Raw genomic sequence first — 40,842 nt, 5'->3', positions numbered from 1 at the left:
GCATGTGTTAAGCACGCCGCCAGCGTTCGTCCTGAGCCAGGATCAAACTCTCCGTATAAAGAATTTGAATTTGGCTCATATTATTTAATATAAGCTTTAAACTAATAATTACTTTTAAGTTTTAACACTCAAAGTATATTAACGTTGGCTTGCTGTTTAATTTTCAAGGTTCAACGCGCTTTCTTTTTTAAACAAAAAGGTTAGCGCCTTGCTCGGGGGTTGACCCCTTCGCACACAATCTCTTTTATAGAACAAATTGATATTTTGGCACTTGCCCATTGAGGGCGGCGCCTTATTTAATTTGTTCTCATTTCGAGATAATGTTTTTATATTTCCTGCCGCCTTTTTTCTCAGCGACATTTAATATCTTATCAACTCCGCCTCACTTTGTCAAGAACTTTTTAGAAAAACTTTGGAAAACTTAAAAGCCTTGAAGAGCTCAGAAATAAACTTGCTTTCTGTGCGACGTTTATTATCATATCAAGGCTTTTTTACTTTGTCAAGAGGTTTTAAAACTTTTTTTAATTATTCCTCCGCCAAGAACCAGATCACCAAGATAAAAAACAACTGACTGACCCGGTGTAACAGCTCTTTGTGCCTCTTCGAATTCAACCTTTAATTCATTTTTAGCTAATTTTTCAATATAAGCTTTAACCGGATAACTGTTATATCTAATCTGGGCTTCAACTTCCATGCGACCATCAATATTATCAAAAGGAATAAAATTAATGTCTTCTGCAATTAAGCCATCACTAAATACAGCTTTATCCTCTCCAACTATCACAGCATTGTTTTCATAATCCAGCTTTGTAACATAAATTGGGTAGCCCATAGAAATTCCCAAACCTCTTCGTTGACCTATTGTATAGTGAGATAAACCATTGTGAGTTCCAACCTGGTTATCCTCACTGTCTAAAATAGGACCTTCCTTAGAAATGTCAGGATAATTTGTGTCTAAAAACCTTACATAATCATCATCAGGCACAAAACAAATTTCCTGACTTTCAGCTTTATTATGAATTTCAAAACCAAGTTCTTTAGCTTTTGCTCTAATTTCGTCTTTTGTATATTCACTTAAAGGAAATAATGTCTGACTCAATTGTTTCTGATTTAAGACATATAACATATAGCTCTGATCTTTATTCTCATCTAGACCTTTTTTTAAGATATAACGTCCATCTTCTTTTTCGATTTTAGCATAATGTCCACTAGCAATATAATCACAACCGATTTCAATTGCTTTTTTATGCAGAGCTTCAAATTTAATTTCTTTATTACACATCACACAGGGATTTGGAGTTCTTCCCCGACTGTATTCATCAACAAAATAGTCGATTACTTTATCCTGAAACTCATCCTGCAGGTTAAAAACAAAATGAGGTATATTAAGTTTTTGCGCAACTCTTTTTGCATCCCTTACTGCAGAGTAAGAACAACAGTGATCTTCTCTGTCGGTTGCTTCTTCATAATCAGGGAAAATATGCATTGTTCCTCCTATAACTTCATAACCCTCTTCTTTTAAGAGAGCAGCAGCTACCGAACTATCTACACCACCACTCATTGCAATCATTACTTTTTTCATAACTTACACCCTTATAAATTTATTTATTCTTAATCAAATTAACTCGATCTACTTTAATGAATTTAATCTATTAATAATTTCTTTTAATTTATCAATTACAAAATCTATTTCTTCTCTGGTGTTACCCTTCCCCAGAGAAAATCTAATAGCTCCTTTTAGATACTCATCTTCTAAGTTTATTGCTTTTAAGACATGAGAAACACTTAACGAACCAGAAGCACAGGCTGAACCAGTTGCAGCTGCAATATTACTCAAACTTAAGTTAAATAATATTGACTCCGCATCCAGTTCTCTAAAAGACACATTTATATTGGCTGGTAATCTACTATCTGATTCAGGTCCATTAATTTTCAAATTATTAAAACTGTCTTGAAGTTGAATAATAAAATAATCACGCAAAGAAATTAATTTCTTTCTTTTTTTTTCCAAGTTTTTAACTGCAATTTCTGCTGCTTTTCCCATACCAACTGCAGCTGCTAAATTAGCTGTCCCAGCTCTTCTTTTTCTTTCCTGACTGCCTCCAGATATCTGAGGGATTAACTCTACACCCCTACGTACAAAAAGAGCCCCAATACCCTTCGGCCCGTTAAATTTATGTGCTGACAGAGAAAGTAAATCCACTCCTAAATCATCAATCTCTATTTTCAATTGCCCTGCCGCCTGAACAGCATCTGTGTGAAATAAAATGTCATTTTGACTGGCAACAGCAGCCAGTTCTTTAATCGGTTGAATTGTCCCAATCTCATTATTAGCAAGCATAATTGAAATCAAAATGGTATCTTCTCGTATTTCATTTTTCAATTCCTCAATATCAACCAGCCCATTTTGATCCACATTAAGATAACTAATATCAAAGCCCAGATGTTTTTCTAAATATTCACAGCTTTTCAAAACGGCGTGATGTTCAATTTTTGAAGTAATAATATGTTTACCTTTTTTAGAGAGGGCCATCGCCACCCCTTTAATTGCCAGGTTATCAGCTTCAGTTCCACCCGCAGTAAAAACAATCTCCTCTGCTTTCTGGGCACCAACAAGCTCTGCTACTAATTCTCTAGCGTCTTCCAGAGCTGCAGCAGCTTTCTGCCCACTAAGATGAGAACTAGCTGGGTTTGCAAAAGACTGATTATAAAAAGGCTCCATGGCTTTAATTACTTCTTTTAACATAGGAGTTGTTGCCGCATGATCGAAATAAATATCGTTCATTTTATCCAGCCTCTATTTTTTCTTTTTTAGCCAGCTGCTCTCTTTCTTTTTCTGCTACTGCTTTATCTCTTAAATCAGCCAGGGTCATATTTTCAATTACTTCATTAATTACATCAGCTAATTCTTCCCATAAGCCGTGAATTACACATTTATCAATATAATTACAAAAATCATCTTCTATTACACAATCAACAGGTGCAATTGGACCTTCTAAAGTCGTTAAGATATCAGCAACACTTATGTCTTCAGGTTCATGGTTAAGCATATATCCGCCATGAGCTCCTCTAACACTTTTTACTAATTTAGCCTTTCTTAATGTTGCAAATAATTGTTCCAAATACTGTTCTGAAATATTTTGTCTTTCAGAAATTTCACGAATGGGAATTGCTTTACCTTCCTCATTTTCTGCCAGATCGACCATTGCTCTAAGACCATATCTTCCTTTAGTTGATACTCTCATATTTTCACCTCGTATAAACTTGACTTCAATTATCAACTTTCAATTAATTTTAACATATGATTAAAATACTGTCAATACTGCTTTCCCAAATAGATCAAGATTATTTAAAAACACTTTTTATTATTTCAAAATCACAATCAGCAGCGGTCTTTTCCCTCAATATTTTTTTAAGATGATTCTTAATATCTGTTGAAATGACTGCTTTAACAGCTGCTCCAGTATTTGTATACTCAGTGTTTTTAATATCTGCTTTAAATGATTCTAATTGTCCAAGTACAGTACCAAGTTTTTCAAAAGAACTTTTAACCTCAATTAAGTAATACTCATTTAAAGTCTCTATACCTGCTTCTTTAATTGCCAGTCTAGCTGTATCACCATAAGCTCTAATTAAACCACCAATCCCTAGTTTAGTTCCCCCAAAATAACGAGTAACAATTATTACTGTGTTAATCAAGTTTTCTCCCTTGATAGCCTCCAATACTGGAGGACCAGAAGAACCAGAAGGCTCACCATCATCATCAAAAAATTCAATCGGATCCTGGTCTAATTCAGTATTTTCGACTCTAAAAGCTGAAACATTATGACTGGCATCTGGATATTTGTTTTTAATTTCTTTAATTCTGTTTTCAGCCTCTTTTCTATTTTCAACCGAGAATATGCTCCCATAAAATTTACTATCTTTAACCTGATTTCTGACCTCCATATTTTTAGAAGGTCCTTTTTTTAGTCTGGCCACTATTTATCATCCTCTGACTCAGTATTGTTTTTTAAATAATCTAAAAATTGGGCTGTCTTTTTTTCTCGACCCATTTTACCGGGTTCATAAAAAGAAAGATTCTGCATATCATCAGGTAGATAGTTTTGGTCAACATAATTTTTAGAATAATTGTGAGGATATTTATAATTAAGTCCATGTCCCAACTCAGAAGCACCTGCATAATGACTATCTTTAAGATGAGGAGGGACATCCCCCGCTCTATTATTTTCTACAAATTCTACAGCGCTATTAATTGCCTTAACAACTGAATTACTTTTGGGAGCAGTTGCTATATAAATTACTGCTTCAGCCAGTGGTATTTTTGCCTCTGGAAATCCAATCTGCTCCACTGCTCTAGCTGCGGATTCAGCTATTATTAGAGCAGTTGGATCTGCCATACCAACATCTTCTGCTGCATGTATTACTACCCTTCTAGCTATAAATTTGGGGTCCTCACCACTAACAATCATCCTTGCCAGCCAGTAAATTGCTGCATCAGGGTCCGAACCGCGCATACTTTTAATAAATGCTGAAATAATATCATAATGATTATCACCTGAGCGGTCATAATTAAGAATTTTTTTCTGCATTGATTCTTCTATTATTTCTTGATCAAGTTTAATTACACCATCTTTATCTGCTGGAGTTGTTAAAACTGCAAGTTCCAGTGTATTTAAAGCCACCCTGGCATCACCATCTGCAAGTTCGGCAATAAAATTAAGGTCCTTATCTGAAATATTAACTTTAAGTTTTCCCAGTCCTCTCTCCTGATCATTAAGGGCCTGATTTAAAATAGAAAAAACCTGTTTACTATTTAATTTTTCCAGCCTAAAAATTCTTGAACGCGATAGGAGAGGTGAATTAACTTCAAAATAAGGATTTTCAGTAGTTGCTCCAATCATAATAACAGTCCCATTTTCTACTGAAGGCAGCAATGCATCCTGTTGTGATTTATTAAATCGGTGAATTTCGTCAATAAAAAGAATGGTTTTTTTATTATATAAATTTCGATTAGATTTTGCCTTTTTAATAACTTCGCGAATATCTTTTACTCCAGAAGTTACTGCATTCAATTTTACAAAATCTGCTTCAGTCTGATTCGCTATTACCTGAGCCAGACTTGTTTTCCCTGTCCCTGGAGGACCATAAAAAATTAGAGACTGCAGTCGATCAGCTTTAATAGCTCTACTTAAAAGTTTATTTTCACCGACAATTTCCTGTTGACCATAGAATTCTTCCAGGTTACGAGGTCGCATTCTGTAAGCCAGTGGTCGATCATTATTCTTTTCTCTATTATTCTGATTCTCAAAAAGATTCACACTCTCACCTCTATTTTGTGGGTACAATTTCTTTTTCTGTAATTATTAAATCAACAGGAACATCATGGTCTTCAACTGGAATAGAATCAACAAGAAAGCGATTATAACAGAAACCTACTTTTATAGCATTATTTGCATGTTTGCTTAAAAAACTGTCGTAATAACCTCCACCATACCCAATCCTGTAACCTTCTGCTGTAAAACAGGCTCCTGGAACTATTATCAGATCTAGGTCCTTTGGTATCTCCTGCCCTCTTATTCTTGCTACAGGTTCCTGAACACCATAAACACCCTCTTTTAGATCTAAATCAAGATTGTTTACCTGAGCTATTCCTAAATCAATCTTATCTTTTCGGGTATAAGGAAGATATACTAAATAACCACGATCCAACAGTTCTTCCATTAAATCAAAAGTTTCAATTTCTTTGCGCATCGAAGCATAAGCCATAATTTTCTTTGCATTTTCTAATTGCGGCAGCTGCAAAAATCTGTTTTTTATTTTTTTACTCCAGCTGATTATTTTAGTTTGCGAAATTTGAGATCTCTCATTTAAATATTTTTTTCTTAATTTTTCTTTTTCCAGCATCAAATTCACCTCAATTAATTATTAAATTCTAATTCTATAATAGCAGAAAATCGATATTTCCGCAAAAATATGAAGATCCAACAGTACTGAAAAATAATTAGATAAATAATTGCAGATATAAAAAAAGCTAACCCTTAAAGGTTAGCTAAAAGTCCATCCGCCGTGCCGGTTGATTTGGAATTTTGATCCCTGTCTGCCAAGTGGGTGCCCTCCTACCTGGTTTATAGGTCCATTAAAGGCTTCTACGCCGCAGGTAGAGCTCAGGCTCCCTATGTCTAAGTGTTGGTCAAAATGTTTAATCATTATCGAACACGGCAGATGGTATTTACTTTTCTATTAATAATATTAACATATCTTCTTTAAATCTGCAAGCAAAAAATCCCTATAATGCCACTAAGAACGGATAGAAATTCCAAGTTCCTGCAGTTGTTTTTTGTCAACTTCAGAAGGCGCATTTGTTAAAGGTGAAGTTGCTTTCTGAGTTTTAGGAAAAGCAATCACATCTCTAATCGAATCAGTTCGACCAATTATCATCATTAAACGGTCAAGACCAAAAGCAATTCCTCCGTGAGGAGGTGTACCATAATCAAAAGCCTCCAACATATATCCAAATTTTTCCTGTTGTTCTTTTTCACTTATAGATAGAGCAGAAAATACTTTTTCCTGAAGTTGATGGTTATTAATTCTAATACTTCCTCCACCAAGTTCTTCCCCATTTAATACAAGATCATAAGCTTTTGACTTTACAGAAGCAGGATCAGTATCCAGTTTTTCTATATCCTCTTCCAGTGGAGCAGTAAAAGGATGATGGATTGCAGTCAGTCTGTTTTCTGCCTCATCATATTCAAATAATGGAAAATCAACAATCCAGGCAAACTTATATACTTCATCAGGAATCAAATTATTTTCTTTGGCAATTTTAAGCCGCAGATTGCCCAAAGCTGCAGCTACAACTGAAGGCTTATCCGCTACAATTAATAATAAGTCACCTTTTTCTGCTTCCATTGTTTTTTTAATACCCTCTATTTCAGTTTCAGAAAGGAATTTAGCAATTGGAGACTTCATTTGATCTTCTCTTAAAGCCATCCAGGCTAAACCCTTAGCTTTAAACATCTTTACATAATCTTCAAAGGCATCAATTGTACTTCTTGGAGAATCAGCTCCCCCTTTAAAATTAATCCCCTTTACCTGACCGCCATTACTTACAGTTCCACTGAAGATATTAAACTCACTATCTTTAACCACATCAGATAGATCCTTAAGCTCCATTCCAAAACGCAGATCAGGCTTATCTGTACCAAAGCGGTCCATTGCTTCTTGATAGGACATTCGTTTTATTTTTTCTGGAACTTCAATATTACCTACAGCAAATAACTCTTTCATTAGACCCTCAGTAATTTCCATAACCTCTTCCTGGTTAACAAAAGACATTTCCATATCAATCTGAGTAAACTCAGGCTGTCGGTTGGCCCTTAAATCTTCATCTCTAAAACAGCGTGCTATTTGAAAATATCTTTCCATTCCAGAAACCATCAATAACTGTTTAAAAATTTGTGGTGACTGAGGTAAAGCAAAAAATTGACCGGGATTTACTCTACTCGGAACCAGATAATCCCTGGCTCCCTCAGGAGAACTCTTGGTTAAAATTGGAGTTTCAATTTCCCAGAATCCGTTTTGATCAAGATAATCTCTGGTAGTCTTAGTAATATCATGTCTTAAACCCATCAACTTAGTCATTTTGGGTCTTCTTAAATCTAAATATCTATATTTTAATCTTACATCTTCTCCCGTATCAATATTATCTTCAATCTGAATTGGAGGTGTTTTGGCTACATCTAAAACCCTTAATTCTTCAGCCTTTATTTCAATTTCACCAGTTGGCAGATCAGAATTAACATTCCCCTCTGGTCTGGGCTCAACTTCACCTGTAATTGCGACAACATATTCAGACCTGAGTGTATCAGCTTTTTCAAACAATTCCTCACCTGAATCAGGATTAAAAACTACCTGTACAATTCCGGAGCGATCTCTAATATCTGTAAATATTACACCACCATGATCTCTTCTTTTTTGTACCCAACCCATAATTGTAACTTTATTCGCATTATCTTTTTTACTAACTTCTCCACAAAGGTGGGTTCTTTTTAAATCTTTTATTGTTTCCCCCATCTTAAATTTCCTCCTTATCTACTAGCTGCTTCATTTCCTTTAATAAATTGCTTAATTGAATTTCTTTTTCATCTCCGCTTTTCATATTTCTAATTGTAGCAGAGTTTTTATTTAATTCGTCTTCTCCAATGATTATTGTATACTCAGCATTCATCCGATCAGCTGATTTCATCTGTGAACCAACACTTCTACCTAGATAATCAATTTCAGTTCTGAAACCATTATTTCGCAGCTGATCCAGAAGTTTAAAAGATTCTTTTTTAGCCTGTTCCCCAATTACAGTTATGTAAAGATCTACGCCTGATTCAACAGGTAATTCAATCTCCTTAGCTTCTAGAGAAAGAAGTAATCTTTCTATTCCAAGTGCAAAACCAATTCCCGGCAGATCTCTATTTCCAATTTCTTCAGCCAGTCCGTTGTAACGGCCTCCACCAAAAACTGTATCCTGAGCTCCCAGAGCATTGTCTTTTATTTCAAAAGCTGTATTAGTATAATAATCCAGGCCTCTCACAAGTAGTGGATTAATAATATATTCTAAGTCAAGAATATCAAGATATTCCTGAACATCATCAAAATGATCAGAACAGCTATCACAGAGATTATCCGTGATTTTAGGGGCATGTTCAATTACATTCTGACAGCCTTCATTTTTGCAGTCCAGTACTCGCAGTGGATTTCTCTCAATTCTATTTTTGCAGTTATCACATAACTGCTCTTTGTTCTCATTTAAATAAGTTTTTAATTTTTCTACATAAGTTGGGCGACATTCTCCACAACCAACACTATTTAAGTGTAGTTCCAGATTACTAAGACCAAAATCCTGCAGTAATCGCATTCCCAGAGATATAATTTCAGCATCAAGAGCAGGATCATTGGAAGCAATTGCTTCGACTCCTAACTGATGAAACTGTCTAAATCTCCCGGATTGAGGTCTTTCATACCTAAACATGGGACCAATATAATAATATTTAGTTGGTTGAGCCTGACCATAAATTTTATTTTCCAAAAAAGATCTGATTACTGAAGCAGTTCCTTCAGGTCTAAGAGTTATGCTTCTGCCACCCTTATCTTCAAAAGTATACATTTCTTTTTCAACAATATCAGTTACCTCACCAATTCCCCGCTGAAAAAGCTCTGTATATTCAAAAATAGGAGTTCTAATTTCCTGATAGTTATAATTTGAAAAAATCTCATGTGTTTTCTTTTCAATATACTGCCACTTTAAAGTATCCGGTGGTAGTATATCATTAGTTCCTCTTGGAGCATTAAACTTCATTTTTTTCACCTACTGTTTATTCATTTATTTTTAGAAAATCTATCAGCTCAACCCATAATGAGATTGAAACTGATAGATTTAATGATTTACTTAAGTTGTTTAAAAAGGTCTTTAATTGGCATTTTCAGTTTCAACTGGAGTTTCAACCTTAATGTCTTTTTTTAATTGATCTGCTTCTTTCTGGATATCTTCACTAGATTGCTGATCTGTCTCTGCAGCTGATTGAGACTGCATACTTTCACTAATACGCTGCACTTCTTCCATCGCGGACTGCGCCTTTTCTTCAGCCCCCAGGCGACTGTACATCATAAACAACTGATAATAAGTCATAAAATCATCTTCTGCACCTGCAGCAATCTTATCTAACTGAGCTATAGCTTCTTCCTTATTTTCCTGATCAGCCAGGAATTGAGCATAATTGAATCTCAAATCATTATTTTCGGGAAAAGCCTCTACAGCATTATTATAAACTTCTTTTGCTTTTTCTAAATTTTTCTGTCCTTCATATGCCTGAGCTAAATAACTGTAAAAAATCGGATCAGTATCTTCCTTCTCAACAAAGGCTGAGAATTCTTCCACTGCCAGATTATAATTTTCGTTTTCTAGAGCATGATAGGCGCTCAGCACAGGATCATTAATTGTTATATCAGCATTTGCTTTTAATTCTGCCAACCAACTATTTAAAGCTTCATTTCTTTTCTGGGTTCTTATTTCCTGTTTCAGTTTATCTTTAACTTCTGAAAGTGCTGGTCTTTCGTCTTTAGCAGCTTTTGTTTCAGAATCTGATTCCTTACCTGAAGCCGCTTCAGAATTAGAAGTATCTTCAGAATTTTTAGGTTGAGGATACCTCTGCTGATAAAGTTCTTCTATTTCTTTTTCACTTACTTCTATTTCTCCAATCCCCTGATCAATTGTCTGAGTTATTGTTTTGCTATCCTGAATACTTGTCTTAATATCTTCTCTTAAATCACCAATTGTATAACCCTGTTTTGAAAGAGCATCTGCTAATTCTTGATCTGTCATATCATTTTGTTCTAAAATCTTATTATAATTTTCGTCAATTTCTGCTTCTGAAACATCAACCTTAACATCAAGCACTTCCGCCTGAGCCATGAGCAGCTTTCTTTCAATTAAAGCATCCAGAACATTATATCTAAATGGTATAATCTGGGTACTGCTTAGATTGGATTGTGGTGCCTGCTGCTGTAACAGTGAAAAATATTCCTGCTGAGAAATTTCCATACCATTAACTTCAGCAATTACAGAGGAAGCAGTTTGATTAGGAGCCTGCCTGCCTCCACTCTGATTATTTAAATAGGCACCATAGCCCATAAATCCACCAGAGATCACAAAAGCAATTACAACTATATAAACAATAATTCTACTATTATCGCGTAAAGTATCAAACAAAACCTTACACTCCCCTCTCTTAAATATTTATTTTTAAAAATAAAAATTATGCCTAAAAATTGTTTTAATTCTTTTTAATTTTAACCTATTAAATTTTAGATGTCAAACCTCAGCTAATTGCTGGCCAGACACTATTTTTAAAACTACCCAAATTACCGCTGGGTCCATGACCGGGATAAAATATACAGCTGGCTGGTAGCTGAAACAGCTTTTTTTCTACTGAATTTTTTAATTCTTTAAAATCACTGTCCTCTAAGTCGGTTCTACCAATACCATTTGCAAAAATACAGTCCCCAGAAAATAGTATATTTTCTTCCGGAATATAAATAGAAATCCCATCTTCGCTGTGTCCAGGAGTGCTAATAATCTTTAAAGTCAGTGACTCAAATTTAAGTGACTCACCATCATCAATTGATCTATCTATTGCGGGCGCTGTAACTTTATGGCTTAAAAAGAGAGCGGAAAGGTTTAATTTTGGATCAGTAAATTTTAAATTAGCTTTTGGATGAGCCAATACCTCCGCACCAGTTTTTTCTTTTAGAAACTCATTGGCAGCTATATGATCAAAGTGACCATGAGTATTAATTATATATTTCAGCTCTAGATTATTATTCTTAAGATAATCAAATAATCTTTCACCTTCAGCCCCGGGATCAATTATAACTGCCTGCCCAGCCTGAGAAACAATATAAGATTTTACCATAAGTTCACCAACAGTAAATTCTTTTAAATCCATATTAGCCTCCATTTATATATCAAAATTTCTTTTTACTGTCCACCAGAATTGTGACGGGACCGTCATTAATTAAACTAACATCCATCATTGCCTGAAACTCTCCCGTTTCAATTTTCAAACTCGACTCTTTTGCTTTCTTAACAAAATAATCATATAGTTTTTCAGCTTCAGCTGGAGCTGCAGCTTCAAAAAAACTGGGCCTTCGCCCCTGTCGGCAGTCACCAAAAAGTGTGAACTGAGAAACCAGCATTATATCTTTATTCAAATCAACAGCAGATAAATTAAGCTTTTGATCTTCATCTTCAAAAATTCTTAAATTAATTATTTTTTCCAGAAGATAATCAGCATCCTGATGTTCATCTTCCTTTCCAATCCCTAAAAACACCAGTAAACCGGAGCTGATTTCTCCGGTTATTTCTGAATCCACTTCTACTTTAGCACTTTTGACTCGCTGAACAACTGCTCTCATCTAATCCACTCCTATTAAGCAGGTTTGGCTCGACTTACATTTAGAACCCCTGATATTGATTCAATTTTTTTCATAATATCGTACATATGCTCTGTAGAACTTAACTCCAGAGATAGATTTATTACTGCTCTATTATGTTCACTTGTTCTGGCCATAACAGACAGCAGATTAATTTTTTCTTCTTTTATGATATGAGTTATATCATTAAGCAAAGCACTCTTATTTACAGCATCTATCCGTAGATCAACCTGATAGGATTCCGTCCGCCCCCTATCCCAGCTAACTTCTATTATTCGCTCTGGTTCACTTTCTTCAAGATTTTTTAAATTTTTACAATCTTTCCTGTGAACGGAAACGCCACGCCCCCGAGTGATATAACCTACTATATCATCACCAGGAACAGGATTACAGCATTTTGCCATCCGGACAAGCATTTCTTCCATACCTTTAACTGATACACCTTTATCAACTGAGGTAGTCTTTTTTTGAGAAGAACTATGTTTTTTTTCAAGATCTTTTTCTTCCTCATAATCACTAAATTTACTAACTACCTGTTTGGGACTAATATTACTATATCCAAGTTCTTCTAATAAGTCATCAACATCTTTCCGTCCCAGTTCTTTTGTAATTTCTTTTAATTCCTTTTCTTTATCTTTTTCGCTTAATTCAATATTATATTTCTCCAGGTGATCATCCAGGATTCGATGGCCTTTTTCAATAATTTCATCTCGTCTCTGCTTTTTAAACCAGTGTTTAATTTTACTTCGCGCCTTTGAGGTTTTAACAAATTTTAACCAGTCACGTGAGGGGCCATTACTCTTTTTGGAGGTTAATATTTCAACAATATCACTATTTTTCAATTTATATTCCAGAGGTACAATTTTACCATTTACCTTTGCCCCAACACAGCGATGACCAACTTCAGTATGAATATGATAGGCAAAATCTACCGGTGTCCCCCCTTTAGGTAAGGAAACAACATCTCCTTCAGGTGTAAAAACAAAAACCTCATCTTCAAATAAATCAATTTTCAAAGTTTCCATAAATTCCTGTGGTTCCTGAAGATCTTTCTGCCATTCGAGAAGACGTCTTAACCAGGATAGTTTTTCTTCAAATTTTTCATCGCCAACCTTACCCTCTTTATATCTCCAGTGAGCAGCAATACCATATTCGGCCGTTTTATGCATCTCATAAGTTCTAATCTGAACTTCAAGAGGATCACCATTAGGCGCTATTACTGTTGTATGAAGAGACTGATACATGTTGGATTTAGGCATTGCAATATAATCTTTAAATCTACCTGGCATAGGTTTCCAAATTTCGTGAATAATCCCAAGAACTTCATAACATTCCTTAACATTCTCTACCAGCACTCGAACTGCTGTTAGATCATAAATTTCATCAAACTCAACTTCTTTGCGCTTCATTTTATTATAAATACTATAAAGGTGTTTGGGTCTTCCATAAATTTCGGCATCTATACCATGTTCTTTTAAAGTTGATTTTAATTTATCAATAGCCTGTTGAATATCCTTTTCCCGCTGTTTACGGTTAGCCTGAACCTTATGAGAGACTTCATAATACATATCAGGCTTTAAATATCTAAAAGATAAATCCTCTAACTCCCACTTAATCTTTGACATTCCCAGACGGTGGGCAAGAGGAGCATAAATTTCTAATGTTTCTCTGGATTTTTCTTTTCGCTTTTCCTTTTTGAGATAATTTAATGTTCTCATATTATGAAGTCTATCAGCAAGTTTAATCAGTACGACTCGAATATCTTCGGCCATAGCTACAAACATTTTCCGCAGACTTTCAGCCTGCTGATCCTCTTTAGTTTTAAACTGCATTCTTGTTAGTTTTGTGACTCCATCTACAATATGAGCTACCTCAGATCCAAACTCTCTTTCAATTTCATCACTACTAATGCCAGTATCCTCAACCACATCATGTAATAATGAAGCTACAATTGAAACAATATCAAGCTCTAAATCAGCAAGGATAATAGCTACTCCTAATGGGTGCTCAACAAAAGGTTCTCCAGAAACACGATACTGTTCCTGATGAGCTCTTTCGGCATATCCATAAGCTTTTTTTACCATATCCAAATCCGGATCATCCATATAAGATTTTATTTTATCTAATAAGGTATCTAATTCCATCTATATTTATACTCCTTTAATTACCCGGGAATTTATAACAAATTATTCAATTAATAATGATTTAACTTCATAATCTTTTAAGACTTCTCTTCCAGTCAGAGCATCAAGTTCTAGTAAAAATGCGCAGCCAACTACTTCTCCACCAAGTTCTTCAATCATTTCTGTAGCAGCAAGTGTAGTACCCCCGGTAGCAAGTAAGTCATCCACAATTAAAATTTTATCTCCTTCAGATACTGCATCTCTATGTATTTCAATTTCATTTTTACCATACTCTAATTCATAAGATTTTTTTAGAACATCATAAGGAAGTTTACCTGGTTTTCTAATAGGAATAAAACCTCGATCAAGTTCTATAGCAAGTGGTGTTCCTACCAGAAACCCTCGTGCTTCAATCCCTACCACATAATCAATATCATAATCTCTAAACATATCTGCCATTTTAACTATGGCTTCTTTAAGTGCTTCCCTATCTCTCAAAAGTGGAGTAATATCTTTAAATAAAATCCCCTCTTTGGGAAAATCAGGAATATTTCTTATTTTGTCACTAAGATTCATTTTTATCCTCCTTAAAATTAGATACATTTGCAATCAGGTCAAACAGATTTTCTTTAAAAATTAAATTTTTAAATGTCATAAAATTTTCCATTCGCCTGGATAATTTATTATATCGTACTGAGCCTTTAAAGTCCAATTGATTTTGATTATTAAGAGCTAATTCTTTCCTGTTTAGATCTTTAATTATTTGCTGATTAAATTTAATATCTCTTTCTGAAAACAGAAAAATTATTTTCTCCTTTGGAGTTAAAGATCTTTTCTGATATATATCCAGAATATTATTAAAGTGACTCAGAGAAAATGGCAGTGAATAAAATATCAAATGAGAATAATCTGATTCCAGGTCTCTCTCCTTACTAAAAAAACAATGAGCTGGATGATTATTTTTAAAATAATTTTTTTCCTTTTTATGGCTGACATAAACCGCCGCTTTTTTAATCACTTTTTTAGCCAGTAAATTCTCTAATTTCTCATTTTTATTTTTCATATTTCTAAAATCATAAAATTGATAATCATTTTTTTCAAAAATAAGAGCAGTTGAAATATCATTTACAGACCGATAATCATTAACCTTAAGCTGCAGGTTTTCCTGACCCCGCCAGTAATTAATTTCAGCCTGACCAATTAGATCGAAATTAGAAGCAGCAATTTTATCAGCCTGATCACCAAGATTAAAGGCTACAGCCTGAATACCGCCATTTAAATAAATTTTTAAATGCTTATTTTCTTTGCCCATCTGGTAACAACCCCTGCTTTCTAAATTTTGAAATAAAAATTTAGGAGCTGGATTAGCAATCCCATAAGGACGAAATTTTTCTAAATTCTTAACAAAATCTCTGTTGAGTTCTGAAATTTTTAAATTAAGATCTATTTTTTCTCGCCTCAAAAAATCTTCTTCAGTGAGATTCTGCTTTAAATACCGTCTAAAAAGTTCTTTGAATTTAGAAAACATAGCTGGCTTAATACTAAGACCAGCAGCTGCTTTATGTCCACCAAAAGTTAACAGCTCAGAACTACAAAATTTAAGAGCCTGATAAATATTAAGAGCGGAAATACTTCGGGCCGAACCCTTAGCAACATTAGAATTTTGATCAATAGCAAATAAAATTACAGGCAAATTATACTTTTCCAGCAATCTGGAAGCAACAATACCAATAATTCCAGAGTGCCAGTCTGAGTCAGCAAGAATTATTGCCTTTTCTTTTTCCAATTCAAGATCTTTTATTTTTTTTTCAGCTGATTGATAAATTATTTCTTCTTCCTGCTGCCTCTTCTTATTTATTTTGATTAATTTTTTAGCAATATCCTTTAACACATTTTCGTCCTCAACTATCAATAATTTTAAAGCTTCTTCAGCATCATGAATTCTGCCGGCAGCATTTAAAGGTGGAGCAATTATATAACCAATTTGTCCGGCAGTAATCCTATTTTTGTCAAGTTTTAGTTCTTCAATTAAAACTTTTAAACCCAAGACTCTGTCTTTGCTGATCAATTCCAGCCCATTTTTGACTAAAATTCTATTTTCATCCTTGAGGGGAGCTATGTCTGCAACTGTTCCCAGAGCAACTATTGGCAGCAGTTCCTGATACATTTTTTTTACCACATTAGGCCTTAATGCCTGTATTAATTTAAAAGCTGTACCAACTCCTGCTATTTCATTAGCAAAATAATTGTTCTGCTGAACAAGATGATGATTAATTACCGCCTCTGCCAGCGGAAGTTGATCTGATGGAGTATGGTGATCAGTAATAATCAAGTCAATTCCTTTTTCTTTTAAATACTCAGCTTCTTTAAAAGCTGTTATGCCACAGTCAACAGTTATAATCAAATCAATATTTTCTGCAATAATCTTTTTTAAGGCAGAAAGATTTAACCCATAACCATCTTCAATTCTGTCAGGTAAAAAATAATTAACCTCCAGATTATAAGCTTTTTTGAAAAATCTGTATAAAACTGCTGTAGAAGTAATTCCATCAACATCATAATCTCCAAAAACTAAAATTTTTTGTTTTTCTTTTACAGCTTGCTCAATTCTTTTAACTGCCTTGTCCATCCCCGGCAGTTGAAACGGGTCACTTAAATATTTTAGATCAGCATTTAAATATATTTCTTTTTCCTTTTTTGTCTTTATTCCCCGCTCAGCAAGTAAGCTTTCCATAAAATTTGATCGATTATCCTGTCTGTAAGAAAGTATTTTCCATAATTTATTCATCAATTATCACCATAAAATCTATTATTTAATATTTACCTGAACGAAAAATTGAAATAACAAGAAGCAAACCCAGTATTCCTGCAAATGAATATCCAATAAACCCAAGCAGAGGTATATTAAAAATTCGAGGTTCCATATCTGTCTGGATCAGTAAAGTTGAACCAATAATCAGAGATGCAATAATCATACTCATCGATATTCTATTTGAAATAATATCAAGTCTGGAAATAAGATTTTCAAGGTTGGTATGTCTGAAATTTATGGTAAAATCATCTTTTACCAGTTTTTCTAAAACAGATTTTAATTGATTATTTAATTCATATTTTTTTCGGCCAAATTTCCAAATTTCTGAACCAACTCTTGCTGCAATTCTATTTAGCTGCATTCTATCATCAAGTATATCTGAAATAAAACTGCGCCCTACTTCAACCACATTAAAATCAGGATCCAGGTCCTGACCAACTCCTTCACTTACCGCAATTGCTCTAAATAAAAGAAAGAAATCCTGAGGCATTCTTATTTGATGTTCATAAATAAAATATTGCAAATCTTCAAAAACTGCCTTAATCTCAATATTGGCTAAATCACTGCCATAATATCTATCCAGAATTTTTTCCATATCAAGTTGAAACCTTCTGCGATTAAAATTATCAGGTTTACTACCCAGAATTAAAATTACATCCATTAAAACATTAATCTTTTTATTTATCAGCGCATAAAATAGCAGTGCCATCAAATCTCTATCTTCTTCTGTAATCCTACCAACCATACCAAAATCAACATAGGCAATAGTTTTTTCGTCAGTAATAAAAATATTTCCGGGATGAGGATCAGCATGAAAAAAACCATTTATTAATACCTGCCTCATCAAAGCTTTAGCTCCCAGCTCTGCAATAAATTTGTTATGGGGATGACTTTGATCCACCTCTCTCAGTTTAATACCCTTAATTTCTTCCATGATTAGAAGGTTAACTGTCGAAAGCTCAGAATATACTTCAGGAGCAGTAATATATGGATTATCAGCAAAATCACTGCGAAAACGGATTATATTAGCCATTTCTCCTTTGAAATTCAATTCGTCTTTTATAGTTCGTTTAAATTCCTGAATGATTTCCACAGGTCTAATAACAGAATTAAATAAGTTTCTTTCTTCAGCCTGTCGAGCAAGATTCTCCATAATTTCTATGTCTACACTAATTTTCCTATCAATTCCAGGTCTTTTAACTTTCATGATTGCTTCTTCATTATTTTTTAAAACAATTTTGTGAGTTTGCGCAATCGAAGCAGCCCCAACAGCCTCTTTTTCTATTTTTATTATTTCCTGTTCAAATTTATCACCCAGTTCATTTTTTAAAAATTCTTCTATTAGTTCAAAATCCTCAGGTGGGACTTTATCCTGCAGTTTCCTCATTTCAGTTATAAAAACAGGAGGGAAAACATCAGCTCTGGTGCTCAAAAGCTGTCCTAATTTTATATAAGCAGGACCCAACTCCTGCAGAACCTCTCTAATTTTAACAGCCAGCATTTTACCTGTTGGCCTTTCTGCAGTGCTAATTCTTTTTCTGAAAGGTAAATATTTGTTTAAGTCAAGCTGAGAAATAATAAAACCAAGCCCATTTTTAACAAGAATCTGTGCAATTTCACTATAACGCTGAAAATGCCGGTAATGTTTGGGTAAGTTCATATCCATTTTATCACAGCCTTTTTTAAAGATAGAAACCCCTCCAAAACTAAAGGAGGGGTTATGCTCTAAAGGATTTTCTAATTATTATTTGCTGATTCTTTCCTGCCAGGTCACTAAAAGAGGACTGGCTATAAAGATAGAAGAATACGTACCAGCAAACATTCCAATAAAGAGAGCTAACATAAATGTCTGAATTGAAGCTCCTCCAAAGAAATAAATTGCAAGGATTGTAATCAGAGTAGTTATAGATGTGTTAATTGATCTCGGTAAAGTGTCAACTACAGCTGTATTAGCCTGTTTTATAAACGGAACTTTGTGCATCAGCTTCATGTTTTCTCTAATTCGATCAAAGATTACTATGGTGTCATTAATCGAATAACCAACAATAGTGAGCAGTGCTGCTACAAAAGGTGTATTAACCTCTCTGCCAAGAATTGCAAAAACTCCAATTGTAATTAAAACATCATGCATTAGAGTAATAATTGAAATAGCAGCAAATCTAAATTCAAATCTGAAACTGATATAAATAACAATAGCGATTGAAGCTACCAGCATAGCGAGTAAAGCATTTATTCTTAATTCTCTACCTATTGTAGGTCCAACCATCTCAGTTCTCAGCATTTCAGCAGAATCAAACTCAGATTTTATAGCATTATCCACTGTAACAATCTCTTCAGAATCTAAAGTTTTAGCTCTAATAATTATACCATTAGTACCTGATTCTTCAGAATGTTGAATTTTACTATCTTCTGCAATTCCAATATCCTGCAGAACAGCCCTTACTTGTTCCGTTGTAACATCATGATCAAAACTAAACTCCATTAATGTACCACCATTAAAATCTATACCTAAATTGAGTCCATTGATTAATAAAAACAATAATCCGATTCCAATTATAACCAGCGAGATAGTATACCATATTTTTCTTTTACCTAAAATATCCACTTTATTACCCCTTTCTGACCCCGAAAGATTTATTTTCACGTAATAATTTACTGCCTGCAAAAATGTCAATTACATTTCTGGTAACAAAGAAGGCAGTAAACATACTGACAATAATACCTATACCAAGTGTTACAGCGAAACCTCTAACTGTACCACTAGTAAAATAGGCCAGAATAAGAGCAGTCATAATTGTAGTAACATTTGCATCAATAATGGTTGTATAGGCTCTTTTGAAACCAGCATCGATAGCTGCTCTAAGTGTTTTACCTGACTTAAGCTCATCTTTTATTCGTTCAAAGATAATAATATTCGCATCAACCGCCATACCAATAGAAAGAATTAAACCAGCTATACCAGGCAAAGTCAGTGTTGCCTGTAATCCAGCCATTGTTCCCATTAATATTAAACCATAAATTGCCAGAATTACTGCGGCCAGAATCCCAGGGAATCGATAATAAAATACCATATAAATAGCAACTAATAATAATCCTAACAAACCAGCTCTTATACTTTTCTGAATAGATATCTGGCCAAGAGTAGGTCCTACTGTTCTTGTTTCAATTACTTCAACCGGAACAGGAAGAGCACCCTCTCTAATAAGTATCGCATCTTTTTCTGCAGCCTGAGCTGATTCATAACCTGTAATTTGTCCTTTTCCTTCTATTACAGCCTGAACAGTAGGGTTAGTTAGCTGTTCATTATCAAGATATATTCCAATCTTTTTACCCATATATTTTCTAGTTATGTCTGCAAATTGCTCAGATCCACTATCTGTTAATGTAAAAGCAATTACAGCTCTACCATACTGATCATAATCAGCCCTGGCATCTTTTACAGCTTCTCCAGTCATTAAAACTTCACCACTGGAATTCCTAAAAGTTAGCATTGCTGTTCTACCAATTGTATTAATAGCCTCATTCGGACTATCTACCGCTGGTAACTCAACAATAATTCTATCACTACCCTCTCTTTGAATAAGAGGTTCGCTTAACCCTAATTGATTTACTCGTCGTTCAATAACACTTAAAATCCCTGTCATTACTGAATCATTTATTTCTCTTTCTTCTGTGGGCTGAGCCTGCAATACAATATGGGCTCCCCCCTGTAAGTCAAGTCCTAAATTAATGCCATGCTGAAAATATAAAAATGCAGCAAAGGCTATTATAGCTAAAATAATAATTAATTTAATTCGTCTTTTTTGTTTATACCTCATTAAATAAATGTCCTCCTAACAATAAGCAATTAATTTTCAAATGATAAATTATAATTCTGATGATTAATAATTCTCATTTCAGTCAGCGGCCAGTAAACCCAGAAGGCCCTTCCTGATATAGCATCATAATCAACAAATCCTACAATACTTTTGAATCTGCTGTCAGCACTGTGATTCCTGTTGTCTCCCATAACAAAAACACTTTCTTCAGGGACTTCATATGGCCCAAAATCACCGATCATTTTTTCTGGAAGATAATTTTCTTCTAGTGCCTCTCCATTAACATAAGTCACACCGTCTTTAATATATACTGTATCACCAGGCTTGCCAATGACTCTCTTTATATACTTTTGATCTGGTGCGCTCCGAGGAGTAAAAACTATAATATCTCCTCTCTCAGGTGGATGAAATCTGTAAATAAACTTATTTACAAAAAGTCTTTCCCCATCATGAAGTGTATTAGACATTGACCTTCCATCAACTACAAATGACTGGGCTACAAATGTAATTATAAAAAAGGCCAGAATACCTGCTATTACTAAAGATTGCAAAAACTCCTTTACTGCATTTTTCACATCATTTCCCCCAGTTCCTCACTAAATAAATTATTCTTTATCTTTTTTGCTGTCTTCAGAATCATCAACATTTTTGCTGTTGCTTTTCTCTTCTACACGAGAAATTGCATTTTTGACAAAGTCAATATCAACATTCGAAGACACTCTAACTCGAACATTACTGTCTTTGAGTTTGATAATCTTACCTTTAATACCGCCAATAGTAACTATTTTATCACCGATACTAAGATTATCCAGCATGTTCTGATGTTCTTTTTTCTGTTTTTGTTGAGGTCTGATTAAAAAGAACCAAAAAATACCAAAAATTAAGACCCATGGTAAAATTGCATATAAATATTCCATTAACTATCCTCTCCTAATTAATTTTTTTCTCTCATAACTAATTCAACAATAATTATAATATTCCTGCTAAAAGCAAAATATTATTTTAAAAAGAATTAAAATATTTTATTTTAATTCATATTTATCATAAAACTCCTCTCTGAAATCAATAAACCTGTCATCCTTAATAGCCTGCCTGATTTCTTCAGAAAACTTCAGCATAAAATAGAGATTATGGTAGGTTGTTAATCTAACCCCAAGTATTTCATTTCGCTTAAGTAAATGTCTTACATAGCCACGACTATAATTCTGGCAAACATGACAGTCACATTCAGAATCAAGAGGAGAAAAATCTTCTTTATAAGTTGCATTCCTAATTGTTTTTCTTCCTTGATGGGTAAATATCTGACCATGTCGAGCAATCCTGGTTGGCATCACACAATCAAACATATCAATACCATGATAAATACCTTCTATTAAATCTTCGGGAGTTCCTACTCCCATTAAATAACGCGGTTTATCTTCCGGCATCAATGGTGTTGTATAATCAAGCATTTTATACATTTCTTCTTTTGGCTCTCCAACACTCAAACCACCAATGGAATAACCAGGGAAATCAAATTTTGTTGTCTCTTCGACACTCTGTTTCCTTAGTTCTGGATAAACTCCTCCCTGAATGATTCCAAAAAGTGCCTGGCCCCTGGCGGTTTCCATTTCTTTTTTACATCTTTCTGCCCAGCGAAGGGTCCTATTTAATGATTTTTCTACATATTCCTTTTCAGCTGGATAAGGAGGACACTCGTCAAAAGCCATTACAATATCAGAACCTAAGTTTTTTTGAATCTGCATTGATTTTTCTGGTGATATAAAGTGTTTCGATCCATCAAGATGTGATTGAAAATAAACACCTTCTTCTTCTATTTCTCGCAAATTTGCAAGTGAAAAAACCTGAAAACCACCACTATCTGTCAAAATTGGACGATCCCAATTCATAAACTTATGCAGCCCACCAGCTTTAGCAATTAAATCATCACCTGGTCTCAAATATAAATGATATGTGTTTCCAAGTATGATCTGTGAACCAATTTCTTTTAATTCTCTGGATGACATTGCCTTAACAGTCGCCTGGGTACCAACGGGCATAAAGATAGGTGTTTCAATTTTGCCGTGATCTGTAGTTATCTCACCCAGTCGAGCCTGTGAATTCTTATTTTTCTTAAATAATTTAAAATCAAACAAACTAATCTTCCTTCCTGTTTAAAATCAGCATCGCATCTCCCAGACTAAAAAATCTAAATTCATTTTCTACAGCCTGCTCATAGGCTTCTAAAACAAATTCTTTACCTGCCAGAGCCGAAACCAGCATCAATAAAGTAGACTTAGGAAGATGGAAATTCGTAATTAAAGAGTCAATAACTTTAAATTCATAGCCCGGATAAATAAAAATATCAGTCCATCCTTTATATTCACTCAGTTCACCATCCTGAGCTGCGGATTCCAGTGTCCTGGTTACTGTTGTTCCAACAGCTACAACTTTATTACCCCTGGCTTTAACTTCTTTAATTTTTTTAGCAGTCTCAGCAGAAATCTCTGCGTACTCCTCATGCATCTCATGGTCTTCAATATCTTCACTTTTGACCGGTCTAAATGTACCCAAACCAACATGCAGAGTTATATAGTCTAGTATTACACCGTATTCCTGCAATTCTTCTAATAAACGATCGGTAAAATGAAGTCCGGCTGTTGGAGCTGCTGCTGATCCTTTTTTTTCACTGTATACTGTCTGATAGCGCTCGGGATCATCTAATTTTTCATTAATATATGGAGGCAAAGGCATTTCACCCAGCTGATTTAAAATCTCTTCAAAATTATATTCCTGCTGATCCCAGCTAAATTCTACTATTCTGCCGCCAAAATCAGTATATTCTACAACTTCAGCCTCTAAAATATCTTCAAAATTAATCTTAACACCTTTTTTAGCTCTGCGGCCGGGTCTAACTAAAACCTCCCAGCGTCCCTCTGCTAATTCATTTAATAATAATAGTTCAATTTCTGTTCCTGTTGGAATTTTCTCTCCATATAACCTGGCTGGAATAACTCGACTATTATTCATAATGATCATATCACCAGGTTCTAAGTAATCTTTTAAATTTTTAAAAATATCCTCTTTAATCCTGTCCTGTTCTGGATTTAAAATCATTAACCTTGATTCATCCCGCTCAGGAAGAGGTGTTTGAGCAATCAACTCTTCTGGAAGATGATAATCAAATTCTTCTACTTTCATCTAAAATTACCTCCAAAATCATTTAACTTTAATGTAGATCAATCAATATTCTGCTCAATATTAAGATGCTGATAGGCCTTAGTAGTGGCAATTCGTCCTCTTGGAGTACGCTCTAAAAACCCTAACTGAAGCAGATAAGGCTCGTACACATCTTCAATAGTTTCTGTTTCTTCACTGATTGCAGCCGCAAGTGTATTTAAACCAACTGGACCGCCTCTAAACTTAAGTATAATGGTTTCCAATAACTTATGATCAATTCGATCCAGTCCCAGTTCATCAATTTCCAGCAACTTTAAAGCAGCATCCACAACATCTCTATTAATTATACCATCTGCTTTAACTTCTGCAAAATCTCTTACTCTTTTTAAGAGCCGATTAGCTATTCTGGGAGTTCCTCTTGAACGTCTTGCTATTTCAAGAGCTCCATGATCTACAATTTCTACATCAAGAATAGCTGCTGATCTGCTAACGATTTCCTGAAGCTCAGTTTGTTCATAAAATTCCAGTCTGTTAATAACTCCAAATCTGTCGCGCAGGGGAGAACTCAATCTACCAGCTTTAGTTGTAGCTCCTACCAAAGTAAAAGGAGCCAGATCCAGTCTGACCGAGCGAGCACTGGGTCCTTTTCCAATAATTATATCCAGACAGTAGTCTTCCATTGCCGGATATAAAACTTCCTCTACCATTTTATTTAAGCGGTGAATTTCATCTATAAAAAGCACATCACTCGGCTGCAGATTAGTCAAAATCGATGCCAGATCTCCCGGTCTTTCAATAGCCGGACCGGAAGTCTGATGAATATTTACATTTAACTCATTTGCAATTATATTAGCCAGGGTAGTTTTACCAAGTCCAGGTGGTCCATAAAGCATAACATGATCAAGTGCTTCTTTTCTATCTCTGGCTGCCTGAATAAATATCTTTAGTTTTTCTTTCGATTTATTCTGACCAATATATTCTTCCAGACTGAGAGGCCTTAACCCTTTATCTATAGAATTATCATCTTTTTTCTTTTTGGGAGAAACAACTCTTCTTTCATTTTCCATTATTATCTCTCCTTACCAAGCTGGCTTAAAGTTAATCTAATTTTTTCTGATAGGTCAGCTTCAGCATTATATTCTACTTCTCTTAAAGCACGATTTATTTCTGATATTTTATAACCAAGTGCTGTTAGGGCATCAATTATATCCTGACGTTCTTTATCAGTAGTAAAATCTTTAGCTGCTGTGTTATTTTCACTCTGCAAGTAAGCAAATTCCTCTAACTTGCTTTGAAGCTCAAGTATAAGTCGTTGAGCAGTTTTAGGTCCAATACCCGATATTTCTTTTAAAACCACTTCGTTTTTCTGCATTATAGCATTAATAAACCTGGGAGCAGGCATTGTATTTAAAATATTCAAACCCGCACTGGGACCTATACCGTTAACAGTTATTAAAATTTCAAAAAGCTCTTTACCATTTTTTTCTGGAAAAGCAAATAGTTTTAAAGCATCTTCTCTTACATAAGTGTATGTATAAACCTCTATCTCTTCTCCAACCCGGGGTTGTTTTTTAAAACCAGCCAGTTCTAATTCATAACCTACCCCACCAATATTCAGTATTATTTTATTATTTTCAGAATCAATTACTTCTCCTTCTAAATAGCCAATCATAATCTTTCCTCCCATCCAGAATGAGCACTGTATACATGTCCATGACAGATAGAAATTGCCAGAGCGTCTGCGGCATCATCAGGACGGGGAATTTCAGATAAATTCAGTAATGATTTAACCATCATCTGAACCTGTTTTTTGTCAGCTCTTCCATATCCGACAACCGCCTGTTTAATCTGCAGAGGAGTATATTCAGCAACCTCTAAGCCAGCCTGAGCACCTGCAAGTAAAATTACTCCTCTCGCCTGTCCAACTACTATTGCCGTTTTAACATTTTTATTAAAAAATAATTCTTCGACTGCCATTTGCTCTGGCTGAAACTCTTTAATTAAAGCTTCAATATTCCTATGGATAATTTCAAGCCTTTCCACATTGCTTTTATCTGCTGAAGTTTTAATAACACCATACTCTAACACATTAAAATGATTTGTCTCTTTGTCCACCAGAGCATAACCAATAGTTGCCAGCCCCGGATCAATACCTAGAATTCGCAAAAATCACACCCCACTCAAACTAATGTTTGAAACAATTATATCACAATGAGTAAAAATATTAAAACAAAAAAATAAAGACACTGCTGCACAGTGCCCTTATTAAAATCTACAATTATTTTAAAACATCTAAATTAAAATTAGATTAAATTTTAATTAATTCTCTTCAGCTTCAAGTTCAGCTCTAACATCTTCAGGAATCTCAAAATTAGAATAAACATCTTGAATATCATCATGATCTTCTAATTGATCCATTAATCTCAGCATTTTTTTAGCATCACTTTTATCTAAAGTAACTTTATTATCAGGAATCATTGCCAGATCAGCAGATTCAAATTCGTAACCTGCTTCCTCCAAAGATTCTCTGGCTGATTCATAATTAGACGGATCAGTATAAATTATTGCTTCCTCTTCTCCATAATCTAAATCTTCTGCTCCTGCCTCTAATGCTTCTAATAATAAATCTTCTTCCCCAACTTCAAATTCGTTGAGATCAATTACAAGCTCGCCTTTACGCTGGAACATCCAGGCAACACAGCCATTAGAACCAAGATTACCCCCATTTTTATCTAAAATGTGGCGTACTTCTGATGCAGTTCTATTTCTATTATCAGTCATAATATCAAGATATAATGCAACTCCACCAGGTCCATACCCCTCATAAACAAAGGATTCATAGGTCATTCCTTCTAAATTACCTGTACCTCGCTTAATTGCCCTCTCAATATTATCATTAGGCATATTATTATCTTTAGCTTTCTGAATAGCCATTCTGAGATCCGAATTCATCTCAGGATCTCCGCCACCTTCTCTTGCAGCTACAGCTATTTTACGACTTAATTTTGAAAATAACTTACCTCTTCTCTTATCTTCTTTTTGCTTTTTATGCTTTATATTAGCCCACTTAGAATGTCCGGCCATATAATAACCCTCCTTAAATCAAATTACACTTCATTAATCAGTTTGCAGTTTATTGTACCATAATTATGATTGTTTTTCAATATTATGTTCCTCTAAAATCTGTGTCAGATCTTTTAAAAGTGTGTAGATCATCTCTAGTTCTTTTTCGTCTCTATTTAAAAGCAGATCAGTTATATTAGAAATCTTAATACTCGCCTCCGAACTCAAATCATAATTAATCAGTAATTTGTCCACACCTACCCCAAGAGCATCAGCAATATTTATCAGTGATTTTAAGGAAGGTTCCTTTTCTCCTCGTTCTACCTGACCAATATATGTATAATGAAGTCCTGCCTTTTCACCTAGACCCTCCTGGGTTAACTCATTGATCTTCCGGTATTCTTTAATTTTTCTACCAATAAATTCTTTTTGCATTCAGCTCACCTCTAATATATATCTTAGAGCGAAGAGAGCTCAATTTGAAGAGGATATAGGTATTATAATAAAGTAAATAGGTATTATTAGAGTATTTAAGTATTTTTTATCTATAAATATTCTTTTTATAATATTTATAGTCTTTTAAAGAACAAAATATCCCTCAGACACCTTTAATAAATTAAGGTAATATTTTATTGACATAAAAAAACCACAGCCAATCAGCTATGGTTTAAAATAATATTATTTATTGTTGGGCTCTCAAATCACTGATTAATGCTGTCAGTTTTTCTCTACCGCCATTATTCCAGTCTTCTATGAAGCTAGCAATCTTTTCTCTGTCATAATCACTTAAACCTTCACCAAGTGAATCTAGATCATGACTATCCAAATCTTTCATTAAATCTATAGCTTTTTTAAGAGGATACTGAATTTTATAATATATCTGATCAACCATCATTTACCTCCTCAAGCTTTTCTACCAGACCTTCTAATCTGGGCATCGTTTCTCGTTCAATATATCTTATGTAACCTTCGAGTGTCATAATTCTATTATCCAGAACTTTGTTACTCATTTCAGGAGAATAATCATTAAATTGCTCTGTTTTATTTACTGCCGCATCAATATAATCTATTACATCAATTACTGCTTTCTCCATTCAAACACCCCTTTTTTGATTTTTATAAAAATTGAAAATATAACAGAGAAAAAAATAAGTTAACCTATAAGCCGAGTTCTGTATTAGATGATCATCTATCTGGGAGCACAGTTGCCTGAACCCTCAAGCGTCCTTACCCGGAGAAAAGCGGATCACTTTTATATTCTCTCTATTTGGACTTACTCCAGATGGGGTTTACCTGGCATTCCAGTTACCTGAAACCCGGTAAGCTCTTACCTTACCTTTTCACCCTTACTTCCAATGATAAGAATTTCAAGAAAACCCTTTCATCAAAAAGCGGTATATTTCTGTGGCACTAGCCTGGGAGTTACCTCCACCGGGTGTTACCCGGCATCCTATCCTGTGGAGCTCGGACTTTCCTCATCATAAAAGATGCGATCATCCGGTTAACTTATTTTTTTACCATATAAAGTATACCACCAGATTTATAATATGTCAAGCATTCTACTCAAGTTAAAAACACCCACTTATTAGACCTTATTTATAGGTCCAGGGATTTGTATTAAGCTCTGATTTTATAAAGTTTAACTCTTTATTTAATTTTGCTGAAGCTTTTGTCTTTAAACTGGCAGCTAATAAATCTCGAACAAATTTTTCGCTGCCATAATGACCAAAATCAATTAAAGATAAGCCCAACTCTTCTGCTGTCTGAGCTTCGTGAAATTTAATATCTCCTGTTAGATAAAGGTCTGCCCCCTGATAATAGGCATCTTTGATAAAATCAGCCCCACTTCCACTGCAGAGAGCTATTCTCTTTATTTTATTTTTCTGCTCTACAACTTTAAGCTGATCTATGCTGTAAACCTCTTTGATCTTTTCTATTAAAGTTTGGAGCTCAATTTCTTCTTTTAAATCAGCAATTCTGCCAATACCCTTTTCATTTTTTAAATTCTCCATCTGATATAAATCCCAGGCAGGTTCCTCATAAGGATGCTCTCTTAGCAAAGTTTTAACGACCTTATCTAAATTTTCAGGTGCTACTATAGTTTCAAATCTATATTCATTTACCTGATTAAGCGAGTCTTTCTGCCCCAAATAAGGATCAGAATTTTCTAAAGGTCTAAAATTACCATTTCCCTGCTGGTAAAAACCACTGTGACTGTAATTTTTATATTTACCGGCCCCCTCAGCATAAAGTGCATCTCGTACATTTTTAAAGCTGCCTTCAGGAATAAAAGTAACCAGCTTATAATAGTTAAGGCTGCTGGTTGTTTTTAAAACAGAAATATTCTCCACATCTAATTTTCTAATCAGATAATCATTTAAACCACCTTCAGCAATATCCAAATTTGTATGGGCAGAAAATAAGGAAATATCATTTTTAATCAGTCCATAAATTAATTTGCCACTTTCACTCTGGGCATCCACAGATTTGATCCCGTTAAAAATAAAAGGATGATGAGTAATAATTAACTGACAATTTTTATCTAAAGCTTCAGTGAAAATTTCATTATTAAAATCAAGTGCCAGCAGTACATTTTCTACTTCCTGGTTTAGATCTCCAACCTGCAGACCTACATTATCCCAGTCTTCTGCCAATCTACCGGGAGCAAGTTCTCCCACCAACTGAACAACTTCTGCTACTTTTGCCATAACTTAACCTCCTCAAATAGATACTCATTAGCATACTTATTATTTAAAAGCAAAAAAACCCTGCTCTAATTAAAGAACAGGGTGTTAATATTCCTTGGTGGGCCCACCAGGATTCGAACCTGGGACCAACCGGTTATGAGCCGGTTGCTCTGACCAGCTGAGCTATGGGCCCGCTGCAAAAAACAAATCTATTATTTGTGACGACAAGAATAATTATATGATAGAAATCAGTCCAGGTCAAGAGTAAATTTGCAATTAATCTCCGAAATATTAATGATAATATTGTAATATCTCATAAATACTTCCAATTCCCCATTCATACTCTTTATTCCAGGTAATCCTTCAACTTTTTACTGCGGCTGGGATGTCTTAATTTCCGCAGTGCTTTAGCTTCAATCTGTCGAATTCTTTCCCTGGTAACTCCAAATTCTTTTCCCACTTCTTCCAGAGTTCTTGGTCGACCATCTTCAATTCCAAATCTAAGTTCAAGTACTCTCTTTTCTCTATCAGTAAGAGTATCCAAAACTCCATCTAACTGTTCTTTAAGCAATATATATGATGCCGCTGATGCAGGAGCAGGAGAATCCTCATCTTCAATAAAATCACCAAGGTGACTGTCTTCTTCCTCTCCGATGGGAGTCTCAAGCGAAACAGGTTCCTGTGCAATTTTCATAATTTCTCTTACCTTTTCAGCGGAGATATCCATCTCTTCACCAATTTCTTCCGCCTTGGGTTCTCTTCCCTTTTCCTGTAGAAGCTGTCTTGAAACTCTGATCAGTTTATTAATAGTTTCAACCATATGGACTGGAACTCTAATTGTTCTGGCCTGATCAGCTATAGAACGAGTAATAGCTTGTCTGATCCACCAGGTAGCATAGGTACTAAACTTATAACCTTTGGTATAATCAAATTTTTCTACTGCTTTCATTAGTCCCATATTACCTTCTTGAATTAAATCAAGAAAAAGCATTCCGCGACCAACATATTTTTTGGCAATACTCACCACAAGCCTCAAATTTGCTTCAACAAGTTGCTGTTTAGCCCATTCATCCCCCTGTTCCATTCTTTTGGCAAGTTCCACCTCTTCATCTGCTGTTAAAAGGTCCACTTTACCAATCTCTTTTAAATACATTCGAACAGGATCATCTATACCAACACCCTTAGGAACACTCAGATCAAGACCACTATTTTCATCTTCGTCATCTTCATCCTCTTCATCTTCTAATTTAGAATTAACTATTTCAATATTCATTTCACTGAATATATCATAGATTTTCTCTATATCTTCAGAATCTAAATCAATATCCTCCAGGGCATCCATAATTTCTTCATAAGTTAATTCCCCTTCTTTTTTTCCACGATTGACAAGATTCTTAACTTCATCTATTTTGGCAGGACTCATATCTTTTTCAGCCACTTTAGTCCCTCCTTTCAATATTATAATTCAAACTATAAAATGTTAATAAAATGCGATTTAATTTATTTAAACTTAGTTCTCTTCTACTGAGTAAATTGCACAGCTTTTTTTTGTTGCTGGCTATTCTTTTAGAACTTAAATATTCAGCCAGTTCTAAAATGTGTTCTTTAGTTAAAGAATTATCCTGTTTAACCAGAATTTCTGACCAGTAAGATAAAAGTTCATCTCCTAACTCATTTTTTATTTTATCAATTTTAACTGAATTGCTGATCACACTACCCCTAAATAAACGTTCCGCAAGTTGAGCAGTTCTACCATTAAAATCATTTTTAGAAAGTCTGGCTGTAATCTGCTCTCTTAAACCAGGATTACTAATAAAATGAGCCAGAATTTCTTCCTCAACTTTTTGATAATACGATAATTGTGAGTATAAGTCAAATGATTTTTCTGTTTGCTTATTTTGTTTTTCTCTATTTCTTTGATAATTCCTGCTTTTATTTCTCTGAAATTCTTTTTCCACTTCATCGGCCAGCACTTCTGCCTTGAAATTTGTTTTAGCAGCAGCCCTTTCAATATAAATTTCTCTTTCCAGATTATCACTAACCTCACTCAAAAGTTTAACAATTGACTTCAAAACTTTTTTTCGCACTCCTGGATCATTAAGATTTTTATTCTTAACAATCATATTAATTTTAAAATCAATTAAATTTACAGCTTCTTCTATTAATTTATCAAAGCTTTCTTTGCCTTCATTTTTTAATAGTTGGTCTGGATCACTACCTTCGGCTAACTGAATAACTTTGACATTGATTCCTGTTCCACTCAATATATCAAGCCCTCTTAAAGTTGCTTTATTACCGGCTGTATCTGCATCATAAGCTATATAAGCGTTTTCGGCATATCTATGGATTAATTTTGCCTGCTCTTCAGTAAAAGCTGTACCTAGAGAAGCAATAGAATTATTAAATCCATTTTTATGAGCCTGGATGACATCAGTATAACCTTCCATAATAATACAGCTATTTTTTTTACGAATAGTTTCTTTAGCAAGATGTAAACCATATAAATTTTTCTTTTTACTAAAAATTTGAGTTTCGGGAGAATTAAGATATTTAGGACCATAACCATCCTCAGTCTCCAAAATTCTACCTCCAAATGCAATTACTTCCCCTCGATTATTAAATATAGGAAACATAACTCGGTTTCTAAACTTATCATAATAAGAATTATTTTTCCCTTCACTGATCAAACCAGCTTTATTAATTAAATTAATACCGAACCCCTTTTTTTGTAAAAAATTTAATAAAAGCTGCCATTCATCAGCTGCATAACCAAGCTTAAATTCTTCAATTTCTGACTCTCCAAAACCTCTTTCCTTTAGATAATTCAGGGCATCCCTTCCCATCTCAGTTTCAGTCAATAAATAATTATAAAACCTGGCTGCTAATTTATTTAAAGAAAATAACTGTTCACGTTCTTTATAACGCTGTCGCTGCTGGTTGCTGAGATCAGGAAGTTCCATTCCAGTCCTCTCAGTGAGCATTTTCACTGATTCAACAAAGGTAAGATTTTCAATTTCCATCACAAAATTTATTGCATCTCCACCAGCTCCACAGCCAAAACAGTGGTAAAAATTATTATCAGGATTAACAAAAAATGATGGGGTTTTTTCACTGTGAAAAGGGCATAGACCCTTATATCTATTTCCTGATTTTTTTAATTCAAGATAATCAGAAACCAAATCTACTAAATTAACACTTTCTTTTAATTCATTAATAAATTCATCGGAATATCTGGTCAATTTATCCACCCTGACCTTAATTATTATTTCAAGTTAAAAAAGTATTTTACCGCTGTAATAATATTTCTCTAAAAAGATTATTAATCCTGCATTTATTTATATTAATAACTAAAAGTTTATCGATTTTTGTCGAACCACGGAGTAGGAATAAAATATTTTCTACCCAGATTAATAGCATAACGATCTGTCATGCCCGCAATATAGTCAATTACTGCCTGTTTGTAATTCTTTTCAAACTCTAAATATTCATCAGGAATATAATCAATATGCTCCATAAAAAATTCATAAAGTAATTTTAAAAGTCTTTTTGCTTTACCCTCTTCACTTTTACCTTCAGAACCAATATAAACATTTTCAAAAAGAAAACTTCTTAATTCTTTGGTCGCAGCTTTAACTTCAGCTGAACGTCTTATTTCGCCATGCTGCCAGCTGGAATTTATTAAATCTCTCACCATTACATCGATTCTCTCAGAATGAGTATTGCCCAGAATAGAAATTGCCTTAGCGGGTAAATCAGAATCAGCAATAATACCCGCTCTTAAAGCATCATCAATGTCATGATTAATATAGGCAACTCGATCAGCAATTCTGACAATCTCTCCCTCAAGAGTTAAAGGTTTATTAGCACCTGTATGATTTAAAATACCATCTCTAACCTCAACACTTAAGTTAAGTCCCCTGCTGCCACTACTTCTTTTTTCTATCAGATCCACAACTCTTAAACTTTGAAGGTTATGTTTAAAGTCTGCTCCAGTGATTTCCGAAAGAGCTGCTTCACCAGCATGGCCAAATGGAGTATGCCCCAGGTCATGTCCCAGAGCAATTGCTTCTACTAAATCTTCATTTAATTTAAGAGCTCTTGCTATCGTACGAGCAATCTGAGACACTTCCAGAGTGTGAGTAAGTCGAGTTCGATAGTGATCTCCTTCGGGAGCAATAAAAACCTGTGTTTTATGTTTAAGTCTTCTAAAGGCTTTAGAATGAATAATTCTATCACGATCATGCTGAAATATCGTGCGAATATCAGAATCAGATTCTGGTTTTATTCGTCCTCTACTCTCGGAACTCAAACAGGCAAAATCCGAAAGTTTTTCTCTTTCCCATGCCAGCTGTTCAACTCTGGAAAACATAGTATCAGCTCCTAATCATTAAAATATGAAAGAACCTCAACAGCAGTTTCTTCTATCGTTTTATCCGTAACATCAATTATGGGACAGCCTATTTCTTCCATAATAGAATCAGCATATTCGAATTCCTGATTTATTCTTTCTTTAGCTGCATAGGTTGCATCATCACCAAGTCCCATCTTTTTTAATCTTTCTATCCTGATATCATTTAATAATTCAGGATCTATAGTCAGTCCAACTACCTTGTTATCTTTATTTTCTAAAACAGAGGGGTGGACATCTACCTCAGGTACCAGCGGCACATTGGCAGTTTTATAACCTAAATATGAAAGATGAACAGAAAGAGGTGTTTTAGAGGTTCTGGATACTCCTACTAAAACAATATCAGCTTCTGCAATCCCTTTGGACTCATTTAAATCATCGAATCGGAGAGTAAACTCCATTGCTTCAATTCTTTTAAAATATTCTTCATCCAATTTATATTTAAGCGCAAATTCCTCTCTTGGCTCAACCCCCAGTCTTCCCGCTACCATATTTAGAGGCTGGTCCATCATATCAATATATTCCAGATTATTTTTTTCTGCCAGCATATTTAAATGTTTTCTCATCTCTGTTTTAACAAAAGTATAGGCAATAATTGCATTATCTGCTTTCGCCTTTTCTATAATCTCGTCAATTCTTTCCAGAGAACGCACAAAAGAAAATGACCTGATTTTTACATCAGAGTCAGGAAATTGTCCTACTGCTGACTCCATTAAATGTTTGGCTGTTTTACCGGTTGAATCTGACACTGCATAAGCAATCAATTTTTTTTCACTCATAATTTCTCACCCCGGTTTATTGTTAGTCTAGAGCTATTTTTTCGATATCCATTACCTCGGACATTAAGACTGCGATATGAGCTAATAAGGCCAGTCGATTATTTTTTAATTCAATGTCATCAACCATAACCATTACATTATCCAGAAAAGCATCAATATATTTCTTTAATTCGACCAGTAGATAAAATCCTTTTTGATACTGACCAGAAGTAAAATATTGATTTATATTTGCTTTCCTCTGATTAAATGCTTTATATAGTTCTTTTTCTTCTTCTTCAACTAATAATCCTGCATTTATCTCCATTTTATTTTCAGCTTTATCACTGATATTTTTAGCTCGAACCAGCCCGCGAATTAAATCAACAAATAAATCAGGGTTTTCAGATCTAAATTCCATTAATTTATGAGCTCGCTGATAAAGATCAAGTAAGTTTTGATCATTAATATCAATTACTGCGTTGATAATATCATATCTAACATCTTCTTCAGTCAGCAGATTTTCTAATCTCTGCTTAATAAATTCCTTTAATTCTAAAATTGCAGAATCAATATTATCAGGATTTATAGCAACTATATCCATTGAAAACTTAATTATTTCTTCAATATTAATTGCCAGATCCCTGGATAAAATAATTCTTAAAAGCCCTGTAGCCTGTCTTCTTAGAGCAAAAGGATCCTGAGATCCACTCGGAATATTACCTAAAAGAAAATGACTGCTTAAGTTAAATAATTTTTCTGCCATAGCAAGTACAGTTCCACTTTTTGTCTCTGGTAATTTATCTCCAGCAAATCTCGGCAAATAATGTTCAAAAATAGCTTCTGCTGTTTCTTTATTTTCACCTTCTAAAAGAGCATATTCTTTTCCCATTAATCCCTGAAGATTGGCAAATTCATTTACCATTTCTGTAGCAAGATCATTTTTGCAAATTTCAGCTGCTCTTACTGTCATTTCTTTTTGATCCTTATTATAATTTAAAAGTTCAGCCAGCCTGGCTGTAATCTGCTGCAGTTTTTCCACTTTTTTATAAACACTACCTATATCTTTCTGAAAAACAATATCTTTAATATCCTTACTTCTATTTAAAAAACCATATTTCTGATCTTCAGCAAAGAAGAATTGAGCATCATCAAGTCTACCTTTTAAGACCATTTCATTACCAGAAATTACCTCATCAAGATATTCTTTTCCCCCGTCACGAACACCAATAAATTGGGCCTGCAGTTTATTATCTTCAGTCATCACCGGAAAATAACGCTGGTGTTTCTCCATAGCAGTAATTAAAACTTCAGCCGGCAGTTCTAAATATTCTTCAGCAAAAGTTCCTTTAAATGCTGTTGGAAACTCTATTAAATCAATAACCTCAGCCAGCAAAGAATCTTTGATAACTGCCTGTGCAGTTAGATTAAGATTTGAAATCTGTTTCTTAATTAATTCTTTTCTCCTGTCCTGTTTAACAATAATTGATGCAGATTCTAAAGCAGAAAAATAATCTTCAGCAGAATTGATCTCTACCTTTCCTTCACTCAAAAAACGGTGTCCTATACTATAATTGGCACTTTTGACACCTGCTAGCTCAAGATCAAGTTTTTGATTGCCAAATAAAACTAATAACCATTTAATCGGGCGGATAAACTCCATCTGAATACTGCCCCAGCGCATTGCCTTTGGTAGAGGTACCTGATCCACAATCTTTTCTAAGATATTAGCTAAAATAACTGCTGTCTTTTCACCTTTTTCTACTTTTTCAGCATAAAGATAACCATCTTTCTCTACCAGGTCCTCTACAGCTACTCCCTGTCCTCGAGCAAATCCTTCACCGGCTCTGGTAGGATTCCCATCATCATCAAAAGCAATATTTACTGCCGGACCACGAACAATATCCCGCTGATCTTCCTGCTCTTCCGCTAAAGCATCAACAGCAAGCACAAGTCTTCTTGGGGTAGAATAAACATTCATTTTATCATATTCTAAATTATTATTATCAAAAATAGCAGCTGCTGTTTTTAAATAATCTTCTCTAAATCTCTGCATGGAAGCAGCTGGCATTTCTTCAGTTCCAATTTCAAAAATTAAATTTTTTGCCATCATTATCACTCCTGCTCTCCTGAGTTTAAATAACTGGCCGCACATTGATGAGCCAGTTTTCTAACTCGCTTGATAAATCTAGTTCTCTCTGTTACACTAATTGCTCCTCTGGCATCCAGAAGATTAAAAGCGTGGGAACATTTCAAAGTATAATCATAAGCAGCTAAAGGTAGTTCGGCTGCCAGTGAATTTTCTGCTTCTGCCTCGTAAATATCAAATAATTTAAATAAGTGGTCAATATCTGCCACTTCAAAATTATACTTAGACTGTTCAACCTCATTTTGATGATAAATATCATGATATTTAACACCTTCTACCCAGGTTAAATCATATACATTTTCTACTTCCTGTAAATACATAGCTATTCTTTCCAATCCATATGTTATTTCTACTGTCACGGGATCTGCTTTAAATCCCCCAACCTGCTGGAAATAGGTAAACTGGGTAATTTCCATCCCATCCAACCAGACTTCCCAGCCAAGACCCCAGGCTCCCAAAGTGGGAGATTCCCAGTTATCCTCTACAAAACGAATATCATGCTTTTCAGGTTCAATCCCCAGAGCACGCAGACTATCTAAGTAAATTTCTTGAATATTATCAGGGGAAGGTTTCATAATTACCTGATACTGAAAATATCTCTGCAGTCGATACGGATTATCACCATAACGACCATCAGTAGGACGCCGACAGGGCTGAACATAAGCAGTATCCCAACCCTCCTCACCCAGGGAACGCAAAAAGGTAGAAGGGCTCATTGTCCCTGCTCCCACCTCTATATCGTATGGCTGTTCAATAACACACCCCTGATCACTCCAAAATCTATCCAACGAAAAAATAATTTCCTGGAAATTCATAAACACACTTCCTCTCGTACTCATTTTAATAATTTTCACTAAAATAAAACCTTATCCTTCAGGACAAGGCTCAAATTTAATTAACTATTCATTTTCCTTATTGTATAAAGAAATGATAATGATTTAGGTTTCAAATCAAGATGATAAACCAAAAATTTTTCTGTCAGTTGATTTAATTTTTCTGTAATCTGATTAGGAAAACTTTCAGCTTTAAGTTGAGAAAACTCTGCAAAAATTATTTTATAAAGAGCTCTCATTTCGTTTAAATTGAAAAAAACATTTTTAAAATCATTTTTATTAAAGCAATTTTGACAGATTGAACCGCCCTCTTCCACACTAAGTGGGGTTGATCCCTTAAGATTTATTTTTTCTCCACAGATTGTACAGGTCTCAATCTCAGGTTTAACCCCCAGCAAAAGTATTAATTTAGCTTTAAAGACTGTCAGATAAAATAAAAGCTCTTTCTTTTCCGCCTGAGCCATTTTTTCTAAAATAAGGGCTAAAAGAGAAAAAAGAGCCTGATCAGCTTCATCTTCCAGGCCGGCCCGCTCTACATATTCGGAAACAACACTGGCATAAGCCATATAGTCTAAGTCTTCTCGCAATCTAGAATTCATTGCTATAGACTCGATATGATTTATTTTAGCCAGTGATTTTCCCTGATATAAAGTAAAATTATGATAACTAAAGGGCAGTACAAGTCCGGAACGAGTTTTTTTCCCCTTCCGGGCTCCTCTAGCAACTGCCTTAATTTTACCTCTTTCTCTGGTATATAAAGTAATCAGACGATCTGACTCACCTAAATCAAACTGTTTTAAGACTACTGCTTCTGTCTCAAAAGTTGCCACTTAATTCAACTCCCGTTTATTCCTCATCATCTGTTACTATTGTTACACCTGAACTTGCTCCAATTCTATTTGCGCCTGCATCAAGCATCTCTAAAGCCTGTTCAAAGTTTTTAATGCCACCAGACGCTTTAACTCCGACATCTCGACCAACAGTTTTACGCATAATACTTACATCTTCAACACGAGCTCCATAATCACCAAAACCAGTTGAAGTTTTTACAAAATCAGCTCCTGCTTCTTTTGCAATTTCACAGGCTTTAACTATTTCCTCTTCATCCAGAAAACATGTCTCCAAAATAACTTTTACTATAATATCAGAACTTACACCTGCTTTTTTAGTTGCATCTACAACCGCCTTAATATCAGCTTTGAAAATCTCATAGGCACCTGATTTAAAGGCTCCAATATTCATTACCATATCAATTTCCTGGGCCCCATTCTTAATTGCATTTCTGGTTTCATATGATTTAACTTCTGTAGTATTTGCTCCCAGAGGGAATCCAACTACTGTACAGACCTTAACTGAACTTTCTTCAAGCAATTTAGCAGCCAGAGGAACATATATAGGATTTACACAAACTGATGCAAATTCATGCTCTTTTGCTTCCGCACATAATTTTTTAATATCGTCCACAGTTGCTGTTGGACTTAAATTTGTATGGTCAATCATTTTAGCCATATCACGAGGTTTGATCGCCATTTTTAAAACCACTCCTTAAATTCTTATATTTTTGCTTTATCAATATTTATATTCTACAAACTTTGTCATAGTCCTGCAATAAATTTATTTATAACCCATTCTTTTGAGGAGATTATCTTTCTCACGCCAGTCCTTTAATACCTTTACCCAGAGATCCAAATAAACTTTAGTCTGCATTAAATCTTCTATTTCTTTTCGGGCTGCCTGGCCTATTTTTTTTAACATTTTACCATTTTTACCAATAATAATACCTTTATGAGATTTCTTCTCTACATAAATATTGGCTCTAATATAATAATCATCATTTTTTCTTTCTTTAACTTCTTCAACTAAAACCGCCACCCCATAAGGTACCTCTTCTCTGGTCAGATAAAAAATCTTTTCCCTGATCATTTCTGCAAAAACAAATCTTTCTATTTGGTCAGTTATCATATCTTCTGGATAATACTGAGGACCTTCAGGTAATTTAGAAAATATCTGTTCCAGCAAATTATCAACATTTTTATTATTCAGAGCAGATATTGGTATAACCTGCTTTCCAACTTTTTGACTGTAGTTTTTCTGCCTTTTTATTAATTCCTTATTTGAAATTTTATCAATTTTATTCATTACATAAATAATTTCCTGGTTACTATTTTTTATTTGCTCATAAATTAACTGGTCATTTTTCCCCCAGTAAGTACTGCCATCTAAGATGAAAATAATAACATCAATACCGTCAAGGCTATTATATGCTTCATCCAGCATATATTTATCAAGCTCATTTCGGGGTTGATGTATTCCCGGGGTATCAATAAAAATAATTTGTCCATCATCTTCAGTGTAAATTGCTTTAATACTATTTCTAGTTGTCTGAGGTCTGGGAGAAATTATATTAATTTTTTCTCCTACAAGACTATTCACCAGAGTTGATTTACCAACATTAGGTCTGCCTATAACTGTTACAAAACCAGATTTATAACTCATTATCTTTCTCCATTGAACTGTCCGAAAATGCTCCCGGAAGCAGTTCTGTACTGGTCATAGTTATTTCTTTACCTGTTTCTGTCATCATAATTATTTCAATATCTCCATCAGCAAACTCATTAATAACCTGACGACAGGAACCACAGGGAGGTACCGGTTCCTCAGTAGAACTTACAATTAATACAGCTTCAATTTTTCTATGACCCTGAGAGACAGCTGAAAAAATTGCCGATCTTTCTGCACAGTTAGTTAAACCATAAGCTGCATTTTCTATATTAACTCCTGTATATATCGAACCATCTTCAGTTAAAATAGCTGCTCCCAGTGGAAATTCAGAATAAGGAACATAAGCATTCTTTTTAGCTTCTGCTGCCTTTTTAAACATTTTTTCTTTAATCTCTTTTTTCATTACTACCACCTCACAAAATTACTTTAAATCAATGTTTTAATAACTAATAACTCAACTTTCGGCGTTAGGTTTTAGTAATAAAACCTTGATAAACATAGGAAGAAGCTCAAAAAAGTAGTCATAAAAAATACAAAAACACCCCTAT

At 34.4% G+C, this 40,842-nt stretch carries 39 protein-coding genes, 1 tRNA gene and 2 other RNA genes; all 42 read right to left on the bottom strand.

The window, feature by feature from the left end:
* Positions 1-499: 499 nt before the first annotated feature.
* Positions 500-1,582, bottom strand: a complete 1,083-nt coding sequence (gene mnmA, locus DFR80_RS12065) for a tRNA 2-thiouridine(34) synthase MnmA (RefSeq protein WP_076544613.1) — start codon at positions 1,580-1,582, stop codon at positions 500-502.
* Positions 1,583-1,630: 48 nt separating this feature from the next.
* Positions 1,631-2,785, bottom strand: a complete 1,155-nt coding sequence (locus DFR80_RS12060) for a cysteine desulfurase family protein (RefSeq protein ID WP_076544612.1) — start codon at positions 2,783-2,785, stop codon at positions 1,631-1,633.
* Between the two features lies 1 nt (position 2,786).
* A complete protein-coding gene (locus DFR80_RS12055; protein WP_076544611.1) occupies positions 2,787-3,245 on the bottom strand; it encodes an Rrf2 family transcriptional regulator in 459 nt (152 codons plus the stop codon).
* A gap of 100 nt (positions 3,246-3,345) precedes the next feature.
* A complete protein-coding gene (locus tag DFR80_RS12050; RefSeq protein ID WP_076544610.1) occupies positions 3,346-3,981 on the bottom strand; it encodes a YigZ family protein in 636 nt (211 codons plus the stop codon).
* Positions 3,981-5,321: a replication-associated recombination protein A gene (locus DFR80_RS12045; RefSeq protein WP_076544609.1), complete on the bottom strand. Its 1,341-nt coding sequence runs from the start codon at positions 5,319-5,321 to the stop codon at positions 3,981-3,983. The genes DFR80_RS12050 and DFR80_RS12045 overlap by 1 nt, the downstream gene beginning before the upstream one ends.
* Before the next feature lie 10 nt (positions 5,322-5,331).
* Complete coding sequence (locus DFR80_RS12040; RefSeq protein ID WP_076544608.1) at positions 5,332-5,907, bottom strand: 5-formyltetrahydrofolate cyclo-ligase; 576 nt, start codon at positions 5,905-5,907, stop codon at positions 5,332-5,334.
* 150 nt (positions 5,908-6,057) lie between these two features.
* A non-coding RNA gene (ssrS, locus tag DFR80_RS12035) (6S RNA) lies at positions 6,058-6,231 on the bottom strand.
* A 69-nt stretch (positions 6,232-6,300) separates the two neighbouring features.
* Entirely contained in the window at positions 6,301-8,076 is a 1,776-nt protein-coding gene (gene aspS / locus DFR80_RS12030) for an aspartate--tRNA ligase (RefSeq protein WP_076544607.1), read from the bottom strand.
* Position 8,077: 1 nt separating this feature from the next.
* Positions 8,078-9,352 (bottom strand): histidine--tRNA ligase, encoded by a 1,275-nt coding sequence (hisS, locus tag DFR80_RS12025; protein ID WP_114490115.1) that lies wholly within the window; start codon positions 9,350-9,352, stop codon positions 8,078-8,080.
* A 111-nt stretch (positions 9,353-9,463) separates the two neighbouring features.
* Positions 9,464-10,762, bottom strand: a complete 1,299-nt coding sequence (locus DFR80_RS12020) for a SurA N-terminal domain-containing protein (protein WP_114490114.1) — start codon at positions 10,760-10,762, stop codon at positions 9,464-9,466.
* A gap of 109 nt (positions 10,763-10,871) precedes the next feature.
* On the bottom strand, positions 10,872-11,498 hold the full coding sequence (locus tag DFR80_RS12015; protein WP_076544604.1) for an MBL fold metallo-hydrolase: 627 nt from the start codon (positions 11,496-11,498) through the stop codon (positions 10,872-10,874).
* 19 nt (positions 11,499-11,517) lie between these two features.
* Positions 11,518-11,967, bottom strand: coding sequence for a D-aminoacyl-tRNA deacylase (gene dtd, locus DFR80_RS12010; RefSeq protein ID WP_076544603.1), 450 nt, complete (start codon positions 11,965-11,967; stop codon positions 11,518-11,520).
* Positions 11,968-11,981: 14 nt separating this feature from the next.
* Positions 11,982-14,129, bottom strand: coding sequence for a bifunctional (p)ppGpp synthetase/guanosine-3',5'-bis(diphosphate) 3'-pyrophosphohydrolase (locus DFR80_RS12005; RefSeq protein ID WP_114490113.1), 2,148 nt, complete (start codon positions 14,127-14,129; stop codon positions 11,982-11,984).
* 42 nt (positions 14,130-14,171) lie between these two features.
* Positions 14,172-14,684, bottom strand: coding sequence for an adenine phosphoribosyltransferase (locus DFR80_RS12000; RefSeq protein ID WP_114490112.1), 513 nt, complete (start codon positions 14,682-14,684; stop codon positions 14,172-14,174).
* The gene (recJ, locus tag DFR80_RS11995; RefSeq protein WP_114490111.1) at positions 14,674-16,896 is read right to left on the bottom strand and encodes a single-stranded-DNA-specific exonuclease RecJ; all 2,223 of its coding nucleotides are present in this window, start codon (positions 16,894-16,896) and stop codon (positions 14,674-14,676) included. The genes DFR80_RS12000 and recJ overlap by 11 nt, the downstream gene beginning before the upstream one ends.
* Before the next feature lie 25 nt (positions 16,897-16,921).
* On the bottom strand, positions 16,922-18,586 hold the full coding sequence (locus tag DFR80_RS11990) for an AarF/ABC1/UbiB kinase family protein (protein ID WP_114490110.1): 1,665 nt from the start codon (positions 18,584-18,586) through the stop codon (positions 16,922-16,924).
* Between the two features lie 78 nt (positions 18,587-18,664).
* Positions 18,665-19,525, bottom strand: coding sequence for a protein translocase subunit SecF (gene secF, locus DFR80_RS11985; RefSeq protein WP_076544598.1), 861 nt, complete (start codon positions 19,523-19,525; stop codon positions 18,665-18,667).
* 4 nt (positions 19,526-19,529) lie between these two features.
* Positions 19,530-20,738 (bottom strand): protein translocase subunit SecD, encoded by a 1,209-nt coding sequence (secD, locus tag DFR80_RS11980; protein ID WP_076544597.1) that lies wholly within the window; start codon positions 20,736-20,738, stop codon positions 19,530-19,532.
* 29 nt (positions 20,739-20,767) lie between these two features.
* Positions 20,768-21,313: a signal peptidase I gene (gene lepB / locus DFR80_RS11975; RefSeq protein ID WP_076544596.1), complete on the bottom strand. Its 546-nt coding sequence runs from the start codon at positions 21,311-21,313 to the stop codon at positions 20,768-20,770.
* A 30-nt stretch (positions 21,314-21,343) separates the two neighbouring features.
* Entirely contained in the window at positions 21,344-21,655 is a 312-nt protein-coding gene (yajC, locus tag DFR80_RS11970; protein WP_076544595.1) for a preprotein translocase subunit YajC, read from the bottom strand.
* A 105-nt stretch (positions 21,656-21,760) separates the two neighbouring features.
* Positions 21,761-22,873, bottom strand: a complete 1,113-nt coding sequence (tgt, locus tag DFR80_RS11965) for a tRNA guanosine(34) transglycosylase Tgt (protein WP_076544594.1) — start codon at positions 22,871-22,873, stop codon at positions 21,761-21,763.
* 1 nt (position 22,874) lies between these two features.
* Positions 22,875-23,918: a tRNA preQ1(34) S-adenosylmethionine ribosyltransferase-isomerase QueA gene (gene queA, locus DFR80_RS11960; RefSeq protein WP_114490109.1), complete on the bottom strand. Its 1,044-nt coding sequence runs from the start codon at positions 23,916-23,918 to the stop codon at positions 22,875-22,877.
* A gap of 38 nt (positions 23,919-23,956) precedes the next feature.
* Entirely contained in the window at positions 23,957-24,964 is a 1,008-nt protein-coding gene (ruvB, locus tag DFR80_RS11955) for a Holliday junction branch migration DNA helicase RuvB (RefSeq protein ID WP_076544592.1), read from the bottom strand.
* 2 nt (positions 24,965-24,966) lie between these two features.
* Positions 24,967-25,569, bottom strand: coding sequence for a Holliday junction branch migration protein RuvA (gene ruvA, locus DFR80_RS11950; RefSeq protein WP_076544591.1), 603 nt, complete (start codon positions 25,567-25,569; stop codon positions 24,967-24,969).
* Positions 25,566-26,063 carry a crossover junction endodeoxyribonuclease RuvC gene (gene ruvC / locus DFR80_RS11945; RefSeq protein ID WP_076544590.1) on the bottom strand — a complete coding sequence of 166 codons (498 nt, stop codon included), beginning with the start codon at positions 26,061-26,063 and terminating at the stop codon, positions 25,566-25,568. The genes ruvA and ruvC overlap by 4 nt, the downstream gene beginning before the upstream one ends.
* Positions 26,064-26,216: 153 nt before the next feature.
* Complete coding sequence (locus DFR80_RS11940; protein ID WP_076544589.1) at positions 26,217-26,981, bottom strand: YebC/PmpR family DNA-binding transcriptional regulator; 765 nt, start codon at positions 26,979-26,981, stop codon at positions 26,217-26,219.
* Positions 26,982-27,044: 63 nt separating this feature from the next.
* Entirely contained in the window at positions 27,045-27,395 is a 351-nt protein-coding gene (locus DFR80_RS11935; protein WP_076544588.1) for a helix-turn-helix domain-containing protein, read from the bottom strand.
* 247 nt (positions 27,396-27,642) lie between these two features.
* On the bottom strand, positions 27,643-27,852 hold the full coding sequence (locus DFR80_RS11930) for a hypothetical protein (protein WP_076544587.1): 210 nt from the start codon (positions 27,850-27,852) through the stop codon (positions 27,643-27,645).
* Positions 27,845-28,054, bottom strand: a complete 210-nt coding sequence (locus DFR80_RS11925; RefSeq protein WP_076544586.1) for a hypothetical protein — start codon at positions 28,052-28,054, stop codon at positions 27,845-27,847. The genes DFR80_RS11930 and DFR80_RS11925 overlap by 8 nt, the downstream gene beginning before the upstream one ends.
* 51 nt (positions 28,055-28,105) lie before the next feature.
* Positions 28,106-28,469: RNase P RNA component class A (gene rnpB / locus DFR80_RS11920), an RNA gene on the bottom strand.
* Between the two features lie 83 nt (positions 28,470-28,552).
* Positions 28,553-29,668, bottom strand: a complete 1,116-nt coding sequence (locus DFR80_RS11915; protein ID WP_114490108.1) for a Nif3-like dinuclear metal center hexameric protein — start codon at positions 29,666-29,668, stop codon at positions 28,553-28,555.
* Positions 29,669-29,763: 95 nt separating this feature from the next.
* Positions 29,764-29,840: transfer RNA gene (locus DFR80_RS11910), tRNA-Ile, on the bottom strand.
* A 153-nt stretch (positions 29,841-29,993) separates the two neighbouring features.
* Positions 29,994-31,070 (bottom strand): RNA polymerase sigma factor RpoD, encoded by a 1,077-nt coding sequence (gene rpoD, locus DFR80_RS11905; RefSeq protein WP_199505818.1) that lies wholly within the window; start codon positions 31,068-31,070, stop codon positions 29,994-29,996.
* Positions 31,071-31,086: 16 nt separating this feature from the next.
* A complete protein-coding gene (dnaG, locus tag DFR80_RS11900) occupies positions 31,087-32,895 on the bottom strand; it encodes a DNA primase (RefSeq protein ID WP_233493853.1) in 1,809 nt (602 codons plus the stop codon).
* 107 nt (positions 32,896-33,002) lie between these two features.
* Positions 33,003-34,016 (bottom strand): deoxyguanosinetriphosphate triphosphohydrolase, encoded by a 1,014-nt coding sequence (locus tag DFR80_RS11895; protein WP_114490106.1) that lies wholly within the window; start codon positions 34,014-34,016, stop codon positions 33,003-33,005.
* 11 nt (positions 34,017-34,027) lie between these two features.
* Positions 34,028-34,834, bottom strand: coding sequence for a pyruvate, water dikinase regulatory protein (locus DFR80_RS11890; protein WP_076544581.1), 807 nt, complete (start codon positions 34,832-34,834; stop codon positions 34,028-34,030).
* Positions 34,835-34,856: 22 nt separating this feature from the next.
* Positions 34,857-36,920, bottom strand: coding sequence for a glycine--tRNA ligase subunit beta (glyS, locus tag DFR80_RS11885; protein ID WP_076544621.1), 2,064 nt, complete (start codon positions 36,918-36,920; stop codon positions 34,857-34,859).
* A 5-nt stretch (positions 36,921-36,925) separates the two neighbouring features.
* The gene (gene glyQ, locus DFR80_RS11880) at positions 36,926-37,774 is read right to left on the bottom strand and encodes a glycine--tRNA ligase subunit alpha (protein ID WP_076544580.1); all 849 of its coding nucleotides are present in this window, start codon (positions 37,772-37,774) and stop codon (positions 36,926-36,928) included.
* 80 nt (positions 37,775-37,854) lie between these two features.
* On the bottom strand, positions 37,855-38,622 hold the full coding sequence (gene recO, locus DFR80_RS11875) for a DNA repair protein RecO (protein ID WP_114490105.1): 768 nt from the start codon (positions 38,620-38,622) through the stop codon (positions 37,855-37,857).
* A gap of 16 nt (positions 38,623-38,638) precedes the next feature.
* Positions 38,639-39,322, bottom strand: coding sequence for a deoxyribose-phosphate aldolase (deoC, locus tag DFR80_RS11870; RefSeq protein ID WP_076544578.1), 684 nt, complete (start codon positions 39,320-39,322; stop codon positions 38,639-38,641).
* 84 nt (positions 39,323-39,406) lie between these two features.
* Complete coding sequence (era, locus tag DFR80_RS11865; protein WP_076544577.1) at positions 39,407-40,288, bottom strand: GTPase Era; 882 nt, start codon at positions 40,286-40,288, stop codon at positions 39,407-39,409.
* On the bottom strand, positions 40,278-40,697 hold the full coding sequence (locus DFR80_RS11860) for a cytidine deaminase (RefSeq protein ID WP_076544576.1): 420 nt from the start codon (positions 40,695-40,697) through the stop codon (positions 40,278-40,280). Before DFR80_RS11860 ends, era begins: the two co-directional genes overlap by 11 nt.
* Positions 40,698-40,842: the final 145 nt, after the last annotated feature.

The organism is Halanaerobium sp. ST460_2HS_T2 (assembly GCF_003337665.1).
Taxonomy (GTDB): Bacteria; Bacillota; Halanaerobiia; order Halanaerobiales; family Halanaerobiaceae; genus Halanaerobium; species Halanaerobium kushneri.
Note: the sequence above shows the minus strand (reverse complement) of the source record. Positions and strands in the feature narration are given on the sequence as shown.

Bases quoted from the DNA above. Each gene is read 5' to 3' on its own strand.
- mnmA (WP_076544613.1), bottom strand. From the start codon at position 1,582: ATGAAAAAAGTAATGATTGCAATGAGTGGTGGTGTAGATAGTTCGGTA.
- DFR80_RS12060 (WP_076544612.1), bottom strand. From the start codon at position 2,785: ATGAACGATATTTATTTCGATCATGCGGCAACAACTCCTATGTTAAAA.
- DFR80_RS12055 (WP_076544611.1), bottom strand. From the start codon at position 3,245: ATGAGAGTATCAACTAAAGGAAGATATGGTCTTAGAGCAATGGTCGAT.
- DFR80_RS12040 (WP_076544608.1), bottom strand. From the start codon at position 5,907: ATGCTGGAAAAAGAAAAATTAAGAAAAAAATATTTAAATGAGAGATCT.
- aspS (WP_076544607.1), bottom strand. From the start codon at position 8,076: ATGGGGGAAACAATAAAAGATTTAAAAAGAACCCACCTTTGTGGAGAA.
- hisS (WP_114490115.1), bottom strand. From the start codon at position 9,352: ATGAAGTTTAATGCTCCAAGAGGAACTAATGATATACTACCACCGGAT.
- DFR80_RS12015 (WP_076544604.1), bottom strand. From the start codon at position 11,498: ATGGATTTAAAAGAATTTACTGTTGGTGAACTTATGGTAAAATCTTAT.
- dtd (WP_076544603.1), bottom strand. From the start codon at position 11,967: ATGAGAGCAGTTGTTCAGCGAGTCAAAAGTGCTAAAGTAGAAGTGGAT.
- DFR80_RS12005 (WP_114490113.1), bottom strand. From the start codon at position 14,129: ATGGAATTAGATACCTTATTAGATAAAATAAAATCTTATATGGATGAT.
- DFR80_RS12000 (WP_114490112.1), bottom strand. From the start codon at position 14,684: ATGAATCTTAGTGACAAAATAAGAAATATTCCTGATTTTCCCAAAGAG.
- recJ (WP_114490111.1), bottom strand. From the start codon at position 16,896: ATGAATAAATTATGGAAAATACTTTCTTACAGACAGGATAATCGATCA.
- DFR80_RS11990 (WP_114490110.1), bottom strand. From the start codon at position 18,586: ATGGATATGAACTTACCCAAACATTACCGGCATTTTCAGCGTTATAGT.
- secD (WP_076544597.1), bottom strand. From the start codon at position 20,738: ATGAGGTATAAACAAAAAAGACGAATTAAATTAATTATTATTTTAGCT.
- yajC (WP_076544595.1), bottom strand. From the start codon at position 21,655: ATGGAATATTTATATGCAATTTTACCATGGGTCTTAATTTTTGGTATT.
- queA (WP_114490109.1), bottom strand. From the start codon at position 23,918: ATGAAAGTAGAAGAATTTGATTATCATCTTCCAGAAGAGTTGATTGCT.
- ruvB (WP_076544592.1), bottom strand. From the start codon at position 24,964: ATGGAAAATGAAAGAAGAGTTGTTTCTCCCAAAAAGAAAAAAGATGAT.
- ruvA (WP_076544591.1), bottom strand. From the start codon at position 25,569: ATGATTGGCTATTTAGAAGGAGAAGTAATTGATTCTGAAAATAATAAA.
- DFR80_RS11940 (WP_076544589.1), bottom strand. From the start codon at position 26,981: ATGGCCGGACATTCTAAGTGGGCTAATATAAAGCATAAAAAGCAAAAA.
- DFR80_RS11935 (WP_076544588.1), bottom strand. From the start codon at position 27,395: ATGCAAAAAGAATTTATTGGTAGAAAAATTAAAGAATACCGGAAGATC.
- DFR80_RS11930 (WP_076544587.1), bottom strand. From the start codon at position 27,852: ATGGTTGATCAGATATATTATAAAATTCAGTATCCTCTTAAAAAAGCT.
- DFR80_RS11925 (WP_076544586.1), bottom strand. From the start codon at position 28,054: ATGGAGAAAGCAGTAATTGATGTAATAGATTATATTGATGCGGCAGTA.
- DFR80_RS11915 (WP_114490108.1), bottom strand. From the start codon at position 29,668: ATGGCAAAAGTAGCAGAAGTTGTTCAGTTGGTGGGAGAACTTGCTCCC.
- rpoD (WP_199505818.1), bottom strand. From the start codon at position 31,070: ATGAGTCCTGCCAAAATAGATGAAGTTAAGAATCTTGTCAATCGTGGA.
- DFR80_RS11895 (WP_114490106.1), bottom strand. From the start codon at position 34,016: ATGTTTTCCAGAGTTGAACAGCTGGCATGGGAAAGAGAAAAACTTTCG.
- DFR80_RS11890 (WP_076544581.1), bottom strand. From the start codon at position 34,834: ATGAGTGAAAAAAAATTGATTGCTTATGCAGTGTCAGATTCAACCGGT.
- glyS (WP_076544621.1), bottom strand. From the start codon at position 36,920: ATGGCAAAAAATTTAATTTTTGAAATTGGAACTGAAGAAATGCCAGCT.
- glyQ (WP_076544580.1), bottom strand. From the start codon at position 37,774: ATGAATTTCCAGGAAATTATTTTTTCGTTGGATAGATTTTGGAGTGAT.
- deoC (WP_076544578.1), bottom strand. From the start codon at position 39,322: ATGGCGATCAAACCTCGTGATATGGCTAAAATGATTGACCATACAAAT.
- era (WP_076544577.1), bottom strand. From the start codon at position 40,288: ATGAGTTATAAATCTGGTTTTGTAACAGTTATAGGCAGACCTAATGTT.
- DFR80_RS11860 (WP_076544576.1), bottom strand. From the start codon at position 40,697: ATGAAAAAAGAGATTAAAGAAAAAATGTTTAAAAAGGCAGCAGAAGCT.